At 66.8% G+C, this 57,671-nt stretch carries 47 protein-coding genes (1 of these 47 running past the window's edge); 26 read left to right on the top strand and 21 right to left on the bottom strand.

Annotated features, from left to right (window positions below; genetic code table 11):
• Positions 1 to 138: 138 nt before the first annotated feature.
• Genes purU (ACFRAH_RS18470) through glyA form a run of 7 tightly spaced genes read right to left on the bottom strand, consistent with a single transcriptional unit; the run spans position 139 to position 8,938 of the window.
• Positions 139 to 1,038: a formyltetrahydrofolate deformylase gene (gene purU / locus ACFRAH_RS18470; protein ID WP_377992359.1), complete on the bottom strand. Its 900-nt coding sequence runs from the start codon at positions 1,036 to 1,038 to the stop codon at positions 139 to 141.
• Between the two features lie 3 nt (positions 1,039 to 1,041).
• Positions 1,042 to 2,415, bottom strand: a complete 1,374-nt coding sequence (locus ACFRAH_RS18475) for an L-serine ammonia-lyase (protein WP_377992360.1) — start codon at positions 2,413 to 2,415, stop codon at positions 1,042 to 1,044.
• Complete coding sequence (locus ACFRAH_RS18480; RefSeq protein ID WP_377992361.1) at positions 2,415 to 3,050, bottom strand: sarcosine oxidase subunit gamma; 636 nt, start codon at positions 3,048 to 3,050, stop codon at positions 2,415 to 2,417. The genes ACFRAH_RS18475 and ACFRAH_RS18480 overlap by 1 nt, the downstream gene beginning before the upstream one ends.
• Complete coding sequence (locus tag ACFRAH_RS18485) at positions 3,043 to 5,985, bottom strand: sarcosine oxidase subunit alpha family protein (protein WP_377992362.1); 2,943 nt, start codon at positions 5,983 to 5,985, stop codon at positions 3,043 to 3,045. Before ACFRAH_RS18485 ends, ACFRAH_RS18480 begins: the two co-directional genes overlap by 8 nt.
• Positions 5,982 to 6,353: a sarcosine oxidase subunit delta gene (locus tag ACFRAH_RS18490; RefSeq protein WP_377992363.1), complete on the bottom strand. Its 372-nt coding sequence runs from the start codon at positions 6,351 to 6,353 to the stop codon at positions 5,982 to 5,984. The genes ACFRAH_RS18485 and ACFRAH_RS18490 overlap by 4 nt, the downstream gene beginning before the upstream one ends.
• A gap of 27 nt (positions 6,354 to 6,380) precedes the next feature.
• Positions 6,381 to 7,601, bottom strand: a complete 1,221-nt coding sequence (locus ACFRAH_RS18495; protein WP_377992364.1) for a sarcosine oxidase subunit beta family protein — start codon at positions 7,599 to 7,601, stop codon at positions 6,381 to 6,383.
• Positions 7,598 to 8,938, bottom strand: coding sequence for a serine hydroxymethyltransferase (glyA, locus tag ACFRAH_RS18500; protein WP_377992365.1), 1,341 nt, complete (start codon positions 8,936 to 8,938; stop codon positions 7,598 to 7,600). Before glyA ends, ACFRAH_RS18495 begins: the two co-directional genes overlap by 4 nt.
• 143 nt (positions 8,939 to 9,081) lie before the next feature.
• Between glyA and ACFRAH_RS18505 the strand changes: the two genes are divergently transcribed.
• Both ACFRAH_RS18505 and ACFRAH_RS18510 read left to right on the top strand, forming a co-directional pair.
• On the top strand, positions 9,082 to 9,753 hold the full coding sequence (locus tag ACFRAH_RS18505) for a GntR family transcriptional regulator (protein WP_377992366.1): 672 nt from the start codon (positions 9,082 to 9,084) through the stop codon (positions 9,751 to 9,753).
• 144 nt (positions 9,754 to 9,897) lie between these two features.
• Complete coding sequence (locus ACFRAH_RS18510; protein WP_377992367.1) at positions 9,898 to 10,314, top strand: hypothetical protein; 417 nt, start codon at positions 9,898 to 9,900, stop codon at positions 10,312 to 10,314.
• A 68-nt stretch (positions 10,315 to 10,382) separates the two neighbouring features.
• Here the strand turns inward: ACFRAH_RS18510 and ACFRAH_RS18515 are convergent, their stop codons facing one another.
• A complete protein-coding gene (locus ACFRAH_RS18515) occupies positions 10,383 to 10,925 on the bottom strand; it encodes a hypothetical protein (protein ID WP_377992368.1) in 543 nt (180 codons plus the stop codon).
• Between the two features lie 183 nt (positions 10,926 to 11,108).
• On the opposite strand from ACFRAH_RS18515, the gene ACFRAH_RS18520 reads away from it, so the two are divergent.
• Together ACFRAH_RS18520 and ACFRAH_RS18525 are read left to right on the top strand one after the other, a co-directional pair.
• Positions 11,109 to 12,098 (top strand): EAL domain-containing protein, encoded by a 990-nt coding sequence (locus ACFRAH_RS18520; RefSeq protein ID WP_377992369.1) that lies wholly within the window; start codon positions 11,109 to 11,111, stop codon positions 12,096 to 12,098.
• Positions 12,099 to 12,261: 163 nt separating this feature from the next.
• Positions 12,262 to 12,642: a hypothetical protein gene (locus tag ACFRAH_RS18525; RefSeq protein WP_377992370.1), complete on the top strand. Its 381-nt coding sequence runs from the start codon at positions 12,262 to 12,264 to the stop codon at positions 12,640 to 12,642.
• A 94-nt stretch (positions 12,643 to 12,736) separates the two neighbouring features.
• Here ACFRAH_RS18525 and hxlA read toward each other — a convergent pair whose 3' ends face one another.
• Entirely contained in the window at positions 12,737 to 13,360 is a 624-nt protein-coding gene (hxlA, locus tag ACFRAH_RS18530) for a 3-hexulose-6-phosphate synthase (protein ID WP_377992371.1), read from the bottom strand.
• Between the two features lie 152 nt (positions 13,361 to 13,512).
• Between hxlA and ACFRAH_RS18535 the strand changes: the two genes are divergently transcribed.
• The 3 genes from ACFRAH_RS18535 (at position 13,513) to ACFRAH_RS18545 (ending at position 16,340) form a co-directional block, all read left to right on the top strand.
• Entirely contained in the window at positions 13,513 to 14,832 is a 1,320-nt protein-coding gene (locus ACFRAH_RS18535) for a LuxR C-terminal-related transcriptional regulator (protein WP_377992372.1), read from the top strand.
• 55 nt (positions 14,833 to 14,887) lie between these two features.
• Entirely contained in the window at positions 14,888 to 15,460 is a 573-nt protein-coding gene (locus tag ACFRAH_RS18540; RefSeq protein WP_377992373.1) for a GNAT family N-acetyltransferase, read from the top strand.
• 70 nt (positions 15,461 to 15,530) lie between these two features.
• Entirely contained in the window at positions 15,531 to 16,340 is an 810-nt protein-coding gene (locus ACFRAH_RS18545) for an IclR family transcriptional regulator (protein ID WP_377992374.1), read from the top strand.
• On the opposite strand, the gene ACFRAH_RS18550 is transcribed toward ACFRAH_RS18545, so the two are convergent.
• Positions 16,337 to 17,587, bottom strand: a complete 1,251-nt coding sequence (locus ACFRAH_RS18550; RefSeq protein WP_377992375.1) for a macrolide family glycosyltransferase — start codon at positions 17,585 to 17,587, stop codon at positions 16,337 to 16,339. The two genes, ACFRAH_RS18545 and ACFRAH_RS18550, sit on opposite strands and share 4 nt — an antisense overlap.
• 54 nt (positions 17,588 to 17,641) lie before the next feature.
• Positions 17,642 to 18,847: an NAD(P)/FAD-dependent oxidoreductase gene (locus tag ACFRAH_RS18555; RefSeq protein ID WP_377992376.1), complete on the bottom strand. Its 1,206-nt coding sequence runs from the start codon at positions 18,845 to 18,847 to the stop codon at positions 17,642 to 17,644.
• A 343-nt stretch (positions 18,848 to 19,190) separates the two neighbouring features.
• Between ACFRAH_RS18555 and ACFRAH_RS18560 the strand changes: the two genes are divergently transcribed.
• Both ACFRAH_RS18560 and moaA read left to right on the top strand, forming a co-directional pair.
• On the top strand, positions 19,191 to 21,089 hold the full coding sequence (locus tag ACFRAH_RS18560; protein WP_377992377.1) for a BCCT family transporter: 1,899 nt from the start codon (positions 19,191 to 19,193) through the stop codon (positions 21,087 to 21,089).
• Between the two features lie 117 nt (positions 21,090 to 21,206).
• Complete coding sequence (gene moaA / locus ACFRAH_RS18565) at positions 21,207 to 22,337, top strand: GTP 3',8-cyclase MoaA (protein WP_377992378.1); 1,131 nt, start codon at positions 21,207 to 21,209, stop codon at positions 22,335 to 22,337.
• A 189-nt stretch (positions 22,338 to 22,526) separates the two neighbouring features.
• On the opposite strand, the gene ACFRAH_RS18570 is transcribed toward moaA, so the two are convergent.
• Both ACFRAH_RS18570 and ACFRAH_RS18575 read right to left on the bottom strand, forming a co-directional pair.
• Complete coding sequence (locus ACFRAH_RS18570; RefSeq protein WP_377992379.1) at positions 22,527 to 22,847, bottom strand: DUF6457 domain-containing protein; 321 nt, start codon at positions 22,845 to 22,847, stop codon at positions 22,527 to 22,529.
• A 308-nt stretch (positions 22,848 to 23,155) separates the two neighbouring features.
• Positions 23,156 to 24,241: an inositol-3-phosphate synthase gene (locus tag ACFRAH_RS18575; protein ID WP_377992380.1), complete on the bottom strand. Its 1,086-nt coding sequence runs from the start codon at positions 24,239 to 24,241 to the stop codon at positions 23,156 to 23,158.
• Positions 24,242 to 24,766: 525 nt separating this feature from the next.
• Here ACFRAH_RS18575 and ACFRAH_RS18580 point away from each other — a divergent pair.
• Positions 24,767 to 26,224, top strand: coding sequence for an MFS transporter (locus ACFRAH_RS18580; RefSeq protein WP_377992381.1), 1,458 nt, complete (start codon positions 24,767 to 24,769; stop codon positions 26,222 to 26,224).
• A gap of 91 nt (positions 26,225 to 26,315) precedes the next feature.
• Here ACFRAH_RS18580 and ACFRAH_RS18585 read toward each other — a convergent pair whose 3' ends face one another.
• The gene (locus ACFRAH_RS18585; protein ID WP_377992382.1) at positions 26,316 to 26,996 is read right to left on the bottom strand and encodes a GntR family transcriptional regulator; all 681 of its coding nucleotides are present in this window, start codon (positions 26,994 to 26,996) and stop codon (positions 26,316 to 26,318) included.
• Positions 26,997 to 27,109: 113 nt separating this feature from the next.
• Between ACFRAH_RS18585 and purU (ACFRAH_RS18590) the strand changes: the two genes are divergently transcribed.
• From purU (ACFRAH_RS18590) to ACFRAH_RS18630, 9 genes are all read left to right on the top strand, one after another.
• Positions 27,110 to 28,024, top strand: a complete 915-nt coding sequence (gene purU, locus ACFRAH_RS18590) for a formyltetrahydrofolate deformylase (RefSeq protein ID WP_377992383.1) — start codon at positions 27,110 to 27,112, stop codon at positions 28,022 to 28,024.
• Positions 28,025 to 28,082: 58 nt separating this feature from the next.
• A complete protein-coding gene (locus ACFRAH_RS18595) occupies positions 28,083 to 30,575 on the top strand; it encodes an FAD-dependent oxidoreductase (protein ID WP_377992384.1) in 2,493 nt (830 codons plus the stop codon).
• 127 nt (positions 30,576 to 30,702) lie between these two features.
• Positions 30,703 to 31,329: a cyclodeaminase/cyclohydrolase family protein gene (locus ACFRAH_RS18600; protein WP_377992385.1), complete on the top strand. Its 627-nt coding sequence runs from the start codon at positions 30,703 to 30,705 to the stop codon at positions 31,327 to 31,329.
• A complete protein-coding gene (locus tag ACFRAH_RS18605) occupies positions 31,326 to 32,201 on the top strand; it encodes a bifunctional 5,10-methylenetetrahydrofolate dehydrogenase/5,10-methenyltetrahydrofolate cyclohydrolase (protein WP_377992386.1) in 876 nt (291 codons plus the stop codon). The genes ACFRAH_RS18600 and ACFRAH_RS18605 overlap by 4 nt, the downstream gene beginning before the upstream one ends.
• On the top strand, positions 32,198 to 32,446 hold the full coding sequence (locus ACFRAH_RS18610) for a hypothetical protein (protein WP_377992387.1): 249 nt from the start codon (positions 32,198 to 32,200) through the stop codon (positions 32,444 to 32,446). The genes ACFRAH_RS18605 and ACFRAH_RS18610 overlap by 4 nt, the downstream gene beginning before the upstream one ends.
• A gap of 310 nt (positions 32,447 to 32,756) precedes the next feature.
• A complete protein-coding gene (locus ACFRAH_RS18615; RefSeq protein ID WP_377992388.1) occupies positions 32,757 to 34,085 on the top strand; it encodes a molybdopterin molybdotransferase MoeA in 1,329 nt (442 codons plus the stop codon).
• A 3-nt stretch (positions 34,086 to 34,088) separates the two neighbouring features.
• Positions 34,089 to 34,985 carry a formate dehydrogenase accessory sulfurtransferase FdhD gene (fdhD, locus tag ACFRAH_RS18620; RefSeq protein WP_377992389.1) on the top strand — a complete coding sequence of 299 codons (897 nt, stop codon included), beginning with the start codon at positions 34,089 to 34,091 and terminating at the stop codon, positions 34,983 to 34,985.
• Between the two features lie 18 nt (positions 34,986 to 35,003).
• Entirely contained in the window at positions 35,004 to 36,485 is a 1,482-nt protein-coding gene (locus ACFRAH_RS18625) for a catalase (RefSeq protein ID WP_377992390.1), read from the top strand.
• A gap of 208 nt (positions 36,486 to 36,693) precedes the next feature.
• The gene (locus ACFRAH_RS18630) at positions 36,694 to 37,500 is read left to right on the top strand and encodes an IclR family transcriptional regulator (RefSeq protein WP_377992391.1); all 807 of its coding nucleotides are present in this window, start codon (positions 36,694 to 36,696) and stop codon (positions 37,498 to 37,500) included.
• A 70-nt stretch (positions 37,501 to 37,570) separates the two neighbouring features.
• Here ACFRAH_RS18630 and ACFRAH_RS18635 read toward each other — a convergent pair whose 3' ends face one another.
• Together ACFRAH_RS18635 and ACFRAH_RS18640 are read right to left on the bottom strand one after the other, a co-directional pair.
• Entirely contained in the window at positions 37,571 to 38,797 is a 1,227-nt protein-coding gene (locus ACFRAH_RS18635) for an aromatic ring-hydroxylating dioxygenase subunit alpha (protein ID WP_377992392.1), read from the bottom strand.
• Positions 38,798 to 38,851: 54 nt separating this feature from the next.
• Positions 38,852 to 40,093 (bottom strand): NAD(P)/FAD-dependent oxidoreductase, encoded by a 1,242-nt coding sequence (locus tag ACFRAH_RS18640; protein WP_377992393.1) that lies wholly within the window; start codon positions 40,091 to 40,093, stop codon positions 38,852 to 38,854.
• Between the two features lie 248 nt (positions 40,094 to 40,341).
• Here ACFRAH_RS18640 and ACFRAH_RS18645 point away from each other — a divergent pair, with 248 nt between their 5' ends.
• The 5 genes from ACFRAH_RS18645 to ACFRAH_RS18665 all read left to right on the top strand — a co-directional run bounded on the left by ACFRAH_RS18645 (position 40,342) and on the right by ACFRAH_RS18665 (position 47,900).
• Positions 40,342 to 40,692 (top strand): bifunctional 3-phenylpropionate/cinnamic acid dioxygenase ferredoxin subunit, encoded by a 351-nt coding sequence (locus ACFRAH_RS18645; protein WP_377992394.1) that lies wholly within the window; start codon positions 40,342 to 40,344, stop codon positions 40,690 to 40,692.
• A gap of 86 nt (positions 40,693 to 40,778) precedes the next feature.
• Complete coding sequence (gene purU, locus ACFRAH_RS18650; protein WP_377992395.1) at positions 40,779 to 41,720, top strand: formyltetrahydrofolate deformylase; 942 nt, start codon at positions 40,779 to 40,781, stop codon at positions 41,718 to 41,720.
• A 35-nt stretch (positions 41,721 to 41,755) separates the two neighbouring features.
• Complete coding sequence (locus tag ACFRAH_RS18655) at positions 41,756 to 44,263, top strand: FAD-dependent oxidoreductase (protein WP_377992396.1); 2,508 nt, start codon at positions 41,756 to 41,758, stop codon at positions 44,261 to 44,263.
• A 194-nt stretch (positions 44,264 to 44,457) separates the two neighbouring features.
• Positions 44,458 to 45,036, top strand: coding sequence for a hypothetical protein (locus ACFRAH_RS18660; RefSeq protein ID WP_377992397.1), 579 nt, complete (start codon positions 44,458 to 44,460; stop codon positions 45,034 to 45,036).
• Positions 45,033 to 47,900, top strand: a complete 2,868-nt coding sequence (locus ACFRAH_RS18665) for an ATP-binding cassette domain-containing protein (RefSeq protein ID WP_377992398.1) — start codon at positions 45,033 to 45,035, stop codon at positions 47,898 to 47,900. The genes ACFRAH_RS18660 and ACFRAH_RS18665 overlap by 4 nt, the downstream gene beginning before the upstream one ends.
• A 19-nt stretch (positions 47,901 to 47,919) precedes the next feature.
• Here the strand turns inward: ACFRAH_RS18665 and metH are convergent, their stop codons facing one another.
• The 3 genes from metH to ACFRAH_RS18680 form a co-directional block, all read right to left on the bottom strand.
• The gene (gene metH / locus ACFRAH_RS18670) at positions 47,920 to 51,570 is read right to left on the bottom strand and encodes a methionine synthase (RefSeq protein ID WP_377992399.1); all 3,651 of its coding nucleotides are present in this window, start codon (positions 51,568 to 51,570) and stop codon (positions 47,920 to 47,922) included.
• A 71-nt stretch (positions 51,571 to 51,641) separates the two neighbouring features.
• On the bottom strand, positions 51,642 to 52,715 hold the full coding sequence (locus ACFRAH_RS18675) for an LLM class flavin-dependent oxidoreductase (protein ID WP_377992400.1): 1,074 nt from the start codon (positions 52,713 to 52,715) through the stop codon (positions 51,642 to 51,644).
• Positions 52,716 to 52,834: 119 nt separating this feature from the next.
• Positions 52,835 to 53,011, bottom strand: a complete 177-nt coding sequence (locus ACFRAH_RS18680) for a CsbD family protein (RefSeq protein ID WP_377992420.1) — start codon at positions 53,009 to 53,011, stop codon at positions 52,835 to 52,837.
• Positions 53,012 to 53,161: 150 nt separating this feature from the next.
• Here ACFRAH_RS18680 and ACFRAH_RS18685 point away from each other — a divergent pair, with 150 nt between their 5' ends.
• Both ACFRAH_RS18685 and ACFRAH_RS18690 read left to right on the top strand, forming a co-directional pair.
• The gene (locus ACFRAH_RS18685; RefSeq protein ID WP_377992401.1) at positions 53,162 to 53,827 is read left to right on the top strand and encodes a GntR family transcriptional regulator; all 666 of its coding nucleotides are present in this window, start codon (positions 53,162 to 53,164) and stop codon (positions 53,825 to 53,827) included.
• The gene (locus tag ACFRAH_RS18690; RefSeq protein WP_377992402.1) at positions 53,824 to 54,999 is read left to right on the top strand and encodes an MFS transporter; all 1,176 of its coding nucleotides are present in this window, start codon (positions 53,824 to 53,826) and stop codon (positions 54,997 to 54,999) included. Before ACFRAH_RS18685 ends, ACFRAH_RS18690 begins: the two co-directional genes overlap by 4 nt.
• 13 nt (positions 55,000 to 55,012) lie before the next feature.
• On the opposite strand, the gene ACFRAH_RS18695 is transcribed toward ACFRAH_RS18690, so the two are convergent.
• The gene (locus ACFRAH_RS18695; RefSeq protein WP_377992403.1) at positions 55,013 to 55,615 is read right to left on the bottom strand and encodes a TMEM175 family protein; all 603 of its coding nucleotides are present in this window, start codon (positions 55,613 to 55,615) and stop codon (positions 55,013 to 55,015) included.
• A gap of 309 nt (positions 55,616 to 55,924) precedes the next feature.
• Positions 55,925 to 57,671: the 3' portion of an alkaline phosphatase family protein gene (locus ACFRAH_RS18700; protein ID WP_377992404.1), read on the bottom strand. Its footprint extends 1,154 nt past the window's final position; the window shows 1,747 of its 2,901 coding nt (coding positions 1,155-2,901); its start codon lies beyond the right edge, outside the window; its stop codon occupies positions 55,925 to 55,927.

Here is a 57,671-nt window from a genome sequence, read left to right on the forward strand (position 1 = left end):
CTTAAACCGAAACCCTCCTGCAGTTCATGCAGGAGGGTTTCGGTTTAAGCGACGGGACCTGAGGACGCGTCGGGTTTGAAGCGACGGGACCTGAGGACGCGTCGGGTTTGAGGCGACGGGACGTGAGGAAGGGTCTTCCTACTTCAGGACCACGGTGCGGTTGCCGTTGAGGATGATGCGGCCTTCGCAGTGCCAGCGGACGGCGTTGCTGAGCGCCTTGCACTCGGTGTCGCGCCCGGCGGCGACCAGGTCGTCGGGGCCGAAGGTGTGGTCCACCTCGACCACCTGCTGCGCGATGATCGGGCCCTCGTCGAGCTCGGCGTTCACGTAGTGCGCGGTGGCGCCCACGGTCTTCACGCCGCGGGCGTAGGCCTGGTGGTACGGCTTGGCACCCTTGAATGACGGCAGGAACGAGTGGTGGATGTTGATCGCCTTGCCGTCCAGCTTCCGGGCCAGGTCGTCGCTGAGGACCTGCATGTACCGGGCCAGCACCACCAGCTCGACGTCGAGCTCGTCCACGATTTCCAGGAGCCGCGCTTCGGCCTGCGGCTTGGTGGCCGCGGTGACCGGGATATGGAAGAACGGGATGCCGTGCCAGTCCACGAGGGCCTGGTGGTCCGTGTGGTTGGACACCACGCCCACCACCTCGATGGGCAGTTCCCCTACGCGGGCACGGAAGAGCAGGTCGTTGAGGCAGTGGCCGAACTTCGAGACCATGATCAGGACCTTGCGGCGGGAACCGTTCCGTTCCAGCCGCCACTTCATGTTGTATTTCTCCGCCACAGGGGCGAAACCGGCGCGCAGGTGCTCCAGCGTGGACTCGTTGCCGTCCGACGCGAAGTGCACCCGCATGAAGAAGTGCCCCTCGGACCGGTCGCCGAACTGCTTGTTGTCGATGATGTCGCAGCCGTACTCCAGCAGGAAGCCGGACACGGCGTGCACGATGCCCGGGCCTTCGGGGCAGTCAAGGGTCAGGACGTGCTCGACGCCGTTGGCGGACTGCCCGGCGGCACGTGACTCAGTCTGAATAGCAGTCATGGGTCAGCACTCAATTACATTCACAGCGAGGCCTCCTCGAGAGGTTTCCTTGTACTTGGTTTTCATGTCGGCGCCGGTCTCGCGCATGGTCTTGATGGCCTTGTCCAGCGACACCTTGTGGCTGCCGTCCCCGTGCAGGGCCAGCCTGGCCGCGTTGATCGCCTTGACGCTGGCGATCGCGTTCCGCTCGATGCACGGGATCTGCACCAGGCCGCCTACGGGGTCGCAGGTCAGCCCGAGGTTGTGTTCGATCCCCACCTCGGCGGCGTTCTCCACCTGTTCGGGCGAGCCGCCCAGCACCTCGCAGAGCCCGGCGGCGGCCATGGAGCAGGCCGAGCCGACCTCGCCCTGGCAGCCCACCTCCGCGCCGGAGATGGAGGCGTTGATCTTGAACAGGATCCCGACGGCGGCCGCGGCCAGCAGGAAGCGCACCACACCGTCGTCGTTCGCTCCCGGAACAAACTTCACGTAGTAGTGCAGGACCGCCGGAACGATGCCGGCCGCCCCGTTGGTGGGGGCGGTGACGATGCGGCCGCCGGCCGCGTTCTCCTCGTTGACGGCCAGCGCGAAGAGGTTCACCCACTCCATGGCACGCAGCGGGTCGGTGCTGCCGGAGTCCTTGGACAGGGTCTGGAAGAGCCGCGGCGCACGCCGCTTCACCTGCAGGCCGCCGGGCAGGATGCCTTCAGCGGAGCAGCCGTTCTCCACGCATTCGCGCATGACGGCCCACAGCTTCAGCAGTTCCTCGCGGAGCTCCGCCTCGCTGCGCCACGCCAGCTCGTTGGCGAGCATGACGTCGGAGATCGACATGCTCTCGCGGCTGCAGATTTCCAGGAGCTCGTTGGCCGTGGTGAAGGGGTACGGCAGCGGGGTGTCGTCGGCCACCACCTTGGCGCCGGCGTCCGCATCGCCGTCAACGACGAAGCCGCCGCCGATGGAGTAGAAGCTCCGTTCGCTCAGCACCGTGCCGGTGTGGTCCAGGGCGCGGAAGGTCATGCCGTTGGGGTGGGCGGGCAGCGACTTGCGCCGGTGCAGCACCACGTCCTCGTCCCAGTTGAAGTCCACCCGGTGGTCGCCGCCGATCCGGAGTTCGGCGTCGAGGGCGGCGGCCGCCACCTGGTCGTCGGCGGTTGAGGTATCCACCGTCTCCGGTTCCAGGCCCTGCAGGCCCAGCACCACGGCCTTGTCGGAGCCGTGGCCCCGGCCGGTGGCACCCAGGGAACCGAAGAGCTCCGCCTGGACCCGTGTGGTCGAGCTCAGCAGCCCACCGCCCTTGAGTCCGTCGGCGAACTGCTTTGCCGCCCGCATCGGGCCGACCGTGTGTGACGACGACGGCCCGATGCCAACGGAAAACAGGTCCAGTGCGCTAAGCGCCATTAAGGCACCTCGGGGGAAGCGAACTCCCTCATGGCGTCCAGGAGCCAGCGGCCCAGGTAGTCCGCGAACGAGGCCCGGGGGAACAGCCGGAAGCTCTCCTCACCGGACTTGAACAGGACCACCGGGATGTTGCCCACCTCGGTGTTCAGGGCGGTGCCCGGCTTGAGGACGCGCGGGTGCAGGTCCAGGGAGCAGCCCTTTTCCAGCACTGCCCGGGCCCGGGGGCCGGACAGCTCGAACGTGGTGCGGTTGGCGGACAGGTCCACCACCTGCCCGGCGGCGTCGCCCAGTGCGGACGTGAGGGAACCGATCAGGTCCCCACCCAGGGAGTCGTGGGCGTCTTCCGGCGCCACGACCAGGAACTCCTGCGGGCCGAGCCACAGGACGCTGACCCGGTCGGTGCCGCGGACCTCGCCGCACGCTACCGGCAGGCCGCCGGTGACGGAGCCGATCCGGGCGCCGGCCTCGGAGTTGGGGTCCACCCGGACGCCGGCCATGGTCTGGAACGGGCCCTCCTTGAGGGTGACTGTTCCCTGCACGGACCCGGAGTCGAATGCTTCGGCCAGGTGGGAGGCTGGGCTGCGGCGGATTTCCCGGAGTCCATTGATGCCTGTGAAGGCTGCGGTGTTAGCCATCTTTGCGGGTCCCTTCGGGGTCAAACAGTACGGTTTCTGCCACGACTACGTCGACGAGCTGGTTGCCGGCGGCGGCCACCAGGGTTTCGCCGATCCGGTTGCGGCCGTTCTTGATCAGGGCCAGGCCAAACGAGCGGCCCAGGGCGGCGCTGTGGTAGCTGGAGGTCACGAAGCCCTGCATCGGCACCGGGCCGTAGGCGGGGTTCGTGGGGATGCCCTTCTCCACCAGCTGGGTGCCTTCCGGAAGCCTCAGCGAACCGTCCACGGGAAGGACGCTGACCAGGTGCTTGCGGTCGTCGCGCTGCTGGTCCACGCGGGAGTAGGAGCGCTTGCCGATGAAGTCCTTGGCCTTGGAGACGATCCATTCCATGCCGGCGTCCTGCGGGGTGACCGTGCCGTCGGTGTCCTGCCCGACGATCGGGTAGCCCTTCTCGGCGCGCAGCACGTGCATGGTCTCGGTGCCGTAGGGGGTGATGTTGAACTCGGCACCGGCCGCGGCCACGGATTCCCAGGTGTTCAGCCCGTACCAGGACGGAACGTTGATTTCGTAGGCCAGTTCACCGGAGAACGAGATCCGGCAGATGCGGGCCCGCACGCCGGAGGCGAGGGTGGTTTCGCGGAAGGTCATGAACGGGAACGCCTCGGCGGACAGGCCGCCGTCGGCTGCCAGTTCCGGGGCAACCTTGGCGATGACGTCGCGGGACTTGGGTCCGACGACGGCGATCGTGCTCCACTGTTCGGTCACCGAGGTGCAGTGCACGTCGAGCTCCGGCCATTCGGTCTGCAGCCATTCCTCCAGCCAGTCCAGCACCTTGGCGGCACCGCCGGTGGTGGTGGTCATGAAGTAGGTTTCCTCGTCCAGGCGCAGGGTCACGCCGTCGTCGAAGATCATGCCGTCGGAGAGGCACATGACGCCGTAGCGGGCAGAACCGGGAGCCAGCTTCTTGAACGCGTTGGTGTAGATGCGGTTCAGGAACTCACCGGCGTCCTTGCCACGGATCTCGATCTTGCCGAGGGTGGTGGCGTCCATGAAGCCCACGGAGTCGCGGACGGCGGCGCACTCGCGGAGTACGGCCTCGTCCATGTCCTCGCCGTTCTGCGGGTAGTACCACGGCCGCTTCCACTGTCCGACGTCCTCGAACAGGGCGCCTTGGGCAACGTGCCACGGGTGGATCGAGGTGACGCGGGCGGGGTCGAACAGCTCGCCGCGCTGGCGTCCGGCCAGTGCCGCGAAGGCCACCGGGGTGAACGGTGCACGGTAGGTGGTGGTGCCGATGTCGCCGATGCCCCGGGACGCCTCGCCGGCCTGGCGGAGGGCCGCGGCGATGACGCCGATGGCGTTCACGCCGGACGTCTTGCCCTGGTCGTTGGCGGTGCTGATGGAGGTGTAGCGCTTGATGTGCTCAACGGACCGCATGCCGGCGCCGGTGGAGCGCAGGACGTCGGCCACGGACTGGTCACGCTGGAAGTCGACGAAGTGGTTGTGCCAGTCGTCGGGGGTTCCGGTCTGGCCGGGGACCAGCCACAGCTGCCGGGTCGGGGCGGATGCCTTCGGCTCGGCCAGCACGGACGGTTCGACGGCGGATTCGAAGCCGGCGGCGATCACGGCGGCGGCGCCGGCGGCGACGCCCTCGGCCAGGCAGTCGGCGAGTTCGAAGCTGCCGCGGCCCGAGCCGATGGTCTGCTGGTCCGCGACCAGGGTGGCCGGCACGAAGGCCGCGAGGTCCTCGTCCCAGCGCAGCTTGCCCTGGCGCTGCGAGTGCAGGTGCACCAGCGGGCTCCAGCCACCGGAGACTGCCAGCAGGTCGGCGGCGATCTCCTCGACGCCCGAGGTGAGTTCGCCGTCGTCGTTAATGCTGCGGACGGTGACGCTGTTCAGCCGGCCGTCCGAGTCAGCGGCGGTGTTGGCAACCGCACTGCCGATGAGGACGCGGGTGCCCGCCTCGACGGCGGCGGCAGCCACCGGGGTGAGGCTGGAACGGGCGTCGACGACGGCGGCAACCTTGACACCGGCGGCGTTCAGGTCCGCGGCGAGGGCGTAGGCGCTGTCGTTGGTGGTGCTGATGACAACGCGGGACCCGGCGGCCACGGCGTAGCGGTTCAGGTAGGTGCGGACTGCCGAGGCGAGCATGATGCCCGGGCGGTCGTTGTTCTCGAACACCAGCGGACGCTCGTGGGCGCCGGGGGCCAGGACAACCTGGCTGGCACGGATGTGCCAGATCCGCTGGCGGGAAACGCCGGCGGCGGCCGGGCTGGAGAGGTGGTCGGTGCGGTTCTGGACCGCAATGACGTAGTTGGAGTCGTAGGCGCCAAAGGCGGTGGTGCGGTTCAGCACGGTGCTTTCGGCGCCGGAGACGAGCTCGGCTTCGACGTCGGCAACCCACTCCAGGGCGGGCTTGCCCTCGATGGTTTCGGCCAGGCCGGGGGCGGTGGATCCGGAAAGGAGCGATCCGCCGAGTTCCGGCTGGTCGTCCATCAGGATGACGCGGGCGCCGCTGCGGACGGCTTCACGGGCCGCTGCCAGGCCGGCGGGGCCGCCGCCGATCACCAGGATATCGGCGTGGACGTACTTCTTGTCGTACTCGGCGCGGTCATCGGCCGGGTCCAGCTTGCCGAGGCCGTTCAGGAAACCGGCCTGCAGGCCGTCCACGAGGGACACTGTGGTGGCGGGGAGCATGGACTCGGCGACGTCGCCGGGGAACCGTGCCTCGACCCGGACCAGCGCGTTGGGCTCTTCGACGCCGGCGGCCAGGATGCCGCGGGCGCGGTCCTCGTACAGCGAGTTGCCGGCGGCGATGCGGCCGTTGGCCAGCAGCGCGGACGCCAGCGTGTCACCCGGGTGGCCGGTGAATTCCTCGCCGTCCACGGTGAAGCGCCAGGAGATGCTGCGGTCGATGCGGCCGCCGGTGCTGAGGCGCGCGTTCTGGGAGGTCACTTGGTCGCTCCTTCCGGGGCGGTGCTGGGGCTGAGGGGGGTGGTGCTGGCCGCGCCGGTGCTTGCGGTGCCGGTGTCAGCTGCCGGTGGGACGGGCGCGGCGGGCCGCGGCACTCCCATCGGGTAGACGGCCTGGATGTTGTAGGTGACCGTGTCGCGGAGCATGTTGAACCACTGCCGGCAGCCGGTGCTGTGCACCCACCGTTCGGCGAAGGTGCCCTTGGTGTTCTCGCGGTAGAACAGGTACTCGGCCCATTGGCGGTCGGTGAGGTCGTTGGGGTTCTCGGGGTAGGGCACGTGGGCCTGGCCGCCGTAGTGGAACTCGGTTTCGTCCCGCGGGCCGCAGTTGGGGCAGGAGATAAGCAGCATGTGCGTCTTCTTTCTTGTGGACCGTGGCTAGTGGGCGACGGCGGCGGCGCCGTGTTCGTCGATCAGGGCACCGGTTTCGAAGCGCTCCAGGGCGAACGGCTTGTTGAGCTGGTGCGGTGCGCCGGTGACGATGGTGTGCGCGAAGGTCAGGCCGGCGGCCGGTGTGCCCTTGAAGCCGCCGGTTCCCCAGCCGCAGTTGACGAACATGTTCTCCACCGGGGTGGTGCCCACGATCGGCGAGGCGTCCAGGGTGGTGTCCACGATGCCGCCCCAGGTCCGGAGCACGTGTGCCCGGGCGAAGATCGGGAAGAGCTCGACGGCGGCAGCCATCTGGTGCTCGATCACGTGGAAGGAGCCGCGCTGGCCGTAGCCGTTGTAGGAGTCGACGCCGGCGCCCATGACCAGTTCGCCCTTGTGCGCCTGGGAGACGTACACGTGGACGTGGTTGGACATGACGACGGTGGGGTGGACGGGCTCGTGGAGCTCGGACACCAGTGCCTGCAGCGGGTGGGACTGGATGGGGAGCCGGAAGCCGGCCATCTCCGCCAGGACCGAGCTGTGGCCGGCGGCGCAGAGGCCCACCTTCTCGGTGTTGATGGTGCCGCGGTTGGTCTTGACGCCCACGACGCGCTCGCCGTCCTTGATGAAGCCGGTGACTTCACAGTTCTGGATGATGTCCACGCCCATCTCGTCACACTTTCGGGCGAAGGCCCACGCGACGTGGTCGTGCTTGGCGATGCCGGCGCGCGGCTGGTACGTGGCGCCCATGACCGGGTAGCGGATGTCGTCGCGGATGTTCAGGATGGGGCAGAGTTCCTTGACCTGCTGCGGGTCCAGCCATTCCGCGTCCACGCCGTTGAGCTTGTTGGCGCCCACGCGGCGGATGCTCTCCCGCACGTCGCCCAGGGTGTGGGCCAGGTTCATCACGCCGCGCTGGCTGAAGAGGAAGTCGTACTCCAGCTCCTCGGGCAGGACCTCCCACAGCTTCAGGGCGTGCTCGTAGATGGCGGCGGACTCGTCCCAGAGGTAGTTGGAACGGATGATGGTGGTGTTGCGGGCCATGTTGCCGCCGGCCAGCCAGCCCTTTTCCAGAACGGCGATGTTGGTCATGCCGTGGTTCTTGGCCAGGAAGTAGGCGGTGGCCAGGCCGTGCCCGCCGCCGCCGACGATCACGGCATCATAGGACGACTTGGGCTCCGGGTTGTGCCACAGGAATTCCGGGTGCTCCGGGAGGTGGTGCGTGCTCACTGGGCTGCTCCGATCATGTCATTCTCGAATGCGGCGATCTCGCCTGCGCCGCTGAGCTGGGGGTACAGGGGGAACTGCCCGGCGAGTGCAGTGACACGTGCGCGGAGTTCGACGACGGTGCCGTCGTCGAGCGTTCCGGTGCCGGCGGCGCCGATCAGGGCCTTGGCGATGATGTCGGCAACCTCGGTGAATTCGGTGGCGCCGAAGCCGCGGGTGGCCAGGGCGGGGGTGCCGATCCGGAGGCCGGAGGAGACCATCGGCGGGCGGGGGTCGAACGGAACGGCGTTGCGGTTGACGGTGATGCCGATCCGGTGCAGCGTGTCTTCGGCCTGCTGGCCGTCCAGCTCGGAGTTCCGCAGGTCAACGAGGACCAGGTGGACGTCCGTGCCGCCGTTGACCACGGTGATGCCGGCGGCTTCGACGTCGGGCTGCAGGAAGCGCTCGGCCAGCAGCTTGGCGCCTTCGAGGACGCGCTCCTGGCGCTCTTTGAAGCCCTCGGTGGCTGCGAGCTTGAAGGCCACGGCCTTGGCGGCGATGACGTGCTCCAGCGGGCCGCCCTGCTGGCCGGGGAAGACGGCACTGTTGATCTTCTTGCCGTACTGCTCCTTGGCGAGGATGACGCCGCCGCGGGGGCCGCCGAGGGTCTTGTGCGTGGTGGTGGTGACGACGTCGGCGTACGGCACCGGGTTCGGGTGCAGGCCCGCGGCGACGAGGCCGGCGAAGTGGGCCATGTCCACCATCAGGTAGGCACCGACGAGGTCGGCGATGCGGCGGAACTCGGCGAAGTCGAGCTGGCGGGAGTAGGCGGACCAGCCGGCAACGATGAGCTTGGGCTTGTGTTCCAGGGCGAGGGCCTCGACCTCGGCCATGTCCACGCGGAAGTCGGATTCACGGACGTGGTACGGGACCACGTTGTAGAGTTTGCCGGAGAAGTTGATGCGCATGCCGTGGGTGAGGTGGCCGCCGTGGGCCAGGTCCAGGCCGAGGATGGTGTCGCCCGGGTTCAGCAGCGCGAACATGGCGGCGGCGTTGGCCTGCGCGCCGGAGTGCGGCTGGACGTTGGCGAACTCGGCGCCGAAGAGTGCCTTGATGCGGTCGATGGCCAGCTGCTCGACGACGTCGACGTGCTCGCAGCCACCGTAGTAGCGCTTGCCGGGGTAGCCCTCGGCGTACTTGTTCGTGAGGACCGAACCCTGCGCCTCCATGACGGCCGCGGGAGCGAAGTTCTCCGAGGCGATCATTTCCAGCGTGGACTGCTGGCGGTCCAGCTCGCGGGCGACTGCTTGCTGGATCTCGGGATCGACTGCGGAAAGTCGGTCGTTCAACTGCTCAACCACGAATGCTCCTTATGAAATACCACTTAGCTTTGGACTGATATATCAGTGTGATGACAATGGTATGATTGAGCTCACAACAGAGTCAATAGCAGAAGCAAAATGACAACGCGCTTCCGCTTGGAGCCCATGAACGGAGCCACGCTGTGAATGCTCTTCCCGCCATGCCGCCCGCCGAGGATGAAACGCTGTCCCAGGCCGAGGCTGCGTACCGGCAGCTGCGCGACAAGCTGATCATGCTGGACATCCGCCCCGGCGAGCCCATCAATGACGGCCAGCTCGCCGTCGAGCTCGGATTCGGGCGGACGCCCGTGCGCGAGGCGATCAAGCGGCTGGAGGTGGACCACCTGGTGGTGTCCTACCCCCGCCGCGGAACCTTTGCCACCACCGTGGACTTCACGGAACTGGCCGACGTCTCGGAAATCCGCGAACTGCTCGAACCGCTCGCGGCGCGGCGGGCCGCGAAGCGGGCCAACACCGCCATGCGCGAGGAGCTGCTGGACGTCGCCAAGGCCATCTCGGAGCTGGCGCCCTCCCCCGCCCAGTCGCGCGATCTCATGCGCTACGACCTGACCGTGCACCGCCTCATCTACCGCGCCGCGGCCAACCCTCATCTTGAGGACACCCTGATCCGCTACGACAACCTGGCCACCCGCATCTGGTGCCTGGTCCTGGACAAGGTGCCGTCCGTGAGTGGCCATATCAGCGAGCACGTTGACCTGCTCAAGGCCGTGGCCGAGGGGGACGCGGACAAGGCAGGCGAGCTGGCGCTGCACCACGTTACGAGTTTCGAGGAGACCATCCGCAAGGTGCTGTGAGCCGCAGTGTTGGATCACCGGATGCCTTGTTGACCGCCGCGCGGACGGTTATTCTGCCAGAAACGTCCGCCGCCAATGAGGGTGAACGCAGGGCCAGGTACCTGCTCCATCCAGGCCTGTCCAGCGTTTCGAAAGAGGCACGCCGTGTCCGTTGCACCCACCCCCAAAGGCTCGTCCCGCCGTCGTCTGCTTCTTATCCTCCTTGCCGCCGTGGTGGTGGTTCTGGTGGGCACCGCCATTGCCCTTTCTGCACCGGGTCCGCGGGCGGACCGGCAGGCCACCACCGCGCCCCCGGCTTCCCCTACTGAGGCAGCTGCGAAACCCGCGGAGGCGGAGCTCCTGGACGAGGCCAGCACGGTGTGCGAAATGCGCGTGACGGAGAAGTACCCCACAGCCGAGGTCCAGCCCGGCACCAAGTCCGCCGCCAAGGCGAAGAGCGGAACCTTCCAAACCACCGGCTCCTACACCGACCCGACTGCCGGGAAGGCCTCACCCACGGAGTTCCAGTGCTCCTCTGTTAATGCCAGCGGCAGCTGGACGGTGAACCTGGACCGGGGTTAGGACCTGAAGCAGGGAATCCCCCGGGACTTTCCCGGGGGACTCCCCGCCCTTCGAAGGTTTCGCAGGCGTTAGTGGCCGCCGCCTCCGATCACGCCCTTCTCGACGGCCTTGGTGACGGCGTCGGCTTCGGTCTGGGTCAGGGTGCCGTCCTTGACGGCCGTGTCCAGCCTGGTCTTCAGCGCGGCGGCACGTTCTGCCTTCTCGGCCGTGCGGATTTCCGTCAGGGCGGCGGTGACCTTGGACTCCTCGACACCCAGCGACGACGCCAGGGCCTTCGCCATGTCCGCGTCCTGGGCGGTGCGGTCAGGCCTGGCGCCCTCGGTGGGCGCCGTGGTCGGCTTGTTGGCCTCGCGGAACGCCTGGATCGCCTCGGTCACCTTCGCTTGGTCAACACCCAGCTTGGTGGCAAGGTCTGCGGCGATCTGGCCGCGGTCGCCCCTGTGGCCGCCACGGAAGCCGTCGGTCGAGGCGCTGCTGTCCGTGGACGTACTCGAGGTTGCGCTTGGGGTCGGGGTAGTGGCTGCTGAGGCCATTCCGCTGACCCCCAGGCCGGCACCCAGCGCCAGCGCACCGGCCGTGATGCCGAGGGTGATTCTCTTGGTTCGTGACATGGTGTCTCCTTGATCGGCCGTATCATACGGCTGTGAACGGAAGGGCATCTGTCCTAGCCCCTTCCTCAAAGATCCCGGAGCACGTTAGGCCCCCGCTGTTCGGATACTGTCAGGAGGCTGTGAACCCTGTTCCCGGCCATCGCCCAATCGCGGCATCAGCTACCGAGGGGTAGTGTGAGGGCCATGGACGAGTCGCCTCGAGACGGTGAACTGGCACCGGAGCTGTTCGCCAACGTGGACCGGGCAACGCTTCGGCGCCAGGTGCTGGAGATCATCAGCGACGTCCTGGCAGACTCAGATCCGAAGAAGGCCTGGGCCAGGGAGCAGCTGTTGGACCTCCTGGCGGCCCACATGGATGACCCCGAACAGGCGCTGCTGCACCACCTGATCAGCACCAGGAACGTCCCCGACTCGTCCCATGAGGATCCACCGGAGGATTCTTACGGGCACATCCCGCGGATGCTGCTGACGGCGTTCCAGCCCATCAGGCTGCTGGCCGGTGGAGAGGTGATCGGGGTTGAGGCGCTGTCACGGTTCGTCAGCCACGAAGGGACCAGTGCAGACATCTGGTTCCGGGGAGCAGCGGACTTAGGACTGGGGCCGGACCTGGAAATCGCCGCCCTGCATCTGGCTCTTGCCGCAGCCGGAGAGATTCCGACGCACCTTTTCGCGTCGTTCAATCTGAGCCCCACTGCCTGTGCCGACCCCCGGGTTCAGGCGCTGATGCTGGGCGGTGCCGTCGATCCGGACAGAATGGTCATCGAAATCATGGGTGACATAGCGGACCGGGAACTGGCGGCCCTCGCCGAGGTCCTAAGCCCCCTGCGACAGCACGGTGTGCGCCTGGCCGTGGACGGCTCCGGGGCGGCTGCCACCTCCGCTAAGCAGATCCTCCATCTGCTCCCCGACATCATCAAGGTCGACCGCGAGTTTCTCTGCGGCGCCTCTGCTGCGGGAGACGGACCGGCCCCCACCCCCTTCGTTTTCGCCTTGGCCGAGCAGATCGGCGCGACGCTTTCCGCGGAAGGAATCGAAACCCGTGAGGAACTCTCCGCGGTGGTGGGTTTAGGAATCGCCAGAGGCCAGGGCTACCTCTTGGGCCGGCCCTCAATAGACCCCCGGGATTGGGCAGCCTGGACCGGCGATCCTGAGCCTGTCGAGGACCACGAGTAAGGGCACACCCCGGATCTCCCTATGACGCGAATCTGTGAGTTCCCTCTTAATCTGACCCGCGGCCTTTGTCCCGCAGCCGGACGGGCGTAACTTTCGAGAAAGGGCCTCTTCTCCACGGCGCCCGCGCTGGAGAACCTGGCCGCCGGGTCCGGAAGAGGCCAAAATGAAAACTCATACACGCAGGGCCGCCGCCGTGGCGGGCATCGCCATCCTCGTGGGTGCGGCAAGCAGTGGAGCCATCGCCGCGCAGGGGCAAACGGAACAACAGTTCACGCATGACGCCGTGATCCTGATATCGGCGAATTCCTCCGACCAGCACCACCGCGGGGACCGCACAACGGACCATCACCGCACGCAGCGGGCCGACTGGTCGGAGCGGAACGGGAGTACCCACAGCAGGAACGGGAAGAACGGGACGGCCGCCACAGCCGGGGTGGAGGCGGCCGCTGCAGTGGATGCACGTGCGGGCACTGAGGTGGTCCTCAAGTCCCTGCCCGGCGTGGAATCAGCCGGCGTGGATTCGGCCGCGGAATCCTGCTCCTAGCCACCGCTTAAAACGCCGACGGCGGCCCCCACCTTTGGTGAGGACCGCCGCGCGGTGGGGGCCGAAGCCGGCCCGAATGTTGCGGGAAAGACCCTTAGACGATGGCGGCGCGGAGTTCCTTGGCGGCCTGTGCGGGGTCCTCGGCACCGTAGATGGCACCACCGGCGACGGCGACATCGGCGCCGGCCTTCTGGACATCACCGATGGTGGCCAGCTTCACGCCGCCTGCCACGGAGAACGGAACACGGGCCTCGGCACCGGCGCGGAGCAGACCGTTCAGGTCGAAGCCGGGCTTGGCCTGCTCGTCCAGGCCGGCGTGCATCTCGACGAACTTCGCACCCAGGGCACGGACTTCCTTGGCACGGGTGACCTTGTCGGCGATGCCGATGAGGTCCACGACGACGCCCTTGTTGTGGGCCTTGGCAGCCTTGACCGCACCGGCAATGGTGGAGTCGTCAGCGGAACCGAGAACGGTGACCAGGTCGGCGCCGGCCTTGAAGGCGATGTCGGCTTCGAGTTCACCGGCGTCCATGGTCTTCAGGTCAGCGAAAACGATCTTCTCCGGGTGGGCGTTCTTCACGGCGGTGATGACGGAGAGGCCTTCGGCCTTGATCAGCGGGGTGCCCAGTTCGATGATGTCAACGTGCTCGGCAACCTTGCCGGCCAGCTCGAGGGCAGCTTCGGTGGTCAGGAGGTCAATGGCAACTTGGAGCTTCATGGTGTTTCTTCCTTTGCTGGTGAGGTCTTTCAGGATTGGTTTCTCCCTGGTTCCATCCTCGAATGCCAGGCGGGTGGGCGCCACGACATGATCGGACAGTCTTTCCCACCCAAAGGGATAGGCCCCGGCCTGGATTTTTATAGAATGGACGGGTGCCTGTCACCACCCAAGCCGCTAATTCCCCCACGCCGGAGACGTCTGGGAGCGCAGGGCCGCTGCTCGAGGCAATCGCCCGCCTGTCCACGGCCCCGCTGACCGAGATTGCCCAGCGGCTGCACCACGCCACCCTGCCGCACCTGGGCAGCAGCGCCCTGGTGATTTTCACGGAAGACTGCACGGGCCGGCCGCAGAAAAAGTCCGGCGACGAGTCCGTCATCAGCCACGTCTCCATCGCCGAACTGGACGCCGTCAGGTCATCGCTGGCCGGGCATGAAAGCTGGTGGGGCCGCGCGCTGATCGGCGGGCAGGAGCGCCCCATCCTCGCGCTACCCTCGCCCACGAATGCGCTGCTGGTTCTGGTGGATCCGCGGCCGGCCGCCGGGGACAGCGGCGCCGACCAGACAGGAGACGGAGTGCCGTGGCTGGTCCGCTACCTGTGGAACCTCGCAGCTGAGCGCATCCGCGAAAAAGTGGCGGATGCACCGCCGTCGTACCTCATCGAGTCCCGGGCGGCGTCCGCCGAACGGGTCAGGGTGACCGCGGAACTGGTGGACCGGCACTCAACCACGCTGGAGACCCTGCTGGCCGCGCTGCGATCCCCGGCACTGGCCGACGGCGCGGCTCGGAAGTCCGCCACCGACGTCGCCGCCAAGGCCCTCGTGGAACTGCGGACGCTCAGCGACCGCACCACCGAACTGGTCGAAGAACCTGTTGCCACGGCGTTCCAGCGCCTCCGCGAGGATCTCCGCCCGCTCACGCACTTCAGCGGCATCGACGTCCAGTTCATCGAGCCGCCGGTCAACGGCCGGGCCCTCCCCGGGGAAGTGGCCCATGCTGCCCGTGCCATCGTCCGGGGCCTGGTGCTCGCCATGGTTGAACAGCCGGACGTGCGGCGCATCCGCACCCAGTGGGACTGCGACGGCGAGAACCTCCTCATCAACGTCCGCGATGACGGCATGGGCAACCTGTCCGCCGATGCCCCCAGCATCACCCGTTTGGCGCAGCGGGTGGAGGTCCTGGCCGGCCGGATGACGATCGACCTGATGCAGGGCTGGGGCGCCGACGTCGCCGTCACCCTGCCGCTGGACCCGCCCGGGCGCAAACTGCCCGACGCCGCCGCCTGGGACCTCGGCGAGCGCGAGCTGGAGGTGCTCCAGCTGCTGGCCGCCGGGCAACGGAACCGGGCGATTGCCGCGAAGCTGCACCTGAGCGAGAACACCGTGAAGTTCCACCTCCGCAACATCTACCGCAAGCTCGGCGCAACGTCGCGCAGCGAGGCGATCGCGATGGCGCACAGCCACGGGCTGCACTGAGCCGATCCCTGCCGCGGCCCTTGCTCCCGCCGTCAACCGGTGACAGGGTGGCGGCATGGCGATCGAGGTCCGTCCGGCCACGCGGTTTGAGGACGTGAAGGCGGTGGTGGGGCCCAAGCGGCCGGACGCGACGGTGTGCTGGTGCCTGAGCTACCGCATTCCCTCCAAACAGAACGTGGAGCTGAAGGGCACTGCCCGCGGCGAGCTCGTCCAGGATCTGCTTACGCAGGATCCGCCGCCGGGGGTGCTGGCGTACGACGGCGGGGAACCAGTTGGGTGGGCAGGTGTCCATCCGCGCGCCGACACCGGCTTTGCCCGCAACCGGCGGATCCCCCATGTGGACGATCTGGACGTGTGGTCCGTGTGGTGCATCCGGGTCCGGCCGGGGTACCGGGGCAGGGGAATCTCCCATCGGCTGCTACACGGCGCCGTCGACTTCGCGCGCTCCTACGGCGCGCCCGCCATCGAGGGCTATCCGGTGGACAACCAGGGCAGGAAGGTGGACCTCACCATGGCCTATGTGGGCACCCGCAGGCTGTTCGAGGAGGCAGGCTTCACCAAGGCGGCGGACACCGATTCCGTCCTCAACGGCTTCCCGCGGGTGCTCATGCGCCTTGCCCTTCGCTAAATCGCGAGGCCCCGGTAACTGCTTAACGCAAATGTCAGCTCCGTCACACTTCGCGCATACAGTATGGATCATGGCTTCGAACAATGTGCTTGAATCCGACGCCGACGGCGAAGGCGGCCAGCAGGGCGGCGTCCAGTCCGTCGACCGGGCACTCGCTGTCCTGGAGATCCTGGCCCGCGACGGCCATGCAGGCGTGAGCGAAATCGCCGAGGAAATGGGCATCCACAAGTCCACCGTGTCGCGGCTCCTCGGTTCCCTGGTGACCAGGGAGATCGTCCACCAGAACAGCGAACGGGGAAAGTACCAGCTGGGCTTTGGCATCCTGCGCCTGGCCAGTTCCATTCCGGGCCGGCTGAGCCTGGTCCGGGAAGCGCGCGACGTACTCGAGAGCCTGGCCGAGGAATTCAAGGAAACCGTCAACCTCGCGGTCCTCCGCTCCAATTACGCCGTCAACGTGGACCAGGCCATGGGACCGTCAACCCTGGCCACCTACGACTGGGTGGGCAGCCTGACTCCGCTGCACGCGACGTCCAGCGGGAAGGTTCTGCTGGCAGCCCTGACGGCGGATGAACGCGAGCGCATCCTGAACGAGACCGGACTGCCGGCCCGGACCCAGCGGACCATCACCGACCGCGACAAACTCGAAAAGCAGCTGATCGACGTCGCCCACGTCGGCTACGCGGTGGTCCTCGAAGAGTTCGAAATCGGGCTGAATTCCATGGCAGTGCCGGTCTACAACCACCTGGGAACGGTGATCGGTGCGGTCAGCATCTCCGGCCCGGCGTTCCGCTTCGACCCGGAGAAAACACCCGGCCTGATCGAGGGCCTGGGCCAGGCCGGCCTGCGGATCAGCGCCAACATGGGCTACACGCGCCGCTAGACACCCTGCTGCTTGAGCAGATACTGCTCCATGGCGTCCGCAGCCGCCGTCGCCCCGCCGGAATTGCGCACACGCTGGCTCATCGCCTCCACGTTCCCCCGGATCTCCTGGTCCCGGCTGACCTCCGCCACGGCCTCGCGGATCAGCGGTGCCGAAAGCCCATCGGCAGGAAGGCGGCGTCCCAGCCCCAGGTCCTCGACGCGGCGGGCATTGGCCTCCTGTTCCGGCTGCAGGGGGAACGCGACGATGGGGACGCCCAGGTACAGCGCCTCCATGGTCGAGTTCATCCCCGTATGGGAGAGGAACACATCCGCGTGGCGCAGGACGTCCAGCTGCGGAAAGAAGGGCCGGACTTCAACGTTCTGCGGAATGTCCCCCAGTTCGTTGATTTCCATGCGGTCGCCAATTGCCAAGGCCACCTGCCATTCCGTGCCGGCAAACGCGTCCAGGCACAGGCGGAAGAAATCCGGCCGGTCGTTCAGCGGCGTGGTTCCCAGCGAAATGAACAGCAGCGGTCTGTCCGTTCGGCGCGGCTGCCATGGCTCCCCGTTGGCTCTCTGTCCAAGGCTGGGGCCGACGAAGTGGAAACGCTCATCGAAGGTGTCTCCCGCGGGCTGGAATTCCCTCGGGATGAAGCAAATGTTCAGGGACGCCGGCGGGCCTTCCATGAAGGCGAAGTTGGGCAGGCCCTGCTCCCTGGCGAAATCCTCGATGAGCTGGCGGGCCCGCTTCCACCCCGCCAGCATGTCTGCGGGCGGGCGGGCAGGCATCAGCTCACGCATAGAGAAATGGTCGTTGGTGGCGTAGGTCGGCAGCAGGGCGATATCCGGCAGGGAGAGTTTCATGGCGGCCATCTTCCCGGCCAGGGTCATGGCGTCGTAGCAGAGCGCATGCGGCCGGTCGGCTGCCAGCCGGGACACCAGGGCGGGAAAATCATCCCGCGCCCTGTCCAGCAGCCGCTCCAGCAGTCCGGACATCATCCCTGCCCCCAGCCCGGCGAGCATGCCCGCCCGGGGCGGCCGGCCGGCGTCGTCCTGGGCGTCAGCAGCACTGCTGAGCCGGGGAAACTGTGCGGACAGGTCCTCGCCGTTCTCGAAAAAGAGGGCCCCGGCGGATTCGACGGCGGCCGCGTACTTGGCCGAGGTGGCATACGTGACGCGGTGGCCCCGGCGAACGAGCTCCGCGGCCACCGGCAACGTGGGATTCACGTGGCCTGTGGCCGGAAGACAGATGAAGGCGAAATGCATGACAGACACTCCTCCGCCGGGCAGCGACAGGAATATCGTAGCGCTGCCCCCGGCCTACGGCACGGTTGCCGCAGTCGTCTCCGCCGCGGGCGCCGGCTTGGGCGCAGACGTAACGAGGCTCCTGCGCCACTTGGTGAACAGCCGTGGCTGGTTCATGCCCAGGACGGCCACCGCGTCCTCGCCACGGTAGTAAACGGCAAGGAAGTTGTGCTCCTGGGGATCGCCCGCCTCGATCTCCAGGCGGTCGTAGCCTGCAGAGTGGCCGGCGAACTGGATCTTCACCCCGTGCTGGTCCGACCAGAAATACGGCGGCTTCAGCGGCTGCGCCGGGGCGTCACGGTCCAGGAGCGCCTGTACTGCCAACGCCGCCCGCTCCAGGGCACCCGTCCAGTGCTCCACCCGGCGGTTCCTGCCGACGGCGGCATCGAACCATGCGGCGCAGTCGCCCACGGCCACGATGCCCGGAACGTTCGTCCGCCCCATCGCATCGCACAGCACGCCGCCGTCGACCTCCACTCCCGAACCGGCGAGCCATTCAGTGTTCGGCTCCGCCCCGATGCCCACCACCACAACATCGGCGGCCAGCTCGCGGCCATCCGCCAGACGGAGCCCCGTCGCGCTGTTCCCCGAGCGGTGGAACTCCTCAATGCCGGTGCCGCAGACCAGATTCACTCCGTTGGCCGCATGGAGCCTGGCCACCACGGACCCCATGTCCTGCCCGAGCTGGGCGGTGAACGGGACCGCGCCGTTGTTGATCATGGTCACGTCCATTCCGCGGGAGGCGGCGGAAGAGGCAACCTCGGCGCCGATGAAGCCGGCACCGATCACTATCATGCGGGCACCGGCCACCAGCCTGGGCGTCAGTCCCTGGGCATCGGCCATGGTCCGCAGGTAGAACACGTTGTCCAGGCCGGCGAGGTCGGGGATCTGGCGTGCGCGGGCACCGGTGGCTATGACGACGCCGTCTGCAGTGACAGTCCGGCCGTCGTGCAGGCGGATGGTCCCCGAGGCTGCATCCAGTCCGACGGCGCCGCCGCCCAGGAGCCACTCGGCGTTCAGCCCGTCGTCGTCGGTCTCGAGGAAAAGGTCCTCCGCCGTAATGGTGCCGAGCAGGAAATCCTTGGACAGGGGCGGCCTGTCGTAGGGACGGTGATGCTCATCGCCAATGATGACCAGCCGTCCGGAGAAGCCTTGAGCGCGGGCGGCCCTGGCTGCCGAAAGACCGGCCAGCGAGGCTCCCACGACCGCAAGCGTCTGCATGAATCACTTCTTCCTTAATTGCTTGATGCGCAACGAAAGTCACGATAAGCAACAGCGTGATGGATCGCACATCCAGTGTCAAGAAGTGACGCGGGCAACAGAAATCTCTTGACATCGCGTGTGAGCTAACGCACTCTGTTGCTGTAGACGAACCGCGTTGATTATCGCGGAACGGCCAAAGGAAAGGATCCGCCGCCCCTCCCCCGGTGGAATCTGCCGCTCCGCATACACGTAACCAAGATTGTCGATGGCGACAATCGAGTCCGAGGACGGGCCAACCTGCCGCCGGCCTGACAGCCGACGTCAGCTGGTCCGCCCCAAAATCCAGATAGGGAAACCCCTTATGACAATCAATAGTGACGTCACTATCGATGAAAGCAGCGAAGACAGTCGGGCCTCGGGGGTGGAACCGGCGTTGGAACGAGAACCTGAGCCTGTCCCGGAGGACCTGCAAATCCTTCAGGCCCTCCGGGAAACCGAATCAGAACACGAAGAAGCACGGCGCAGCAGCCACCTGTTCCGGAAGGGAGGCATCGACAAGGTAGTCTTCGGCGTCGCCGGACTGCTTACGCTGGCCTTTGTTATCTGGGGATTTGCCGGCAGGGAGAACCTGGCCACCACTTCCCAGGTGGTCCTTGACTGGGTCATGCAAAACACTGGCTGGATGTTCGTTGCCCTCTCGTCCCTGTTCGTGGTCTACGTGCTGTGGCTGGCGGTCAGCCGCTTCGGCAACATTCCGCTGGGGAAAGACGCCGAAAAGCCCGAGTACTCGATGGTCTCGTGGGTCTCGATGATGTTCGCGGCCGGCATGGGCATCGGCCTGATGTTCTACGGCGTGGCCGAGCCGCTCTACCACTACATCTCCCCGCCGCCGGGCACGGTTAACGGCCAGACGCCCGCAGCCGTCCAGACGGCAATGGCAACCTCAATCTTCCACTGGACCCTGCACCCGTGGGCCATGTACGCGGTGGTGGGCGTTGCCATGGCCTACGGAACCTACCGCCTCGGCCGCAAGCAGCTCATTTCCACCGTCTTCACGTCCATCTTCGGCATCAAGCGGGTGGAAGGTCCCATCGGCAAGGTCATCAACATGCTGGCCATCTTCGCCACGCTGTTCGGAACGGCCGCCTCGCTCGGACTCGGGGCCCTGCAGATCGGCAGCGGCATGGCGTCCAACGGCTGGATCAGCGGCCAGCTGGCCACCCCCGTGCTCGTGGTGATCGTTGCCATACTCACGGCCTGCTTCGTGGCCTCGGCGGTCTCGGGAATCAGCCGGGGCATCCAGTGGCTGTCCAACATCAACATGGTCCTGGCCGCAGTCCTGGCCGTCATCGTGTTCGTCGCCGGACCCACGCTCTTCATCCTGAACCTGATCCCCGCGGCAGTCGGCGACTACGCACGGGACCTGGCCGAGATGGCGTCCCGGACCGAGGCCGTCGGCGACGACGCCCTGCGCACGTGGATGTCTGGCTGGACCATCTTCTACTGGGCCTGGTGGGTCTCCTGGACGCCCTTCGTGGGCCTGTTCATCGCCCGCATCAGCCGCGGCCGCACCATCCGCCAGTTCGTCACCGGCGTCCTGCTGGTTCCCAGCATCGTCAGCGTGATCTGGTTCGGCATCTTCGGCGGCGCCGCCATCAACATCCAGTCCACGGCAGACGCCACCCCGGACACCGGCGATGGCCTGGCCAAGATCGTGGACGGGAAACCTTCGATTTCCTTCGACGGCGCCCTGTTCGACCTGCTGCACCACCTGTCCCTGCCGAGCGTCATCGCCGGCGCAGTCTCCATCCTGGCGATGGTCCTGGTGGCCATCTTCTTCGTCACGGGCGCCGACGCTGCCTCCATCGTGATGGGCTCGCTCAGCTCCAACGGCGTGGAGGAACCGCGCCGCGGTGTCGTTATCTTCTGGGGCGCCCTCACCGGAGCCGTCGCCGCAGTGATGCTGCTCGCCGGCGGTGACAAACCCGCCGAGGCCCTCGCCGGACTGCAACGGATAACCATCGTGTCCGCGCTGCCGTTCGTCATCGTGATGTTCCTGATGTGCTTTGCCCTCACGAGGGACCTGCGCCGGGACCCGCTGTCGCTGCGAAGCAGGCTGGTCACATCCGTCGTCGAGCGCTCAATCCGGAGCGGAGTGGAAAAGCACGGAGGCGTCCAGTTCGATCTGGTGACCAAGCACGAATGTGATGAACGCTGCGCCAAGGATGAGCTTGATCCCAGCGGGGAGAAGCTGCACTAGGCACAACAGCACTGAACACAGCGCGGCCGGATCCCGGTAGTACCGGGATCCGGCCGCTCTCACACCCTGGCTCTGCCCCAAAAGACACGCCCGCTCCGGAAAGGGAAACTCAAACTCATGACCGTCCAGCTGGGCTTGCCTGGTTTGCGCAAGGAAACTCCCAGAACCGGCCTTCTGCCGGCACCGCAACGGCGGCCGGCCGGGCAGCCCGCGGGACTGTTCGACCGTTTTGGCCGGCGGGCCACCGACATGAGGCTGTCCGTGACGGACAAGTGCAACCTGCGCTGCACGTACTGCATGCCTGCGGAGGGCCTGGAGTGGCTCCCCAAGCCGGCGGTAATGACCGCCGAAGAGATCGTACGGATCGTCGGGATCGGCGTCGGGCATCTCGGCGTCAGGGAACTTCGCCTGACCGGTGGCGAACCACTGGTCCGCGGGGACCTCGTGGAAATCGTCAGGGCGCTCCGCGCCCGCCATCCCGGCCTTCCCATCTCCATGACCACCAACGCCGTCGGGCTGGACAGGAAGGCCCAGGCGCTGAAGGACGCGGGCCTCACACGCGTGAATATCTCCCTTGATTCCCTGCACGAAGAGACCTTCGCCAAACTCACCAGGCGCCCCTACCTGCGCCGGGTGCTGGCCGGAGTCCAGGCAGCCGCGGCCGCCGGCCTGGGCCCCACCAAGATCAACGCCGTGCTCATGCGTGGCATCAACGACGACGAAGCCCCGGGCCTTCTGGCATGGGCCCTTGAAAGCGGCCATGAGCTGCGGTTCATCGAACAAATGCCGCTCGACGCCGACCATGGCTGGTCCCGGCGCGACATGATCACCGCAGCGGACATCCGGAAGCTTCTGGAGACCGGCTTCGTACTGTCCCGCGATCCGCGGAACCGCGACGGCGCACCCGCCGAACGCTTCCGCGTCCAGCGCCGGGACCCGGTCACCGGAGGGACCACCGGCCCGGTGCTTGGCACCGTGGGAATCATCGCCTCGGTCACGGAGCCGTTCTGCTCGGACTGCCGGCGGACCCGCATCACGGCCGAGGGCGCCATCATGAGCTGTCTCTTCTCCCACCAGGAGTTCGACCTCCTGGGCCTCCTCCGGGACGGCGCGTCAGACGACGAATTGGCGCGGCGCTGGGAGGACGCAATGTGGGCCAAACCGAAGGCGCACGGCAGGGAACAAACAGGGCTGGATTCAGAAGACTTTGTCCAGCCGGACCGCACCATGAGCGCCATCGGAGGCTGACATGGCAGTAACTCTCCCACCGATGAGCGCGTCCCAGATCAGGCGCGTCCCAAACTAGGAAAGGCACCCCTCATGGCACCATCGGCATCGACAATGGCAGAGGTAGAAATGGAACCGGACGAAGACCGCACCCTGGATGACTGCGACTACCGGAGCTGCTTTTTCTGTTCCGGCCCCGAGACCGACTGACTAATGGGACGCCGCTCCGCCGGGCCCATTGCCCTTGCTATCTGTCCAGTTCCTGCACAGCTCGAACGCGACCTCTGCGGCCCGGGCTGTCGCATCCCTGAAGTCCCCAGAACCAGCGCTATCGCGGCTTCCCTGGTGGCCGGCGACGTATCCCACCATGAACGCTGTCACCGGTGCCGCGGCATGGATCACTGAATCCGCGGACTTCCTCGCGAGATCCAGCAGCAGCTCCTGGTCGACGTCGAGATCCGGGATCTGCAACGCCGTCGCCAGCTGCTCGCACCACTCATTCAGGACCTGCATTTCATCGTCGACGGCCATGATCTCTCCTTATTCAGTACCCGTTGAGCACTTCACCCTGAAGCTGGTGTCCCGACCTTACAAGGCATGGCGGCGTAAGTCATTGGCTTTTCTGCACCCTGTCCGGAGCTGAGGACGCGTTGGAGGAAAGGCGACCGGAGCTGAGGACGCGTTGGAGGAAAGGCGACAACAGCTGAGGACGCGTTGGGCCCCCCAAACGCTTCCTCAGGTTCTGCAGGAAAATCACCGACGCTTCCTCACCGTGAGGCGTCCTGTGGGGACGCGTCGGCCTAAACCTGCAGGGAGTGAGAGAGCCTCGGGGAGGGTTTTTAGCGGTCGAGGTCGCCGCGGATGAAGGCCTCGACCTTTTCGCGGGCGAGGTCGTCGTTGAACTGCTCCGGCGGGGACTTCATGAAGTAGCTCGACGCCGAGACCAGCGGACCGCCGATGCCACGGTCCAGGCCGATCTTCGCCGCACGGATCGCATCGATGATCACACCGGCAGAGTTCGGCGAATCCCACACCTCCAGCTTGTACTCCAGCGACACCGGCGCATCGCCGAAGTTCCGGCCCTCCAGGCGGACGAACGCCCACTTGCGGTCATCGAGCCACTGCACGTAATCGGACGGGCCGATGTGCACGTCCTTCGCGGAGAGCTCGGCCTCAACGTTGGAGGTCACGGCCTGGGTCTTGGAAATCTTCTTGGACTCCAGCCGGTCACGCTCCAGCATGTTCTTGAAGTCCATGTTGCCGCCCACGTTCAGCTGGTACGTCCGATCCAGCGTCACGCCGCGGTCCTCGAACAGCTTCGCCATCACCCGGTGCGTGATCGTCGCACCGATCTGGCTCTTGATGTCATCACCCACAATCGGCACACCCGCGGCCGTGAACTTGTCAGCCCACTCCTTGGTGCCGGCAATGAACACCGGCAGCGCGTTCACGAACGCCACCCCGGCGTCGATCGCGGCCTGGGCGTAGAACTCCGCCGCCTCCTGCGACCCGACCGGCAGGTAGCAGACCATGACATCAACCTGCGCGTCCTTCAAAGCCTGGACAACGTCAACGGGCTCCTCGGTGGACTGCTCGATGGTCTCCAGGTAATACCGGCCCAGGCCGTCCAGGGTGTGCCCGCGCTGCACCGTCACACCCGTCGGCGGGACCTCGGCGAGCTTGATCGTGTTGTTCTCACTCGCAAGAATCGCATCGGCCAGGTCGGCACCGACCTTCTTGCCGTCCACATCAAACGCGGCCACAAACTGCACATCGTTGACGTGGTACTTGCCGAACTCCACATGCATCAGACCCGGAATCGTGGCCTGCGGGTCGGCATCCCGGTAGTAATGGACACCCTGAACCAGCGAAGCGGCACAGTTACCCACACCGACGATGGCTACACGAATCGGATTCGAAGACACGGAACTCCTTTGGGGAAAATGCTGTCGCCGGGAATGACGGAACCGGACAGCGGGGATATAAGCGGTCTCGGACCGTTCGAAGCGCCGCCCCCTGCGGTGCCAATCTCATCCGAACATGCTGCCTTCCATCGTCCCCTGCAGTCCCGGCCGGGCGCAATGCCATGAACGGGCGGTTGCGCCTACCCAAACGGGCAGGTGGCACCAAATGGGCTTGCCCAACGAGCCGCGGTGGCGGATGTCACGTGTTTGACAATGACTGTGAGCTGACGCACGCTGTTGCATAAACCGAACCCTGTTGATTACTGCGGAACACGAGAGGATCCCACGTGCTCACGCACTGCCTGACGAACAACGTGCTCCGGGTCCCTTGAACTGCCCGGCCGCACTGCCGGTCCCACATAGAAAGTCATAGTCCTGGACGGCGCCTTCCTCACTCTGGAATCCGGGGACCAGCCGAACCTGTCCGCGGGGTGAACCGCAGCTAGCTGCACGCGGGCCCCGTCAATACCCAGTAAGGAACCCCTCATGACAATCAAAGGTGATGTCACAACCGTGCAAAGCAGCACAGATAGACAGGCCCACCGGCGGCTCACGGCCGCCGACATAAATGTCGTGGACCGGCGGATGCTGAAGAGGGCCCTCGGCGGCACCGTCGTGGGCAACACCATGGAGTGGTACGACGTCGGCGTGTTCGGCTATCTGATCAGCACCATGGGTCCGGTGTTCCTGCCGGAAGCGGACAGGACCGTCCAGACGCTGTTCCTGCTCGGCACGTTCGCGGCCACCTTCATCGCCCGCCCCATCGGCGGCGTCGTGTTCGGCTGGCTCGGCGACAAGGTGGGGCGGCAGAAGGTGCTGGCCGCCACCCTCATGCTGATGGCGGCCAGCACGTTCGCCGTCGGCCTCCTGCCCGGCTATGCACAGATAGGCGTCTGGGCCGCCGCGCTGCTGGTGCTCCTGAAGCTCGTGCAGGGCTTCTCCACGGGCGGCGAGTATGCCGGCGCCACCACGTTCGTGTGTGAGTATGCCCCCGACAAACGGCGCGGCTACTTCGCCAGTTTCCTGGACATGGGCTCTTACATCGGCTTTGCCCTGGGCGCTGCCACCGTCTCGGTCCTCCAGGCCACCCTCGGCGAAGCCGCGATGGAGGACTGGGGCTGGAGGCTGCCATTCCTGGTGGCCGGCCCGCTGGGTCTGATCGCCATCTACTTCCGGAACAGGATCGAGGAGTCGCCGCAGTTCCAGGCGGCCCTGGACGCGCAGGAGTCGGCCGCCGTCGAAGCCGCCGCCGGCGATGCAGCTGTTGCCAAGGGCCCGGTGGGCATCATCACCAGGTACTGGCGTCCGATCGTGCTGGCCATGATCCTCGCCGGCGCTGCCAACACCGTTGGCTACGCCCTGACGTCCTACATGCCGACGTACCTGACCGAATCCAAGGGCTACGATCCCCTCCACGGGACGTTGCTGACCATTCCGGTACTGGTGGTGATGTCCCTGTGCATCCCGCTCACGGGCAAGCTTTCAGACCGCATCGGAAGGCGTCCGGTCCTGTGGATCGGCGCCGGAAGCACCATCCTGTTCGGGGTGCCTGCATTCACCCTGATCGGGATCGGTGAGATCTGGTCCACCCTGGCGGGGCTGTCCCTGGTCGCCTTCCCCGTGACCTTCTATGTAGCCAACCTCGCCTCGGCGCTGCCTGCCCTGTTCCCCACGTCCAGCCGTTACAGCGGCATGGGCATCGCCTACAACTTCTCGGTGGCGATTTTCGGCGGGACGACGCCGTTCCTGATCCAGGGCCTGATCGAGGCAACAGGCAATGACATGGCCCCCGCCTACTACCTGATGGGCACGTCGATCATTGGCGCGGTCGCCATCTACTTCCTGGCCGAGTCCGCCCGCCGCCCGCTGCCGGGTTCCATGCCGAGCGTGGACACGGAAGAGGAGGCGCGGGAGCTTATCGCGTCCCAGCACTTCTCGCACTAGCCCCGGGCCCAAAACAGCAGTGTCCCCGTCGTGAAAACGACGGGGACACTTTTCATAACGGCACAGTTTTTATGGCGTCAAACAGGGCCGCTCAGGCAGCAAACAGGGCTGTCCGCACGGCCTTCTCAAAGCCGTCGACGTGGGCACGGGCCATCTCCCCCGCCCGGGCCTCGTCTCCGTCGATCACCGCCTCAAGCAGCTCGACGTGCTCGTGCACATGCCCGGAAAGGTTCGGCAGGCGGTCAAGCACCATGCACCAAATGCGCGTTGCCAGGTTGTCGTAACGGATCAGGGCGTCTTCCAGGTGCGGATTCGCCGCGGCAGCGTAGATTCCCTGGTGCACCCTGGCGTCCAGGCGCAGGGTCTCGACGACGGATGCACTGTTCACGTCGAAGGCCTTCACTTCCTCCACGATGAGGCGGAGGCGGTCCCGGGCGGCCGGGGTGGCCACGCGGGCAGCGCGGGAAGCCGCGAGGGGCTCCAGTTGTGCACGGATTTCCGAGATGAACGCGAGGTCCGTGACCTCCACGCGCGTTGCGAACGTGCCGCGCCGGGGATAGGTCACCACCAGCCGGTCCACTTCGAGACGCTTCAGGGCTTCCCGGACGGGGGTGCGCCCCACGCCGAGTTCCTTGGCGAGCCCCTCGTCGTAGAGGGGGTCACCGGGCCGGATCTCCAGGGTCAGCAGGCCGTCGCGGATCCGTTCGTAGGCCACATCGGCCAACGACCTCGAACCGCCGGCCTCCGTCGCCCCCAAAGCTTCAAACGCCACCGCTCCGCCTCTCCCGTGGGCCAACTATTGACCTCGTCCGCACACCAGTATACGCTGGCCATCACCCCTGATATATCAATAAGGTTATCAACCATATATCTGAAAGATTAGACATGACCGTTGTGGATACAGCCACAAATCCCAGCCCGGCGCCGCAGACGGCAGCCGCTGGAGAAACCAAGACCGGCAAGTTCGTGCTCACACTGTCGTGTGCCCAGCGCGCCGGCATCGTCCAGGCCGTAACCACGTTCCTGTTCGACCGCGGATTCAACATCGAAGAGCACCAGCAGTTCGACGACGGCCTCCGCCAGACCCTGCACCTGCGCACCGCCTTCTCCGGCGCAACTGGTTACGACCTTCAGAAGCTCGAAGAGGAGTTCCGGCCCATCGCGGAGCGCTTCGACATGAAGTTCGGCGTCCACGACGAGACCAAGCAGCGCGTTCTGGTGATGGTGTCCAAGTTCGGGCACTGCCTCAACGACCTGATTTTCCGCTGGCGGGGCGGCAGCCTGGGCGGCGACCTGGCCCTGGTGGTGTCCAACCACGAAACGCACCAGGCCATGGCCGAGGCCGCCGGCCTTCCGTTCGTGCACATCCCCGTAACGCCGGAAACCAAGCAGGATGCCGAGCGGCGCCTGCTCGAGCTCGTGGATGAGTACGACATCGACCTGGTCGTCCTGGCCCGGTACATGCAGGTGCTCTCCGATGACCTGTGCCGCTCCCTCGAGGGCCGGGCCATCAACATCCACCACTCCTTCCTGCCGGGATTCAAGGGAGCGCGCCCCTACCACCAGGCCTACGACCGCGGCGTCAAGCTGGTGGGCGCCACCGCCCACTACGTCACCGCCGACCTTGACGAGGGCCCGATCATCGAGCAGGAAGTCATCCGCGTCGACCACAGCTTCGGACCGACCACCCTGTCCACCATCGGGCAGGACGCAGAGGCCCTGGCACTGGCCCGCGCCGTCCGCTGGCACTGCGAGCACCGCGTGCTGATCGACCAGTCCAGCACCATCGTCTTCCGCTAAAGCAGCCATCCACAGGCCGCAGCAGCCCCCCTACCCACATCTGCAGGAGAAAACCCACATGGCATCCACGCCACGTATTGTCATCATCGGAGCCGGGATCGTCGGCACCAATCTGGCCGACGAGCTGGTCGCCCGCGGCTGGAACAACATCACGGTCCTGGACCAGGGGCCGCTGAACATGCCCGGCGGCTCCACTTCGCACGCGCCGGGCCTGGTCTTCCAGACCAACCCGTCCAAGACCATGGCATCCTTCGCCAAGTACACCGTGGAAAAGCTGCTGTCCCTGACCGAGGACGGCGTCAGCTGCTTCAACCAGGTGGGCGGCCTTGAAGTTGCCACCACCGAAACCCGCCTCGCGGACCTCAAGCGCAAGCTGGGCTACGCATCCTCGTGGGGCATCGAAGGCAAGATCCTCTCGCGTGAAGAATGCAAAGAGCTCTACCCGCTCCTGGACGAGGAGAACATCCTGGGCGGCCTGCACGTCCCCAGCGATGGCCTGGCACTCGCGGCGCGTGCCGTGCAGCTGCTGATCAAACGCACCGAGGCAGCCGGGGTCAAGTACCGCGGCTCCACCACCGTGACGGGCATTGAGCAGTCCGGACGGCGGGTCACCGGCGTGCAGACGGCCGACGGCGTGATCCCGGCCGACATCGTCATCTCCTGCGCCGGGTTCTGGGGCGCGAAGATCGGCGCGATGATCGGCATGTCCGTTCCGCTGCTCCCGCTGGCCCACCAGTACGTGAAGACCACCCCCGTTCCGGCCCAGAAGGGCAAGAACCAGCTTCCCAACGGGGCCCAGCTGCCGATCCTGCGCCACCAGGACCAGGACCTCTACTACCGCGAACACGGCGACCGCTACGGCATCGGCTCCTACGCCCACCGCCCCATGCCCGTCGACGTCGACACCCTCGGCACCTACGCCCCCGAGAGCGTCAGCGAACACAACATGCCCTCCCGCCTGGACTTCACCCTCGAGGACTTCCTGCCGGCCTGGGAGGCCACCAAGCAGCTCCTGCCCGCACTGGCGGAAAGCGAAATCGAGGATGGCTTCAACGGCATCTTCTCCTTCACCCCCGACGGCGGACCCCTCCTTGGCGAGTCCAAGGAACTCGACGGCTTCTACGTCGCCGAGGCCGTCTGGGTCACGCACTCCGCAGGCGTCGCCAAGGCCATGGCCGAACTGCTGACCACGGGCAAGTCCGAAACCGATCTGGGCGAGTGCGACATCACCCGCTTCGAAGACGTCCAGCTCACCCCCGAATACGTCAGCGAAACCTCGCAGCAGAACTTCGTAGAAATCTACGACGTCCTGCACCCCCTCCAGCCCAAGCTCTCCCCGCGCAACCTGCGCGTCAGCCCGTTCCACGCCCGGCACAAGGAACTCGGTGCGTACTTCCTGGAGTCCGGCGGCTGGGAACGGCCCTACTGGTTCGAATCCAACGCTGCCCTCCTGAAAGAGATGCCGGCCGATTGGCTGCCGCCGGCCCGGGACGCCTGGTCCAACATGTTCAGCTCGCCGATCGCGGCCGCTGAAGCGTGGAAGACCCGCACCGCCGTGGCCATGTACGATATGACGCCGCTCAAGCGCCTTGAGGTCTCCGGCCCGGGAGCGCTCAAGCTCCTGCAGGAACTCACGACGGCGGACCTGGACAAGAAGCCCGGCGCGGTCACCTACACGCTGCTGCTGGACCACGCCGGCGGCGTCCGCAGCGACATCACCGTGGCCCGCCTGGGCGAGGACACCTTCCAGCTCGGAGCCAACGGCAGCATCGACACCGCCTATTTCGAGAGGGCGGCGCGGCACCAGACCCAGAGCGGATCCGCTACTGACTGGGTCCAGGTGCGCGACACCACCGGCGGCACCTGCTGCATCGGCCTCTGGGGTCCGCTGGCCCGCGACCTGGTCGGCAAAGTCAGCGACGACGACCTCAGCAACGACGGCCTGAAATACTTCCGCGCCAAGAACGTCGTCATCGGCGGCATCCCCGTCACGGCCATGCGGCTGTCCTACGTCGGCGAACTCGGCTGGGAGCTGTACACCAGCGCCGATAACGGACAGCGTCTGTGGGATGCGCTCTGGCAGGCAGGACAGCCCCTTGGGGTGATCGCGGCAGGCCGGGCAGCATTCAGCTCGCTGCGGCTCGAAAAGGGCTACCGCTCCTGGGGCACCGACATGACCACCGAACACGACCCCTTCGAAGCCGGCCTCGGCTTCGCCGTGAAAATGTCCAAGGAAAGCTTTATCGGCAAGGGCGCACTCGAAGGCCGCACCGAAGAAGGCTCGGCCCGCCGGCTGCGCTGCCTCACCATCGACGACGGCCGGTCCATCGTCCTCGGCAAGGAACCCGTCTTCTACAAAGAACAGGCCGTCGGCTACGTCACCAGCGCCGCCTACGGCTACACCGTGGCCAAGCCCATCGCCTACTCCTGCCTGCCGGGTGATGTATCCGTGGGTGACTCGGTGGAGATCGAGTATTTCGGGCGCCGCATCACCGCGACCGTGACCGAAGAACCCCTGTACGACCCGAAAATGACCAGGCTCCGCGGCTAAACAGCCCGCAGGGCCCTCCGGGGGGCGCGCAGCCCGGCTCATCCTCGCAACGGGAGCCGGGCTGCGCGCAGCCCCCTTTCCGCGCATCTACCAGGCCCCAGCCTCTACCAAGCCCAGGAATGGACAAATGATCGGTTCAGAAACAATTAATGACTACCTCGGCAGGCTTGCCGCCCGGCAGCCCACCCCCGGTGGCGGGGCCGCCGCCGCGCTCCACGCCGCCCAGGGCGCGGCCCTGGTGGCGATGGTGGCAAGATTCAGCACCGGCGGCAAGTATGAGCAGCACGCAGAGACGACGTCCAGAATCATTGCCGCCGCCGACCAGCTTATCGGCGAGACCCTCGGCCTGGCCGACGCCGACGAAGCCGCCTTCAAGGCCGTGATCGCTTCCTACAAGCTGCCTTCCGAAAGCGACCCTGAGCGTGAAGCGAGGGCCGCCGCCATCGACGCCGCGCTTGGCCAGGCCGCCGAGCCGCCGGCCAGGCTGATCAGGCTGTCGGGCGCCGTCGTGGACCTCGCCGCCGAACTTCTCGATATAGCCAACCCGAATGTCATCAGCGACATTGCGGCGGCAGCCGATGCGGCCAGGGCAGCGGCGACCACCGCCCGGGTCAACATCGACATCAACGTCGTCGCCATCAAAGACGCCCAGGCACGCGCTGCACTGGCCGAACAGACTGACGGACTCGAAGAAAAAGTGGTGCTGGCGGCAGACTCGCTCTCACGCCAGGTACGGGAAAGGATCCTCCGATGACGGCAACTGTGCTCTCCGGCAAGCCGCTCGCCAAACTGATCCAGCAGCAGGCCGAGACCGAAGCCAAAGCCCTGGCCGAGGAGGGCACCAGCCCAACCCTCGCCGTCGTGGTTGCGACGGAGGACAGCTCCACGCACTGGTACGTGCGCTCCATCGAGCGCGCCGCGGAGGCCGCGGGCATCAACTGCAGAATCATCGACGTCGGCCACGACGCGACCGAACAGGTGCTCATCACGGTCTTGAAGGACCTCAGCGCGGAGCCTTCCGTCAACGGCATCATCCTGCAGACCCCCCTGCCCCAGGGCGTCAGGACCCAGGAGCTGGTCAAGTACATTTCCCCGGAAAAGGACATCGACGGCGCGAACCCGCTGAGCCTGGGGCTTCTGGCCGTCGGGGAACGTGCCTTCGCCCCGGCCACGGCACGCGCCGTGGTGGAAATCCTGGACCACTTCGAAATCCCGGTGGCCGGCCGCAACGTGGTGGTGGTGGGCCGATCGACAGTGGTTGGCAAGCCGCTGTCCCTGCTGCTGCTGCAGAAGGACGCCACCACAACCGTCTGCCACTCGAGGTCCGGCCCCCTCGGCAAATACACCAGGGCGGCCGACGTCGTGGTGGTTGCCGCAGGCCGCACCGGACTGCTCACCGGCACGGACGTTTCGGAACATTCAGTGGTCATCGATGTGGGAACGAATGTGCTCGATGACGGCTCACTCGTCGGCGACGTCGACGAAGCCAGTGTCAGTACGGTCGCCGCCGCGCTGACGCCGGTCCCCGGCGGTGTCGGCTCGGTCACCACCGCATTGCTGCTGCTCCACACCGTCGAGGCGGCACGGAGCCAGCTCCACGCCCGGACACCGCTCCTCACGCCGTGACCGCGGCACTGTCCGCACCCAGTACCGCGCCGGCGCCTGCGGGCACCAAGGTGGTGGCGGACTGGACCGCGCTGATCCCGGGTGATTTCGTCACGGTGCTGGAGCAGTACTCGGTCCGTCACACCGGCTGGATCGACGACCTGACGGCGGATGGCGGCATCCTGTGGCTGGTCCGCGCCTTCGGGGGCGGCCGCCGCATGTTCTGCCGCGAGAACGGCGACATCGTCACGGTTGAGGCTGCCTAGGCAAATCAGGGGCAGTGGAAAATCAGATGCCGCCACCCCTTCCGCTCTGATATATCTTTGAGATATATTTGGAATATCAGGGCGGCCGCTGATGGTGCGGAGCCCAAGCCCGCATCGTCAAGGGCATAAAGCCAGTTTCGTTTCCCGTAAACGGTGTTTCGGAGGCCTGAAATACCTGGGGAGGTAAGCGCCGAAGCACCGCTTTCGGGAAACGAACAGCGCCGGGCATTCCCGCTGCGGAACGCAGCTCACGCCAGCTCCAGGCGGCCGCCCTTTCAGCAAAGCCACTTCACCAACGAGGTAACCACCAGTGACAGCTCCAGCCCTTCAGACCATCGAGAGGCCGGGCACGGCCGCCGGGCGGGACACTCACGGAGAGCACACCTGGGCGGAAGCACGCCGTCTTGCCTTCGACTGCGCCGGCCCCCTCGGACCGGAGCGTGTCCCGTTGGCGGAGGCGAACGGGCGAACCCTGGCGGCCGACGTCGCCGCACTCCAGGAACTGCCCCACTATGCCTCCTCCGCCATGGACGGCTGGACGGTCAATGGCGAGGGCCCCTGGACGTTGACGGAACCGGGACAGCCGCTCCGCAGCGGAGAGGCCAGCCCGGTGGTCACCGGCGGCGTCATCCCTCCCGGCACCCAGGCGGTGCTCCGGGTCGAGAACGGACGCCTTGCCACCAACGCAGCCAACCAGGCCGTGCTGATGCTGGGCGACGGCGCGTCCCCCGGCGAGCCGCGCCCGGGCCAGCACATCCGCAGGTCCGGCGAGGAAGCGGCCGCCGGCGAGGTCCTGATCCCCGCCGGGACGGCCCTGAACCCCGCGCATATCGCCCTGGCCGCCGTCGCCGGCTTCGACCAGCTGGTGGTCCGCGGCAAGCCACTGGTCAAAATACTGGTGACCGGCTCGGAGGTGGTCACGGCAAGGATCCCCGCGCCGGGACAGGTCAGGGACGCCTTCGGGCCCCAGCTCAGCACCGTCATCCAGATGCTGGGAGGTGTCCCGGGGCCACTGGTCCGGATCGGGGACTCCTACGAGGAATGGCTCACGGCGCTCGGCGCCTCCGAAGCGCCGATGGGCCAATGGCCCGACGTCATCGTGACCACCGGCGGCACAGGGCGCTCGGGCGCGGACCATTTCCGCGATGCCGTGGCAGCGCTCGGCGGCCGGCTCCTCATCGACGGGATCGCTATGCGGCCCGGCCACCCCGTAGCCCTGGGCAAACTGCCCAACGGCCGGCTCGTCGTCGGACTTCCCGGCAACCCGCTCGCCGCCCTGATGGCCCTCTTCACCGTCGGCGGCCCGCTGCTGGCCGCCCTTGGCCACCAGCCGCTGCCCGGCGTCAGCCGGGTGCTGTGCGGCGCAAGCGTCGACGCCCACCGGGCGCCCACCCGGCTCATCCCGTTCCGCTGGGTCAACGGCATGGCGGATCCCGTCCAATTCACCGGCCCCGGAATGATGCGCGGACTGGCCAGCGCCGACGGCGTCATGGCGGTTCCGTCCCGCGGCGCCCAGCCGGGTGAGCCGGTTCCGGCATTTGCCCTCCCCTGGCGCCCGGCGCTGCAGCCGTCGCTTCCCGGCGACTTGGCCTGGGGAAACAATTTGGACTGGGGGAACAACTTGGACTGGGAGAACTAGGCCGTGGCACGCATGACCCAGCGCCGGAAGGTGCACCGCTACCTGCTGGACGGCTCCGAGGCAGCTCTGGAATTCCCTGTGCGGCTGCGCGAGGACGTGCTGGCGGCCGAAGAGCCGCTGGAGATCCGCTTCGGAAACCTGTCGTTTGCCGTGACGATGCGGACCCCCGGTGACGACTTTGACCTCGTGGCCGGCTTCCTCGTCTCGGAAGGCATCATCAGCAGCCAGGAGGATCTTGTATCGCTCCGCTTCTGCGCCGGCGAGGACGAAACCGGTCGGCAGACCTTCAACGTCGTCGAGGCGCAGTTCCGTCCCGGGCTGGTCCTGCCGGACACCGGCCGGCACGTTTACACCTCCAGCTCCTGCGGGATCTGCGGCAGCACCTCGATCGAGGCCGTCCGCAAGACGCTCAACCACGACGTGCACGAGGACCAACTGCGTGTGCCGGTCGACGTGCTCGCGCAGCTGCCCGAACAGCTGCGCGAAGCGCAGGCATTGTTCGACAAGACCGGCGGCGTCCACGCGGCCGGGCTGTTCAGGATCGACGACGGCGGGACAGCTGAGCTGCTCTGCCTCCGCGAGGATGTGGGCCGGCACAATGCAGTGGACAAGGTGATCGGGTGGGCGCTGCGCGAAGGGCTCCTGCCGCTGCGCGGAACCGTCCTGCAGGTCTCGGGCCGGGCGTCATTCGAGCTCGTCCAGAAGGCCGCCCTCGCCGGCATCCCGATCCTGGCCGCGGTCAGCGCGCCCTCAAGCCTGGCGGCGGACCTCGCCGCCGACACCGGCGTAACCCTGGTGGGCTTCAGCCGGGGCAAGAGCCTCAACGCGTACGTGGGCCAGGAACGGCTGGCACCCGCGCTGACCCAGCACAAGCTTCCTGCAAACGTAAATGACAAGTAATTAGGAAATAGGAGAACAATGACTGCCATTTCAACGACCCAGTCAGGTGCCCCGGTCACGTCCGACGCGCATTCGAAGGCTGTCGGCGCTGACGGCGCGATCATCCTCACGGACCACTACCTGGTGGAAAAGCTCGCCCAGTTCAACCGCGAGCGGGTCCCGGAGCGCGTGGTGCACGCCAAGGGCGGCGGCGCGTTCGGCACGTTCAAGGCCACCGAGGACATCTCCAAGTACACCAAGGCCGCGTTCCTGCAGCCCGGCGTCGAGACCGAGATGCTGATCCGTTTCTCCTCCGTCGCGGGCGAGAACGGCTCCCCCGACACCTGGCGTGACCCCCGCGGGTTCGCGGTGAAGTTCTATACCACCGAGGGCAACTACGACCTCGTGGGCAACAACACCCCGGTGTTCTTCATCCGCGACGGCATCAAGTTCCCGGACTTCATCCACTCCCAGAAGCGCCTGCCGGGCACGCACCTGCGTGACGCGGACATGCAGTGGGACTTCTGGACCCTGTCCCCGGAGTCCGCCCACCAGGTCACCTTGCTGATGGGTGACCGCGGCCTGCCCGCCTCCTGGCGCGAAATGCAGGGCTACGGCTCGCACACCTACCAGTGGATCAACGCCGAGGGTGAGCGGTTCTGGGTCAAGTACCACTTCCACTCCAACCAGGGCGTCAAAAACATCACCGGCGAACAGGCCGAGGCCCTCGCCGGCTCGGACGCGGACTTCTACATCCGCGACCTGTCCGAAAACATCGAAGCCGGCAACCTGCCCTCCTGGGACCTGCACGTCCAGGTCATGCCCTACGAGGACGCCAAGACCTACCGGTTCAACCCGTTCGACCTGACCAAGGTCTGGCCCCACAGCGATTACCCGCTGATCAAGGTCGGCACCATGGAACTGAACCGCAACCCGGAGAACTACTTCGCGCAGATCGAACAGGCCACCTTCGCGCCGTCGAACTTCGTGCCCGGCATCGCCGCGTCCCCGGACAAGATGCTCCAGGCCCGCATCTTCTCCTACGCCGACGCGCACCGCTACCGGGTAGGCACCAACCACGCCCAGATCCCCGTGAACCAGCCCAAGAACACGGTCAACAACTACAGCCAGGACGGCGCCGGACGCTACCTGTTCAACGCCCCCACCGTCCCGGTCTACGCACCGAACACGTTCGGCGGCCCCGCTGCTGTTGACAGCGATGTTGTCGGCGGCGGCTGGGAGAACGACGGCGCACTCACCCACGCCGCACACTCCCTGCACGCCGAGGACGGCGACTTCGTCCAGGCCGGTGCCCTCTACCGCGAGGTCTACAACGACGCCGAGAAGGCCCGCTTCCTGGACACCATCACCGGTGCCGTGGGCGGCGTCAAGCGCGCCGACATCAAGGAACGCGCCATCGCGTACTGGACCAACGTTGACGCCGAACTCGGCGCCAAGCTCCGCGCCAACCTCGGTGCAGCACCCCTCTCCGACGCCGAAGCCGCCAACAAAATCGGCTAACGCCACCCGGCAAACACCAAGGAACCCCGCCACGGCAACAGCCGCGGCGGGGTTCCCTGCGTTTGGAGGATTTGTGTCCGCGATCCAAACGTTGTGTTCAGGAAAATGACGCCCGGGATCAGTCTCAGTCTAGGATCGGAAGTGTGAACCAGGCGGAACGGCGCAGCGCCTGACCGCTGGTCACGGCGACAGACCGGGAGCACCGCTGATGGCTGCAAGAGACGAACAACGGACTGACAGGGATCCGGACGCCCAGGGCGGAGGCGTCCAGTCGGTCGACCGCGCCCTCCAGATCCTGGAGATCCTGGCCCGGGACGGGCACGCAGGCGTCAGTGAAATCGCCGAGGAAATGGGGGTCCACAAGTCCACCGTTTCGCGGCTTGTGGGATCGCTGGTATCCCGGGAGATCGTGCGGCAGAACCACGACCGGGGCAAGTACCAGCTGGGCTTTGGCATCCTGCGCCTGGCCAGTTCGATTCCCGGCCGGCTGAGCCTGGTCCACGAGGCACGCCCCACTCTGGAGAGCCTCGCGGACCAATACAAGGAAACCGTCAACCTCGCCGTCCTGCGCTCCAATTTCGCGGTGAACGTGGACCAGGCCATGGGCCCGTCCACGCTTGCCACCTCCGACTGGGTGGGCAGCCTCACGCCACTCCATGCCACCTCCAGCGGCAAGGTGCTGCTGGCAGCGTTGCCGGTGGAGGAACGGTCCCGGATCCTCGACGCCACGGGCCTGCCGGCCCGCACGCCGCGGACCATTACGGACCGGGACACCCTGGAGAAGCAGCTCCTCGACGTTTCCCACGACGGCTACGCCGTCGTGCACGAGGAATTCGAGATCGGCCTGACCGCCATTGCGGTGCCCATCTACAACCACTTCGGGACGGTTATCGGGTCCGTCAGCATCTCCGGCCCCGCCTTCCGCTTCGACCCGGAAAACACGCCAGGGCTGATCGAGGGCCTCAAGGAAGCCGGCCTGGTCATCAGCGGAAAGATGGGCTACACCCACCGGTGACGGCAGCCGCTTAAATGGCTGAGCCTGCCGAAACCGTGGTTTCGGCAGGCTCAGCCATCAGGCTAGGGCTTTAGGAGGCCGGGGTTGCGGTCTCTTTGCGCTGCAGGGTCTCAGCCCGTTCCTCCAGCGGCGGGGTGTCCGCGGTGAGGCCCAGCAGGGCTTCTCCGGACAGCGGGACGTCGCCCACCTTTTCCTGGACCCAGTCGTGGAATGCACCGATGTGGTGTTCGCTGGGGACGAGCACGCCGCCCTTCGCGTAGGACTTGGAGGCCATGCCCGGCTGGCAGCGTTCGCACGCGTCGAAGTCCTGCATGTTCACGCGGTGGAACAGCTCCACGGAGGCACTGACGTCCTTGCCGGACTCCACCACGGAGGGCAGGTACAGCCAGTCGCATTCGACGATGGTGTGGTCTGCGGACATCGGGAACATGCGGTGGATGATCACGTGGTCGGGGACCAGGTTCACGAACACGGTCGGCTTGATGGTGATCGCGTAGTAGCGGCGGTCCTGGTCCTCGGCCACGCCCGGGATCAGGTCCAGGCCCTCGGAGCCGTCGACGGTGAAGCCCTTGATGTCCTCACCGAACTCGGCGCCGTGGCCCACGAAGTACTGTGCGGCCAGGCCGTCAGCGAACTCCGGCAGGACCTCGGTCAGCTCCGGGTGGATGGTGGCGCAGTGGTAGCACTCCATGAAGTTCTCAATGATGAGCTTCCAGTTGGCCTTGACGTCGTAGCGGATGCGGCGGCCCACGGACAGGTTGGCCACGTCGTAGCCGTCAATGGCGTGCACGTTGCCCAGGCGTTCCTCGATCGCGCCCATCACTTCTTCTTCGAAGGACGGCGGCTCCTCGGCCAGGCAGACCCACACGTAGCCCAGGTATTCGCGGATGTGGACCTTGGACAGGCCGTACTCGTCGCGGTCGATGTCCGGCATCTTGGTCAGGTTCGGGGCGGCGATCAGCTTGCCCTCGAAGTCATAGGTCCAGGCGTGGTACGGGCACTGGAAGTTGCGGGCGGCTTCGCCCTTTTCCTCCATGCACAGCTTCACGCCGCGGTGCCGGCAGACGTTGTAGAAGGCGCGGATCTCGCCCTTGCGGGTCCGCGAGATCAGCACGCTTTCGCGGCCGATCTGCACCGTCTGCCATGCCCCGGGCTTGTCCAGGTCCGAGGAGCGGATCGCGCAGAACCACATCTGCTCGAAAATGCGCTCCTGCTCGGCCCGGAAGATCGCCGGATCGGTGTACAGATGGCCGCCCAGCGTCGGGATCAGGCTCGGGGTGGATACCTCAACAGACAATTTGTTCTCCTAACAAAACAACACAAACAACACGAATGACAAGAAGAGTTGGGGCTAAAGCCCCGCTGCGGCTCCGGCAAGGGCGGGTTCGCCCGCCGGAGTCAAAACTGAAGGCACGACGGCGGCAGCCGGCTTGGGTGCGGACGGCACCAGGCTCCTGCGCCACTTGGTGAACAGCCGTGGCTGGTTCATGCCCAGGACGGCGACGGGAACATCATCCCGGTAGTAGACGGCCAGCAGGCTATGCTCGGCGGCATCGCCCGCTTCGACGTCCAGGCGGTCGTAGCCGGCGGAGTGGCCGGCGAACTGGATCTTCACCCCGTGCTGGTCCGACCAGAAGTACGGCGGCTTCAGCGGCTGCGCCGGGGCGTCGTCATCGAGCAGGCCCTGGACCGCCAGTGCCGCCCGCTCCAGGGCTCCCGTCCAGTGCTCCACGCGGCGGTGCTTGTCGAGGGCAGCGTCAAACCATGCGGCGCAGTCGCCCACGGCCACGATGCCCGGAACGTTGGTGCGCCCCATCGCATCGCACAGCACACCGCCGTCGACCTCCACGCCGGAACCGGCGAGCCATTCGACATTCGGCTCCGCGCCGATGCCCACCACCACAACGTCTGCGGCGACATAGGTACCGTCGGCCAGCCGGAGACCGGTCACGTTCCCTTCGCCTGAATAAAAGTCTTCGATGACTGCCGAGGAGATGAGCCGGACACCCTTGGTGGTGTGCAGGCCGCCCACCACCGAACCCATCTCCATGCCCAGCTGGGCGGCGAACGGCACCGGCTTGGTGTCCACCAGCGTCACGTCCATCCCGCGGGACGCGGCGGACGAGGCAACCTCGGCGCCGACGAAGCCAGCCCCGATGACGGCCATTTTGCTTCCCGGCACCAGTTCCGGCGCCAGGCTTTGCGCATCGGCGAGGGTGCGCAGCGAGAAGACGTTGCTCAGGCCGGCCAGGGCCGGCAGCTGCCGGGCACGTGCGCCGGTGGCGATGACGATGCCGTCAGCCTGGACAACCTGGCCGTTGGCCAGGCCAATGGTCTTCGACGACGCGTCCAGGGACACGGCACCCCCGCCGAGGAGCCACTCGGCGTCGAGGCCGTCAGTTTCGGTCTCCAGGGACAGGTCCTCGGCCGTGATGGTTCCCAGCAGGAAGTCCTTGGAGAGCGGCGGCCTGTCGTACGGACGGTGCTCCTCATCGCCGATGATGACGAGCCGTCCGGTGAAGCCTTGGGCGCGGGCTGCCCGCGCGGCGGAGAGACCAGCCAGGGAAGCTCCCACGATCGCAAGCGTCTGCATATATACACCCCTCTTTCTATTGCTTCTAGCGCAACAACAATCGCTATATGCAACAGAGTGATCCATGCCACCGTCACTGTCAAGGGGGTAGTGACTCATTAAAGAAGGGCCGCGTAATCGGGCCCTCAGCTCTTGACAAAAGTGTGTGATGGAAAGCACGCTGTTGCATATTACGACGGCTGTTGAACTATACGGAACAAGCCGCCGACAGGATCCATATACCTTCCACACAAGAAAAGAGGCCCCCCATGCACAAGGCATGCCCGCTCAGCGAACTGGCACCAGGGGAAGCCCTGCGCTTGAACACCGCGCCGCCCATCGCCGTTTTTCACACCGAAGAGGGCGAGCTGTTCGCCATCGACGACACCTGCACCCACCAGGACGCCTCGCTGACCGACGGCTGGGTGGAAGGCTGCGAGGTCGAATGCCCGCTGCACGCGTCCAAGTTCAATCTCCGGACCGGCCAGGTTGACGCACCGCCGGCCAAACTCCCCGTCCGTACACACGAAGTCCAGGTTGTTGACGGCGACATCATGGTCATCGAGTCCGACGAAGCGCCCAACCTTCCCCCGGGCCTGACAGTCAACGGCCACATCTAACGCCAGCCCGTCCGGTGGCCAAAGCAGCGCGGCTTGGGCCACCTCCGCAACCGCAGCGACGTCTGCACCAACCCAGGAGACAACCCTTGTCCACACTCCTTGAAGGCGCCCCCGCAGTCGCCGCCACCGCCGCCGCCAAAACCGGCACTCCGGCCAAAGCCCGCACCGCCGAGTTTGTCCTCACGCTGGCCTGCCCCGAACGGCCGGGCATCGTCCGGGCCATCACCACGTTCCTGGCCGACCGCGGCTTCGACATCGTGGAGCACCAGCAGTTCGACGACCACGTCAGCGGCAACCTCTACCTGCGCACCGCCTTCACCCAGAGCAGCGCCGCCAACGACGCCGGCCAGCAGACTGCCGAAAGCCTCACCTCCGAGTTCGCCGCCATCGCCGGCGAGTTCGGCATGGACTTCAGCATCCACGACGGCCGCCCGCAGCGGCTGCTGGTGATGGTGTCGAAGTTCGGCCACTGCCTCAATGACCTCATCTTCCGGTGGCGGGCCGGCAGCCTGGGTGCGGAGATCGCCGTCGTGGTTTCCAACCACGAGGACCTGCGGCCCATGGCCGAGGCGGCCGGGCTGCCCTTCATCCACGTGCCGGTAACGGCAGCCACCAAGCCGGAAGCTGAGGCCCGCCTGCTGGAGCTGGTGGCCGAATACGACGCCGACCTTGTGGTGCTGGCCCGCTACATGCAGGTGCTGTCCGACGATCTGTGCACGAAGCTGCGCGGACGCGCCATCAACATCCACCACTCGTTCCTGCCCGGGTTCAAGGGCGCGAAGCCGTACCACCAGGCCTACGACCGCGGAGTGAAGATGGTCGGCGCCACGGCCCACTACGTCACCGGCGACCTCGATGAAGGTCCCATCATCGAGCAGGAAGTCTTCCGGGTGGACCACGCCCTCGACCCCGACGCACTGGTGACAGTGGGCCGGGACGCGGAGACCCAGGCGCTCTCCCGCGCGGTGAAGTGGCACTGCCAGCACCGCGTCCTGCTCAACAAGACCCGCACCGTCGTATTCCGCTAATTTTCCGCTAACGCGAACCAGGAGAACCACACACCATGAGCGCATCACCACGCGTCGTCATCATCGGGGCCGGCATCGTCGGCACCAACCTCGCGGACGAGTTGTCCAGCCGCGGCTGGAACAACATCACCGTCGTCGAGCAGGGCCCGCTGGAACTGGCCGGCGGTTCCACGTCGCACGCCCCCGGCCTGGTGTTCCAGAACAACCCGTCCAAGACCATGACGGAATTCGCCACGTACACGGTCAACAAGCTGCTCTCCCTGAGCAAGGACGGCCAGTCCTGCTTCAACCAGGTGGGCGGCCTGGAACTGGCAACCACCCCCGAGCGCCTGGCTGACCTGAAGCGCAAGATGGGTGTGATGAGCTCCTGGGGCGTCGAAAGCCGGATCGTCGACGCCGACGAATGCGAAAAGATCTACCCGCTGCTGAACACCGGCAAGCTCACCGGCGGCCGCGAGGTCCTGGGCGGCCTGCTCATCCCCACCGACGGGCTGGCCCTGGCTGCCCGTGCGGTGCAGCTGCTGATCGAGCGCTCCCGTGAGCGCGGCGTGACCTACCTCGGCTCCACCGCCGTCACCGGCATCAGCCAGTGGGGCGGCAAGGTCACCGGCGTCGAGACTTCCTCCGGCGTGATTCCTGCCGACATCGTGGTCTCCTGCGCAGGCTTCTGGGGCCGTGAGCTCGGCAAGATGATCGGCCTCGAGGTGCCGCTGCTGCCGCTGGCCCACCAGTACGTCGTCAGCACTCCCCTTGCCGAACTCGAGGGCGTCAACGAGCTTCCAAAGGGCGCCAGCAAGCCCATCCTCCGCTACCAGGACAAGGACCTGTACTACCGCGAATGGGGCAACCGCATCGGCATCGGCAGCTACGCGCACCGCCCGATGCCGGTGGACATGACCGCCCTGCCCAAGGTCACCGCCGAGGAAATGTCGGACCACCGCATGCCCTCGCGCCTGGACTTCACCCTGGAAGACTTCGTCCCCGCGTGGGAAGACAGCCAGGACCTGCTGCCGGCACTGCGCAGCGCCGCCATCGAGGACGGCTTCAACGGCATCTTCTCCTTCACCCCCGACGGCGGCCCGCTGATCGGCGAAGCGCCGGACCTCTCCGGCTTCTTCGTTGCCGAGGCCGTGTGGGTGACGCACTCCTCCGGCGTGGCCAAGGCCGTGGCCGAGCTGCTCACCGAAGGCCGCTCCCGCACCGACCTGCACGGCACCGAGCTCACCCGCTTTGAGAAGGTGCAGACGTCGGACGACTACGTCAGCGAGACCTCGCAGCAGAACTTCGTGGAGATCTACGACGTCATGCACCCGCTGCAGCCCAAGGAATCCCCGCGGGACCTGCGCGTCAGCCCGTTCAACGTCCGGCAGAAGGAACTCGGCGCTTTCTTCCTGGAGTCGGCCGCGTGGGAGCGTCCGCACTGGTTCGAGGCCAACCGCCCCCTGCTGGAGGAACTGCCGGCGGAATGGCAGACGCCGGAGCGCGAACCCTGGGCGGCCATGTTCTCCTCCCCCATTTCGGCGGCCGAAGCGTGGAAGACGCGTACCGCCGTCGCGCTTTACGACATGACGCCGCTGAAGCGGCTGGCCGTCAACGGTCCCGGCGCCCAGGCGCTGCTGCACCGGCTGAGCACCGGCAACATCGCCAAGAAGCCCGGAGCAGTCACCTACTGCCTGCTGCTGGAGCACGACGGCGGCATCCGCAGTGACGTGACCGTGGCCCGGCTCGGGGAGGAAGACTTCCAGCTCGGCGTGAACAGCAACGTGGACTTCGACTACCTGCGCGTTGAGGCCCGCAAGCAGTCGGCCGCCGATCCGGCCAAGTGGGTGCACGTCACCGACATCACGGGCAGCACCTGCTGCATCGGCCTGTGGGGCCCGCTGGCCCGCGAGGTCATCGGCAAGGTCAGCAGCGACGACCTCACCAACGACGGCCTGAAGTACTTCCGCACCAAGGAAATCAACGTGGGCGGCATCCCCGTCACGGCCATGCGCCTGTCCTACGTGGGCGAACTCGGCTGGGAGCTGTACACCACCGCCGAATACGGCCTCAAGCTCTGGGACCTGCTGTTCGAGGCCGGCCAGGAACACGGCATCATCGCCGCCGGCCGCGGGGCCTTCAACAGCCTGCGCCTGGAGAAGGGCTACCGCCTCTGGGGCACGGACGTGACCACCGAGCACCACCCGTACCAGTCCGGCCTGGGCTTCTCCGTGGCGAAGGACAAGGAAGGCTTCGTGGGGGCCGAGGCCCTGGCTGTGTTGAAGCAACAGCCGGCCGAGAAGGTGCTGCGCTGCCTGACGGTCGACGACGGCACGTCCATCGTGCTGGGCAAGGAACCTGTGTACGTGGACGGCGTAGCCTCCGGTTACGTCACCAGCGCCGCGTATGGCTACTCGATCCGCAAGCCAATCGCCTATGCCTGGCTGCCGGCCTCTGTCTCCGAGGGCGACGCCGTGGAGATTGAGTACTTCGGCACCCGCGTGGCCGCCACGGTCAGCGCCGAGCCGCTGTTCGACCCCGGCATGGAGCGCCTCCGCGGCTAATTCCATCGCGGGACTGTCCCGACCCTGATTGAAGAAAGTTCGACGGCGACACACCGGTAAGCCCGGAGTGTCGCCGTCGTTCTTGGTTCATGAAGGGTCAGGACGGCGGGCCGTCCGCCGGCACCTGACGCTGACCTTGCGTCACACAACGCGGCGGCATCGGATCCGGACAGGCAACGCCCTACCCTTGACAGGTGACACTGACTAAATTCCGCACCGCCGCCGCGAGCTCCCTCGCCGCCGCCGGTCTCCTGTTTACCCTCGCCGCCTGCTCCACGCCGGCCGCCACCCAGCCGACCACCTCTGCCCCGGCTGCCACCGCAACGGCTACCGCCAGCGCCGCCTCCGAATCCAGCGCCGCCTCCGAGCCCTGCGCGGGCGTGAAGGTCATCGTCGACTCGGGCGCCCTGAAGCAGTCCGCCGCGAATGTTGGCCCCGTCTGCGTCCCCGCGGACGGCCCGGTTCTCGCTTCCAAGGTGCTCGACGAGGCCAAGGTGAAAACCGAGGGCACGGACGCATACCCCAAGGAACTGGTGTGCCGCGTGAACGGCGTTCCCGCCGCAGACGCCGACATCACCCACAAGGGGGGCACGTACCGGGAAGAATGCAAGAAGATGCCCGCCGCTTTCGCCTACTGGTCCCTTTGGGTTAAGCCCGCCTCCGGCGCTTGGGCATACGCGCAGGAAGGCCTCGCCACACTGAAGGTCAGCCCGGGCCAGAGCCTGGAACTGCTCTACACCGTCGACGGCGCACCGGCCGCACCCACGGCGTGACCTTCCGACCCGCGCCGCTACGCGCAGGGGCGGCTCTCGCCGTCGTCTTCATTGCGGCGCGGGTCGTCTACCGCATCCTTTTCAACGGGGCGGGCATTGGTGACACGGTTCTGCTCGACATACCGCCGATCCAACTGCCTGCCCCGTACGCCCATGTGGTCCTCTTCGGCCCGGTAACAGCACAAGGCCTGGAGGCGGCGGTCCTGTCCGCCCTGCCGATTGCGGGCATGATCTTCGGTTTCGGCCTGCTCAACGCCTGGGTGGACGTGGCCCGCGGTTTCATGTTCCTGGCCCGGGGTGGCCCCATGCAGGGCATAGCCCGGATGCTTGTGGTGGGCTGGGCGGCGCTCCCGGCGCTCTCCGACGCCGTGACCTCCGTGCGCCTGGCCTTTCGGCTGCGGGGCGAACGCTTCGGACCCCGCGCGCTTGTTCCCGTGCTTGAGCGCACCCTCGAGCACGCCGGCCGGGTCGCCGCGGCCCTGGAGCTGCGCGGCTTCGCGAGCCGGGCAGCACACCGGCCCGACGGCGGCAATGAAGCACCGTTGCTCGTCCGGGACGCACAATTCCGCATTGGTGACGCGCGGGTGCGCGTCACCGGATTATCGCCGTCGAACGGGTCAATCACAGTCATCACCGGGCCGACCGGCTCCGGCAAGTCCACGGTCCTGCGAGGCATCGCAGGCCTCCTCTCACACGTTGACGGCGGAGAAATTTCCGGCACGGTGCGCATCGCCGGAACTGACCGCGCCACTACCCCGCCGCGCGATACCGCCCGCCTCATTGGCGTCGTGTTGCAGAACCCGCGCGCCGCATTCGCCACCACCCGGGTCCGCGACGAGATCGCCCTCGCGCTCGAACTGCGGGGCGTGGCATCCGGTCCCGCCAAAGCCCGGGTTGCGGAGGTCGCAGAACGCATCGGTGTTTCGATGCTTCTGGACCGGACAATCAGCACCCTTTCGGCGGGCGAGGCAACGCTCGTCGCCATCGCCGCCGCGGTGGTGGAGCACCCTGTCCTGCTCCTTGTCGATGAGCCGCTGGCCGACCTCGATACCGCGGCGCGCGAACGCGTCATCGCCGTACTCGATGCCCTGGCCTGCGAAGAGGATGTCTGCGTCATCGTGGCGGAGCACCGGGCGGAGCAGCTGGTACCCGTGGCCGACTTCTGGTGGGCGCTCGACGACGGCGAGCTGGTGCCCTGCGCCGCACCTTCCGTATCGGTCCCCGTTGTTGCCCGTTCGACACCGGCACACCCAGCTGAGCGGCCGGCGAAACACCCGGCGGATCGCCCGCCCGTGCTGACGGCGAAAAACCTCTCGGTGCACCGCGGGGGCAAGCCGCTGGTGCGCGACGCATCCTTCACCCTGAACCGCGGTGAAATCGTAGCCCTGGTGGGGCCGAACGGGGCCGGGAAGTCGTCCCTCCTGGTGGCGCTCGCCCTGGGTGAAGGCACGACCGGTGAGAGCCCACTGGGTGAAGGCGCACTCGACGGCGGGCGCGTAGCCCTCGTCCCGGACGCCTCAGACGACCTCTTCACCAGGGACACGGTCGCAGCGGAGCTCCGTGCGGCAGACCGACGCCGGGCGCGCGCCGGGCATCGGTCACAGCGGCGCCGCTCCGGCAACACCCCACTTCCCCCAGTGGCCGCGGAGTCACGCCTTGCCCGTCTTCGGGGCGGCGTGCGGATGCCCATCGGAAACGAGCATCCCCGGGACCTCTCGGCGGGCGAGCGCAGGATCCTTGCCATCGCGCTGCAGACCATGGACGATCCCCAGGTGCTCCTGATCGATGAACCGACCCGCGGACTCGATCCTGCAGCGCGCGCGGCGGTCTCGGCGGCGCTGCGGGCCGCCGCGGAAGCCGGCGCGGCGGTCCTGATCGCCACGCACGACCACGGTTTCGCCCACGGCCTTGGTGCCCGGGTCCTCCCCATGCGCGACGGCGTCGCCCCCTCCCCCGCGGCAGAAGCCGCACCGGCAAGCGCTGCCATACCCAAGCGAATCGCCGCACCACGGGCAGGCGGCCGGCGGACAGACCTTCCGGCTGCGGAAAAGCGCCGCCACATCCGGATGCCACGGGCGGCCGAGCTCACAGTTCTCGCGGTTGCAAACCTCGTGGCGCTCGGAGCATTCTGCTGGCCGCTGCTGGCTGCGGCCCTCCCGGAGGATGCGGCCGCTGCCGTCCCCTATGCGGCGCTGGCCATGGCGCCCCTTGCCGTCGTCGCCGTCGTGGTCTCCCTCGACGGCTCGGTCCGCTCCGCACACACGGTCGCGTTGCTCGGTGTCCTGGCCGCCATCGGTTCGGTGGTGCGGGTGGCGAGTACCGGCGTCGGGGGCGTTGAAGCAGTCTTTATCCTGCTGATCCTGGCCGGCCGCGCCTTCGGTGCCCGTTTCGGCCTCCTCCTCGGGGCCGCCACCATCGCCGTCTCCAGCGTCTTGTGGGGCGGCGTCGGGCCCTGGTCGCCGTTCCAGATCTTCGCCTGCGCCTGGGTGGGCGCCGGGGCCGGCCTGCTCCCCCGCCGGGTGCGCGGGCGAGCCGAGCTGTGGATGCTGTGCGGCTACGGCGCGGTGGCATCCTATGTGTTCGGCCTGCTGACCAACCTGTGGTTCTGGCCCTTCGCGGTGGGCGCCGGCACCGGCATCTCCTACGTTCCCGGAGCTCCGCTGGGCACCAACCTCAGCAGCTTCATACTCTACTCGCTGCTGACCTCGACGGCGGGATGGGACACCCTGCGTGCCGTCACCACGATCATCGGAATCAGTGTGGTGGGGCGGGCAGTTCTTGCCGCACTGCGGCGGGTGAAGCCGGTCTCCGGCGTGGGCGGGCAAGCCGCGCAGGCTCAGTCCGCCCCGGCCCTGTCCATCTAGGCCAAAGACCGGCTTCGGCTCACACCTTGAAGTACTTCGCCTCCGGGTGGTGGAAGACGAACGCGTCGGTGGACTGTTCGGGGTGCAGCATCAGCTCATCGCTGAGGACCACGCCCATCCGCTCCGGATGCAGCAGTTCCACCACCTTGCGGCGGTCCTCCATGTCCGGGCACGCGGGGTATCCGAGCGAGAACCGGGCACCGCGGTAGTCGAGCTTGAACAGGCCTGCCTTGTCCTTCGGCTCCTCGGACGCGAAGCCCAGCTCCGAGCGGATGCGCGCATGCCAGAACTCTGCGAGCGCCTCCGTGAGCTGCATGACCAGGCCGTTGAGCTCGTAGTAGTCGCGGTAGTGGTCACCGGCGAAGAGCTTGGCAGTCACCTGATCGACGTTGCCGCCGGCGGTGACCAGCTGCACCGGCAGGACGTCGATCTGCCCCGACTCGCGCGAGCGCACGAAGTCGGCGAGGCACAGGTGCCGGTCGCGGCGCTGGCGCGGGAAGTCGAAACGCAGCCGCTCGGTGCCGAGCGGGCCGCCTGATCCGCCGTCGGGGGCGAGCAGGCCCGCGGTGCCTAGGACGCCGTCGCGGTCCTCCCCGTGGTGCAGCACCACCACCTGTTCGCCCTCGGAGACCACCGGGAAATAGCCGTACGCGACGGACGCGTCGAGCATTCCCTCGCCGAGGATGCGGTCCATCCAGTAGCGCAGGCGCGGCCGGCCCTCGCGTTCCACCAGTTCCTCGTACGAGGCGCCGTCCTCGCCGCGGCCGGGCTTGAGCCCCCACTGCCCCATGAAGGTGGCACGTTCGTCGAGGAAAGCACCGAAGTCGTGGAGCGAGACACCGCGCACAATGCGGGTGCCCCAGAACGGCGGCGACGGCACGTGGTTGTCGGCGGCGACGTCGGAACGGCCCGGCATCGCCTCCGGCTCGGTCACCTTGAACTTCGGGCCGCCTTTATGGATACGCTTCTTCAGGGCGGGCAGTCCCACCTCCGCAGCGTCAGCGCCGCGGGCAACCTGCACCAGCGGCTCCATGAGGGACAAGCCCTCGAAGGCGTCCTTCGCATAGCGGACCTCGCCCTCGAACTGTCCTGCCAGGTCCTGCTCCACGTAGGCGCGGGTCAGGGCCGCGCCGCCGAGGATGATCGGCCACCGCTTCGCCAGGCCGCGTGACTGCAGTTCCTCGAGGTTCTCCTTCATCACGACGGTGGACTTCACGAGCAGGCCGGACATGCCGATCACGTCGGCGTCGTGTTCCTCGGCCGCGGCGATGATGTCGGCGATCGGCTGCTTGATGCCGAGGTTGATCACCTTGTAGCCGTTGTTGGTGAGGATGATGTCCACCAGGTTCTTGCCGATGTCGTGCACATCGCCGCGCACGGTGGCGATCACCATCGTGCCCTTGCCCGACGCGTCCGATTTCTCCATGTGCGGCTCGAGCAGGGCGACCGCGGTCTTCATCACCTCGGCGGACTGCAGCACGAACGGCAGCTGCATCTCGCCGGCACCGAAGCGCTCGCCCACCACCTTCATGCCCTCGAGCAGGTAGTCGTTGATGATGCCGAGCGGGGTCAGTCCCTCGGCGCGGGCCAGGTCCAGGTCCTCTTCGAGGCCCTTGCCTTCGCCGTCGATGATGCGCCGCTCCAGGCGTTCGCCGGTGGGGAGCGCCGCAAGTTCGGCGGCGCGCTGGTCCTTCAGCGCTGCGGTGTCGACGCCGGCGAACAGGTCCAGCATGCTGGCCAGCGGGTCGTACGTCAGGTTGCCGTCGGCGTCGTATTCGCGGCGGTCCCAGACGAGGTCCAGGGCCACCTTGCGCTGGTCCTCCGGCAGTGAAGCGAGCGGCACGATCTTGGCCGCGTCGATGATGCCGCTGGTCAGGCCGGCCTGCACAGCCTCGTGCAGGAACACCGAGTTCAGGACGATCCGCGCTGCCGGGTTCAGGCCAAAGGACACGTTCGAGACGCCGAGGGTGGTTTGGATGCCGGGGTACTTCGTGGTGATCTGGCGGATGGCTTCGATCGTTTCGATGGCGTCCCGGCGGGTTTCCTCCTGGCCGGTGGCGATGGGGAACGTCAGGGCGTCGACGATGATGTCCTCGACCCGCATCCCCCATTCGCCCACCAGGGCGTCGACGAGGCGCGAGGCGATGGCCACCTTGCCGTCGGTGGTGCGGGCTTGGCCCTGCTCATCGATGGTCAGGGCGATCACGGCGGTGCCGTGTTCCTTCACAAGCGGCATGATGCGCGCGAAGCGGCTGTTGGGGCCGTCCCCGTCCTCGTAGTTGACGGAGTTGACCACCGGGCGTCCGCCGATGAGTTCGAGCCCGGCCTGCAGGACGGGCGGTTCCGTGGAGTCGATGACGAGCGGGAGCGTGGAGGCCGACGCGAAACGCGAGACGACCTCCTTGATGTCGGCCACGCCGTCGCGCCCCACGTAGTCAATGCAGACGTCGAGCAGGTGCGCGCCGACGCGGACCTGCTCGCGGGCAATGTCGACGCAGTCGTCCCAGCGCTCGTCGAGCATCGCCTGGCGGAACGCCTTGGAACCGTTCGCGTTGGTGCGCTCGCCAATGGCGAGGTACGCGGACTCCTGGTCGAAATTCACGTGATGGTAGAGGGAAGCGATGCCGGCTTCACGCTCGGTGGGGAGGCGGCCGCCGTCGGCTCCCCTGCCGCCGCTGGTGACGGCGCCCTCTGTGCGGAAGTGCGCAAGACGCTCGACGACGGCGGCCATGTGCTCCGGCGTCGTACCGCAACATCCGCCCACCAGGCCCAGTCCGAATTCGCGGACGAACTGCTCGTGCGCGGTGGCGAGTTCGGTGGGCGAGAGCGGGTAGTACGCGCCGTTGGCACCAAGGATGGGCAGGCCGGCGTTGGGCATGCAGGCGATGGCCACGGAGGACTGCTTGGAGAGGTGGCGCAGGTGCTCGCTCATCTCATCGGGACCGGTGGCACAGTTCAGGCCGATGGCGTCGACGCCGAGCGGCTCAAGTGCTGTGAGCGCGGCGCCGATCTCGGAGCCCATGAGCATGGTTCCGGTGGTTTCGACGGTCACCTCCACGAAGATCGGGAGGCGGACGCCGCGGGCCACGATCGCCTGCTTGCAGCCGTTGACGGCGGCTTTGGTCTGCAGGAGGTCCTGGCTGGTCTCGATGAGGAAGGCGTCCGCACCGCCGTCGATGAGGCCTTCGGCCTGCAGTGCGAAGGTCTGCTTGAGGTAGTCGTAGCTGGTGTGCCCGAGGCTGGGGAGCTTGGTGCCCGGACCCATCGAGCCAAGGACCCACCGCATCCGGCCGTCTTCAGCTTCTGCCGCCTCCGCACGCTCGCGGGCGATCTTCGCGCCTTTCAGGGCGAGCTCGGCAATCCGGTCGTCGATGCCGTAGTCGGAGAGGTTGGACCAGTTGGCACCGAAGGTGTTGGTCTCAACCGCGTCGATCCCCACCGCGAAGTAGGCGTCATGGATGTCCCCGATGACATCCGGACGTGTGTCATTGAGGATCTCGTTGCAGCCTTCCAGTCCCTGGAAATCGGTCTCGAGCGACAGCTCGCGGTCCTGCAGCATGGTGCCCATCGCGCCGTCGGCGATGACGACCCGGTGGTTCACGGCATCCAACAGCTCCTGGGAGCGGACGGGACGGGGGACGGAGTCGATATCAAGCGCGAAACGAGGCATGTCTCCAGATTACGGGCGGGGCCCGAACATTGCGCCGTGTTTCCGCGTGCTACAACGGCGGGTTGCCACTACTACGACGGCGAGTGGTCGCCGTCCTGGCTTTTGCGCGGCTCAGCCGGCGTCCAGCCCAAGGCGGGACCCAGTTTGCCGGCGATGTCCGTGAGGATCTGGACGTAGTCCTCGTGGTCAAAGCTGAAGGGCAGTGCGAACGCCACCTCGTCGACTTCCTGGAATCCGGCATGTGCATACAGCTGCTCGGCGAGTTCGTCGCTGGTGCCGATGAGGTCCGGGGCGAACAGCATTCGCTTTGGCCCCTGCGGCGCCCGTGTGCGGGGCGTGCGTTCCTCGACGTACCGCTGGTATTTCTCCCGCTGGGCCGGCGACGCCGAATCGGTGGGGATCACCACCAGGCCCTGCGAGACGCGGGCAGGTCCATTCTGTGCTGACGTGGCGGCGGCTTCCCGGTAGGCACGGATCTGCGATTGCTGGATGCGGGCAAAGTCCGGTCCCTGGTCCGCTTCGGGGAAGACCACGCTGCTGGAGAGCAGGTTGAAACCGTTTGCGCCGGCCCAGACGGCCGACTTCAGGCTGGCCGCCCCGTACCAAAGGCGGTTCCGCAGCCCGGGTGAGTGCGGCTCGACGCGGTTGGAGTATTCCTCCACCACACCCTGCTTGCCGGAAAAGTCCCGCACCTTTTCCCCGGCGATGAGCCGTGCGAGCCGGTCCACGCGGGTGTAGCTGAAGTCCTCCAGGTCTGAGGAGTCCGGGTACAGCTCATGCTTCACTGTGTCGTAGTGCATTGGTTCGCCCACGCTGAGCCCCGGATTGATCCGGCCCCCTGCGAGGACGTCCACGGTGGCCAGGTCCTCTGCCAAGCGTAAGGGGTTTTCCCAGCCCAGCGGTGTCACGGCGGTTCCAAGCTCGATCCGGGAGGTGCGCTGGCTGGCGGCGGCCATCACCGCGACGGGTGAGGAGATGCCGAACTGCAGATGGCGGTGCCGCAGCCAGGCACTGTCGAAGCCAAGCTGCTCACCAAGTTCGATGATCTGCAAAGTGGACTGGTGGCCCGCGGCGGGATCCGCCGGATCGAACAGGCCAATAGTGAGGAATCCAAGCTTGCGCAAAGGGCGTGTGGAGTCGGGCATGGGCTTCCTTCGTGATCGGTTTTGGGCTCTTTCCCAGAATATGTTCTGGACCCTACTCCTCCGGGGCACAACGAAGGGCGCACCCCGTTCGCTGGGTGCGCCCTCCGGTTCGGACCGGATCAGTCCTTCTTGAATGCGTCCTTGACCTTCTCGCCGGCCTGCTTCAGATCGCCTTTGGCCTGGTCAGCCTGGCCCTCGGCGCGCAGGCTGTCATCGCCCGTGGCGGCACCTGCCGCTTCCTTGCCCTTGCCGCCCGCCTTCTCTGCGGCGTTCTCAATCTTGTCGCCCAATCCCATGGTGTTTCCTCCTCTGGTTGGTAGCCGTTCGCATTCGGCTTCGAACATCATAAGCATGCTTAGGATCCTTTTTTCAAGTGCGCAGCTCATCCATCTCGATGCTTGATGTATAACTGTATACAAGTATGATTCCTCTTGGAGGTCGAGCTCGTGCCTAATGCCCCTACCCGGAATACCGGGGCCCATGTCGCCTACGCCGAACTGAAGCGGCAGATCCTGACCCTTGAGCTGAAGCCCGGGGAACGGATTTTTGAACCTGCGATGGCGGCGGCGCTCGGGGTGAGCCGCACGCCGCTGCGTGAAGCGATCAGGCGCCTGATTTCCGAGAGCCTGCTGGAGCAGCAGGCCACCGGCGGTGTGCTGGTTCCGGAACTGGACGAGGCAGTGATCTCCGAACTGTATGAGGTCCGAGCCGCAATGGAATCCCTGATGGCGCGGAATGCCTGCCTGAAAGCAACAGCGGCGGACATTGAAGCCCTCCATGGCATCCTTGCCCGGAATGCCGCCATGGTGGAGTTCGCTGACGACGCCATGCAGCAAGGCATGGCGCTGCACGCAAAGATTGCAGCAATCGCCGGGAACTCGTGGGCCGGACGATTCCACGATCAGATCTCCAGCCAGATGGAGCGGTACCGGCACTTCACCAACAGCACCCAGGCACGGCGGGACCAGGCCCTCACCCAGCACCGGACGCTGGTGGACGCCGTGGCAGGCGGCGACCCGGAGAAGGCGGCCAAAATTGCTTTCGACCATGTCATCGCCGCCCGGGATGCGGCACTCCGCGTGATTTCCGGCAACGGTCTTGGCATCTCATGATTGGTGAACTCGGACGCCGCTCGGCCGCTGCCCTTCTCACGCACTCCGCGCTGATCCAGGCCGTCACGTTCCTCGTGCGCCCGGCCGCCACCTACCGGGCCCTCGAATTGAACGTTCCCGACTTTGCCTTGGGGCTTCTGGCAGCCAGCTACGCAGTCTTTCCCCTGCTGCTCGCTGTCCCCACCGGCGGCCTGGTGGACCGCCTGGGTGAACGCCGGCTGATGGCGATCGGGTCCGGCGTCGTCCTCGCCTGCTCGTCCTTCCTGCTGCTGGGAGGATCATCGATCGTCGCACTGGTCGTCGGAACCGCCCTGCTGGGCGCCGGCCAGTTGGCCTGCGTGGTGGGACAGCAAGCGGTGGTAGCCAATAATGCGGCCTCTTCCCGGATGGATTCGGCATTCGGGTACCTGACATTCGCAGCATCACTTGGGCAGGCGCTGGGACCGATGGCGATTTCCCTGGTGGGCGGCGCCTCCGTCCGCCCCGACACCCAAGCGATCTTCCTCCTGTCCGTCTGCTTGAGCCTGGTGCTTTTTGTGACTACGTTCGTAGTCTCCGCGGAGGTCAGCAGAGGCAAGAGAAGGGTTGCCGCGGCCGACGGCGGCAAAGCCAGTGCTGTTTCATTGCTCAAGGCTCCCGGTGTGGCCCGGGCGTTGGCCACGAGTGCGACTGTCCTGGCCGTGGTGGACCTGATCATGGTCTACCTTCCTGCTCTTGGTGCAGGCCGCGGCCTGACCGCCGCAACTGTCGGCGCCATGCTCACGGTCCGGGCGGTGTTTTCCATGGTCTCCCGGCTCCTCCTCGGCCGGGTGTCGCGAAGGATCGGCCGCATGAGGTTGCTGGTGGTGAGCCTTGCCCTGTCTACAGTCGCGTTGGCGGCGGCGGCGATTCCCATGCCGGCCTGGCTGCTGTTTGTTGTCATGGCCGTTCTCGGGCTGGGCCTAGGCATCGGTCAGCCCCTCACCATGTCCTGGCTTTCGTCCCAGGCTCCAGCGGGCCAGCGTGGCCGGGCGCTTGCCCTCCGACTGGCCGGGAACCGGGTGGGGCAGGTGGTGCTGCCGAGTACCGTCGGCGTGGTGGCAGCAGGGCTCGGCGCCGGCGGGGTCTTCCTCGCCTCAGCCGTTGTGGTGGGTGGAACGCTGGTGCTGCTTCGGGGTGTGCGGCTGGACTAGCTCCGTCTGCGGATTAGCCGGCCCCGTTGTCGCCGTGATGTGCCCGGGTGACGAAGTGCTCGACCCGGCGGTCCGGCACCAGCCAGATCAGCGCCACGACTGTGTAGATGGCGATCCCGACCAGGGGCTGGACCGGGGTGAGTGCGATGCCGACGATATAGATCAGGGGGGACGCTTTGCCTTTCCAGTCGCGGCCGAGAGCCTGTGCGAGGGCCCCGTCCCTGCCTTGGGCGGCGATCAGGCGGCGTTCAAGGATGTAGTACGCGATCGCTGCGCACAGCAGGTTGATCCCGTACAACAGGACGGGGACCTGCTTGAAGCCGGACTCATCCATCCACCGTGTCGTGAAGGGGAACAGGGACAGCCAGAACAGCAGGTGCAGGTTGGCCCAGAGGATCGCGCCGTTCACGCGGCTGGCCAGGTGGATCATGTGGTGGTGGTTGTTCCAGTAGATCCCGACGTACACGAAGCTCAGCAGGTAGCTGAAGAGAGTGGGCAGGACTGCTGCGACGCCCTCCCACGTTGGCTCCTCCGGGGTGTGCAGCTCCAAGACCATGATGGTGATGATGATGGCCAGCACGCCGTCACTGAACGCCTCGAGCCGGTTCTTGTTCACCGGTCCGGGTCCCGTCGGACGCGACGCTGCGTTCGGTTCACCTTGTCATCAGCCATAGCCGGCTCCTCTGATGGCCTGCACTGTAGCGGGCGGCACGCACCCGGTGGATAGAGTACACCCCGGTGTTCGCCTGGGCCGCCTCGGCCGTGGTGTCGCCCCAGACGGCGGAGGCACGCCGGACCAGGTGGCCGCCGTCGATGCCGCTGTACAGCTACCCGGACATGGGCCGGGCCCGGCGGGTTTGTCCCGCCGGGCCCCGCCCACGCGTGCCGTCAGTGACCGGCGGTCACGAGGCCGGCCACCGACCGGTCAGTCGTCCTCGTGGTTGGTGGAGCCGGCCGGGATGCCGGGTACGTTGTTCGGGCCGTAGATTTTGGCGTCGCCCGGGTACGGGGCAGCCCAGTCGTGGGTCTGGTACCAGGTCCAGCGGTTGAACAGGTGCGGGTTCGCGTAGTCTTCCTTCGCGCCGTTGCCGGTGAGGTGCTGCTGTTCGGACCAGTCATCCCACTGTTCAGCGGTTTCCTGCATGGACGCCGGGACGGCGGCGGCTTTGGCTGAAGCCTCGTTCACCATGGCGGCGGAGGCTCCGGTCCGGCCGAGCGTGTCGAGGCCGCAGGCAGGGGCGGTCTTGACGCCCTCGGTGAGCGGAACCTGGTTTGGGACGGCCTTGTACGGAGTCAGGTCGGCCTTGGCGGCGAATGCGTCGAACATTGGGGTGGCCGCGGCGACCTTCTGGTTCAGGGGCTGGGCACCGAGGATCTGCTGGATGGTTCGGACCATGTTGATCTGCGAGTAGAAGGTGCTGACGGTGTGGCCGTGCACCGCGTAGGGGCTGATGACCTGGACCGGGGCGCGGTGGCCGTCGACGTGGTCGGCGCCGTTCTGGCTGTCGTCCTCGGCGATGAAGATCGCGGAGTCCTTCCAGTACGGCGAGTGCGAGATCTGGTCGACGATCTTGCCCACGGCGAGATCGTTGTCGGCTACCTGGGCCTCGGGGTCGGCGGTGCCGCCGGTGTGGTCGCTGGAGAGCCACATCATCTGGAAGTTCTTCGGGCCGTTCTTCTCGAAGTCCTGCTTCCAGGTCGCATAGCGGTAGATGTCCGGCACGGCAGTGTCGAACGGTGCCGCGTTCGGGTCGGTGATCTCGTTGAGCGATGGGATGCCGGAGCTTGCGTGCATCTTCAGGGCCGGAGTGAAGAGCTGGGCCGGGTCGCCGCCGGACATGGTGCTCGTGGCGGCGCAGTAGTAGTCCTGCCAGGTCGCGCCGGCTGGTTTGCCTTCCTCGGAGGCGAATTCGCCGTAGTTCCTGGCGGTCTTGCCCGCGTCCTTGATCGAGGTCCAGAGGAAGCCGGAGCGCTGGTGGCCCAGGACGTCGTCCTCAGTGTCGTAGGAGCGGGTGTACTCGCCGGCGCCGGTTTCGGTATAGGCGGGGTCGTCGCCCTGCATCATCCAGTTGTGGCCTTCCGCGGAGTTGGTGCCGATGTCGTAGGTGTTGTCGTACAGGCCGAACTGGGTGGCCAGGGTGTGCTGGTTCGGGGTGACTTTCGCGCCGAACTGGGCGAGCGAAGCGTCGCCGTTGCCCTGCTTCATGTCGCCGTAGACCTGGTCGTAGGTCCGGTTTTCCTTGACGAGCAGGAATACGTGCTTGATGGTGGAGGGCTCCCCGATCCGCTTGGGCACGGCCACAGCCGGGATGTTGGCAGCGGCTGCGGCGGTCGCTTCCTTGACGGAGCTGCCGTCCCAGCCGTTCTGCTCGAACACCGTCTCGGTGTGCTGCCGGATCTGGTCGTCAGCCGGCAGGGTGAACCTGGTGAGCGAGGCCGTGGTGGAGTGCGTTCCGTGACCGGTCGCAACGTTGGTGCCTTGGCCCTTGTTGAAGCTCAGCTCCGGGCCTCGGGCGTCGATGCCGCGGATGTTGGTGACCACGATCTGGCCGTTCACCGCGGTGACGTTGCCCGGGTAGTAGTCGGTCGGCAGGAGGCCAATGTAGCTGGCAGGGTCTTGCGGGTCCTGCTTGTTGACCTTGTAGACGGCGATCGCGTTCGCGCGGCCGAGC

It is taken from the genome of Arthrobacter sp. NPDC056727 (genome assembly GCF_042790555.1).
Classification (GTDB): Bacteria; Actinomycetota; Actinomycetes; order Actinomycetales; family Micrococcaceae; genus Arthrobacter.

Bases quoted from the DNA above. Each gene is read 5' to 3' on its own strand.
- ACFRAH_RS18640 (WP_377992393.1), bottom strand. From the start codon at position 40,093: ATGCAGACGCTTGCGATCGTGGGAGCTTCCCTGGCTGGTCTCTCCGCC.
- ACFRAH_RS18625 (WP_377992390.1), top strand. From the start codon at position 35,004: ATGACTGCCATTTCAACGACCCAGTCAGGTGCCCCGGTCACGTCCGAC.
- ACFRAH_RS18595 (WP_377992384.1), top strand. From the start codon at position 28,083: ATGGCATCCACGCCACGTATTGTCATCATCGGAGCCGGGATCGTCGGC.
- ACFRAH_RS18675 (WP_377992400.1), bottom strand. From the start codon at position 52,715: ATGCCCGACTCCACACGCCCTTTGCGCAAGCTTGGATTCCTCACTATT.
- ACFRAH_RS18490 (WP_377992363.1), bottom strand. From the start codon at position 6,353: ATGCTGCTTATCTCCTGCCCCAACTGCGGCCCGCGGGACGAAACCGAG.
- ACFRAH_RS18520 (WP_377992369.1), top strand. From the start codon at position 11,109: ATGGACGAGTCGCCTCGAGACGGTGAACTGGCACCGGAGCTGTTCGCC.
- ACFRAH_RS18630 (WP_377992391.1), top strand. From the start codon at position 36,694: ATGGCTGCAAGAGACGAACAACGGACTGACAGGGATCCGGACGCCCAG.
- hxlA (WP_377992371.1), bottom strand. From the start codon at position 13,360: ATGAAGCTCCAAGTTGCCATTGACCTCCTGACCACCGAAGCTGCCCTC.
- purU (WP_377992359.1), bottom strand. From the start codon at position 1,038: ATGACTGCTATTCAGACTGAGTCACGTGCCGCCGGGCAGTCCGCCAAC.
- ACFRAH_RS18515 (WP_377992368.1), bottom strand. From the start codon at position 10,925: ATGTCACGAACCAAGAGAATCACCCTCGGCATCACGGCCGGTGCGCTG.
- ACFRAH_RS18680 (WP_377992420.1), bottom strand. From the start codon at position 53,011: ATGGGATTGGGCGACAAGATTGAGAACGCCGCAGAGAAGGCGGGCGGC.
- ACFRAH_RS18580 (WP_377992381.1), top strand. From the start codon at position 24,767: ATGACAATCAAAGGTGATGTCACAACCGTGCAAAGCAGCACAGATAGA.
- ACFRAH_RS18545 (WP_377992374.1), top strand. From the start codon at position 15,531: ATGGCTTCGAACAATGTGCTTGAATCCGACGCCGACGGCGAAGGCGGC.
- ACFRAH_RS18655 (WP_377992396.1), top strand. From the start codon at position 41,756: ATGAGCGCATCACCACGCGTCGTCATCATCGGGGCCGGCATCGTCGGC.
- moaA (WP_377992378.1), top strand. From the start codon at position 21,207: ATGACCGTCCAGCTGGGCTTGCCTGGTTTGCGCAAGGAAACTCCCAGA.
- ACFRAH_RS18540 (WP_377992373.1), top strand. From the start codon at position 14,888: ATGGCGATCGAGGTCCGTCCGGCCACGCGGTTTGAGGACGTGAAGGCG.
- ACFRAH_RS18605 (WP_377992386.1), top strand. From the start codon at position 31,326: ATGACGGCAACTGTGCTCTCCGGCAAGCCGCTCGCCAAACTGATCCAG.
- ACFRAH_RS18555 (WP_377992376.1), bottom strand. From the start codon at position 18,847: ATGCAGACGCTTGCGGTCGTGGGAGCCTCGCTGGCCGGTCTTTCGGCA.
- ACFRAH_RS18690 (WP_377992402.1), top strand. From the start codon at position 53,824: ATGATTGGTGAACTCGGACGCCGCTCGGCCGCTGCCCTTCTCACGCAC.
- ACFRAH_RS18560 (WP_377992377.1), top strand. From the start codon at position 19,191: ATGACAATCAATAGTGACGTCACTATCGATGAAAGCAGCGAAGACAGT.
- ACFRAH_RS18525 (WP_377992370.1), top strand. From the start codon at position 12,262: ATGAAAACTCATACACGCAGGGCCGCCGCCGTGGCGGGCATCGCCATC.
- purU (WP_377992383.1), top strand. From the start codon at position 27,110: ATGACCGTTGTGGATACAGCCACAAATCCCAGCCCGGCGCCGCAGACG.
- metH (WP_377992399.1), bottom strand. From the start codon at position 51,570: ATGCCTCGTTTCGCGCTTGATATCGACTCCGTCCCCCGTCCCGTCCGC.
- ACFRAH_RS18600 (WP_377992385.1), top strand. From the start codon at position 30,703: ATGATCGGTTCAGAAACAATTAATGACTACCTCGGCAGGCTTGCCGCC.
- ACFRAH_RS18645 (WP_377992394.1), top strand. From the start codon at position 40,342: ATGCACAAGGCATGCCCGCTCAGCGAACTGGCACCAGGGGAAGCCCTG.
- ACFRAH_RS18475 (WP_377992360.1), bottom strand. From the start codon at position 2,415: ATGGCGCTTAGCGCACTGGACCTGTTTTCCGTTGGCATCGGGCCGTCG.
- ACFRAH_RS18550 (WP_377992375.1), bottom strand. From the start codon at position 17,587: ATGCATTTCGCCTTCATCTGTCTTCCGGCCACAGGCCACGTGAATCCC.
- ACFRAH_RS18480 (WP_377992361.1), bottom strand. From the start codon at position 3,050: ATGGCTAACACCGCAGCCTTCACAGGCATCAATGGACTCCGGGAAATC.
- ACFRAH_RS18570 (WP_377992379.1), bottom strand. From the start codon at position 22,847: ATGGCCGTCGACGATGAAATGCAGGTCCTGAATGAGTGGTGCGAGCAG.